The organism is Corynebacterium sp. sy039, assembly GCF_007904105.1.
In the GTDB taxonomy this organism is placed as follows: Bacteria; Actinomycetota; Actinomycetes; order Mycobacteriales; family Mycobacteriaceae; genus Corynebacterium.
Window position 1 is genome coordinate 115,343 of sequence record NZ_CP042325.1, and the last position, 57,671, is coordinate 173,013.

Genomic DNA, 57,671 nt, shown 5'->3' on the forward strand with positions numbered 1-57,671 from the left:
CTTATCTTCGCTGCTGGCCCTTTGGGGACGGATATGTTCCTTCCGTCTATTCCTGCGATCACGGAAGCGCTTTCGACTGATGCTGCTAGCACTCAGCTGGCGATCACCACGTTCATGATTGGTATGGGGCTGGGTCAGGTTATTTTCGGCCCAGTGTCTGACAAACTCGGTAGACGCCGTTTGTTGATCCTTGGCACCATCCTTGGGTTGGTTGCCAGCGTTGTTTGCTCCTTAGCTTTCAGTATTCACATTCTGATAGCAGCTCGCCTGCTACAGGGTATTGCTGGCGGGATTGGTGCTGTGCTGGTGCGCGCTATTATCACTGATCGTTCTAGCACTGCCGACGCTGCGAAAAGTTTTGCGCTTCTCATGGCTATCAATGGTGTGGCTCCTATTGTGGCTCCACTCATTGGTGGGGTGTTGCATGAGGTCACTGGTTGGCGTGGGGTCTTTTGGGTACTCGCTGTGATTGCGGTGGCGCAGTTGTTTGTGGCGTTGCGTAATCCTGAAAGCCTGCCGGTGGGTAAACGTGCCCAGGGGAGTGTGATGCATACGTATCGCACCATGGGAACCTTGTTGAGTAGACCGGATTTTGTGGGGCATGTGCTGATTTTTGGGTTTGGTTTTGGAACTATGTTTGCTTTTATTGCGGGTTCTTCCGTGGTATTCCAAACGCAATTGGGAATGTCCCCGGTGGTGTATTCCGTGCTTTTTGCTATTAACGCCAGTTCGCTCATTGTGATGAGCGTGTTGAATGTTCGTTTATCTGGTGTGGTGAGTCCGCGTGTATTACAGAAGTGGGGGTTGGCGTTGATTGCCGTTGGTTCCCTTGCGTTATTGCTGGTGGCGTTTCTGCTTACTCCTCATGTGAAAGGTGCAAGTGTTACTGATGGTGAGGCTGCTCCTATCTGGTTCATTATTGTGTGTCTTGTATGTACGGTCATTGCTACTTCAGGCAATGGTTTGTTGATGGCAAACACTACCGTGCTAGCACAGGGTATTGCTGCACGTCAGGCTGGTGCGGGTTCTGCGGTTTTGGGTGCAACGCAGTTCCTGGTTGCGGGGCTTGTGAGTCCAATGGCGGCCTTGGGAGCCGATAAATTGTTGATGCTTGCTGTGACAATGTGTGCCTCAGCAGCGATTGCTCATGTAGGTAATCTGTGCGTCGTACGGGCTGCCTAGGTCAATATTTTTGGTGGGTTTAGGTGCTATGATTTGCCTTTGTGTGTTGAATCCACCCAAGACTAAGCGATACTAAGCCAGCCACACCAACAAAAAATGAAATATCAGTCCACCATATAATCCAGGCTGATGCGTTGCGTTCTATTCCTCTATCTTCGAGTATTCGGTATTCAATGCCATTGGCGATGAGTGAAATTATGAAAGATATAGCAGCAATGGCAATGATGATAATGCTGTATTTAACTATCTTGGTCATAGTGTGCCTCACTTTCAGTGGAGTTTTATTATGCCCCAAGTGTTATGTCTCAGACAAGACCCAATTTTTGATATACCAGAGTGGTGAATAAAAATTCTTCATCATCTTCAATACCACTGAGCGGTTTTATTGCTCATGTGGGTAATCTGTGCGTCGTACGGGCTGCCTAGTTTTAATATTTATGCACCATATGTGTTGTTTTGCTGGGGGATGCGTCGTAAAATTAAGCAATGAGTAGCCGCACACCAGGTAAAACCATTTGGGCACTGTCGCTTGCCACATTCATCAACCGTTCCACGGGTTTCTTGGGTCTTTTCGCAGCGATATTCTTTTCCTCAACTGGAATGAACCAGCAGACCATTGTCATTGCACTGTTTATTGCGGGAATCGCAGGCATTGTTGGTTCTATCCTCGGTGGGCGCTTAGCTGATGTGTGGGGTAAAAACACGGTGCTCATCGTGAGCACTGCTGTGAATATCTGCCTGTTTTTCTTGCTTGGGGTAGTGGATTATTCCCGCACCTGGTGGGTCATTGCCATATCGGCTGCGAGCATTTTGCTGTCCCAGGCTTTTGTGGGCCCAGCATCAGCGCTGGTTGCTGAGTCAGCCAAACCCGAGGAACGGGTTACACGTTTTGCGTTTTACCGCATTTTCGTGAACGTCGGCAGTATTGTTGCTCCTGCTTTGGTGGGGTTAATTGGTAGAGATCATTTCCATACGCTCTTTTTCATTTCTGCGCTTAGCTCGCTCATCGTACCCGTGATTCTTTACGCTGGGCGAGATACGCAGGATACATCACATAAAACTGAATCCCAGGGCTCGCCTGAGGGTGGGGAAACGTCCTCAGCTATTCATTCTGAAAGCGGATTTACCAAGCATATGAGCCTGGCGTTGACGCTGGTTCTTGTGACTATGGCGTGCACAATGGTGATCTATGCGCAGCATCAGAGTGCTGTGCCGCTGCGGCTGGATACCTTTTCTGGTGGTGTGCAATTGTATTCTTTGCTGCTGATTATCAACCCTGTGATTGTGATTGCTGTGGAATATCCGCTGAGCCATCTCATTAAACGCCTTGCAGCAAATACTGCGCTGATGCTGGGTGTTTTCATTATGGCTGTGGGGGTGGCAGTCACTGGCTATTTTGCGGAAAATATGGCACTCGCTATTTTCGGGTGGGTGTTGTTTTCCCTTGGTGAATGTATTTTCGCCCCAATGTCCAATACCTATGTTTCACAATTAGCGTCCGACGCCACCCAATCCGCTGCCCAGGGAAAACTTGCCGCTTTCCAATCTGGTGGGGCAGCGCTTGGTCCCAGTATCGGCAGCTGGATGTTCTTTAACACTCACGACGGTGTGTGGTTGGGCTGTGTGGCATTAAGCATCGTGAGTGTTGTGCTTATACGAATCGCAGGAGGGCTTGCGCAATCGCAGCGAGCGTAAAGCAGTAAGAATCCGGTAGTGGGCATGAGACAGTGACTAGGAAAAGGAGTTTCTAATGGCAACCTTGATAGTAGATCCTTTTAGCTCAGGTGCATATTACCCTGACCTGCTAAAACAAGCCGGAGTGGAGTATTATGTTGTGCGCACTCAACGTTCCCTCGATAGTGGCTTATCCGACGGCACCCCTATTCCCGACCTGTTGGCAGACAATGTTGAACTATCCGATGTTACTCAACTCGTGCAGCTATGCCATGAACACGCCATTGACAGGATCATCATAGGTGCAGAATCAGGTGTGCCCTGTGGTGAAGCACTCAAAATCGAACTCGGACTAGCAGCTAACCTCCCCGACAAAGGACAACGCTTCTGGAATAAACAATGCCTCTACAATTTTCTGTCCGAAAAGAACGTTCGAGTTCCCAAGCAGTGGGCAATTTTCAATGCGGAGGATTTAGCAGGGGATATAGAGGGTGAATCCTGTGCTGGTGTGCTGGCAGATCTCCCGTATCCCGTCGTCGTAAAGCCCGATGTGGGAGCAGGAAGTGTTGGGGTGCGCATAGTGTCCGACGCTAAAGCAGCCCACGCAGCTATCCAAAACATAGTGTCACAGGCAGGGTTCTTCGGCACAACGCCTGCGCGGGCAATTGTGCAGGAATGTGTTTCCGGACGGGAGTACGTCGTGGATACTTTCAGCGAGCATGGCAATCACCACATCAAAGCTATATGCACTTACGATAAGCACCCATCTTCCACAGGCTCTATGGTGTATGACCGCCTGCGCTGGCTCGACGAACACCAGGAGGAAACCGACGTGCTGACTCATTTTGCGCAATCATATCTTGAGGCGCTGAACCATTGGCATGGGGCGGTTCATGCGGAAATGATCATTGATGATCACGGGCCCTGCCTGATTGACTTGGGTGTTCGCCCACATGGTGCTGGGCACCCGCTGAAAACCTTTGCGCTGACAGGGGATTCCCAACTGCACGCTGAGGTGCGGGCTGCGGTGGGGGAGGGCACGGCGGACACTGAGCTGCGTACTGGGGTAGATGCTGGGCCGGAAACGGGGGTGGCGTCGTACCGGCTACTCAAACAAGCCACCATTGAGTTTCTGAGTGTAGATCGGTCGCGCACAATCAAAACAGACGCTAACCCCCAAGAACTTTTAACACTCCCGGGTGTAATCTCCGGGGAAATAAACGCCACACCAGGTACGACGTACCCCGAGACGCACTCCCTGCTGGATTCCGAAGCACTTGGTCTGGTGTTTATTGAACAGGAACGAGCAGGAAGAAGCAATAGCGATGTGCTCCGGAGCGCTTTTGAGGCGATGTTGGAGGGGTAGCTTATATCTTAAAAAGCTTGTAGTATAGATAACACTGGGTATGATATAACTCTGGAAGAGGTGCTTTGATGACTTTGGATATAGACCAAGAAGCAATGACAATTAACCTGACCAAAGCCCGTGAGATTTTAGGCGACATTGTTGCTAGAGCTAGTCATGGTGGTGAAAGAACTTATATTACCCGTAATGGTAAAATTGCGGCAGTAGTTGTACCAGCTGAGCAGATGAAAGAAATAGACCAGCTCCTAGAGCGGCTGGAAGATCTTGAGGATACCATTACAGCACTCGAGTTTGATCTCAACAGGGAAAATGAAAAAACACAACCTCTTAGCGAGTTTATTCGTGAACTCGAAGCAGAAGACAATACCTGAGATAGAGCAAAGCAATGGAGCAGATACTGGTTTACTGCTGCTGTCTTTTCCATTTTTATGCTTTCATTGTGTATTTTCATGTACTGCGATTACCATCATCATCTAATTCGAACCCTACTACGTCGAGAGAATCTTCCAGGTATTGGATATGCTCCTGCTAGTTCTGTGTGAGTTGTCTATATGTAATCCGTGTTCTGATTAGTGCATATAATGAGCGCAAATAATAAATCGGCAGTAATTAACGTCGTTAGTGGAGATGCTAGACAGTTGTGTTTTGGGCAAAATCCCGTGCCTCGCGAACCTAGAGTCTTCACTCCATTACCGGTTTTAGCTAGTGAGAGAAAGTTAACAGATAAGGTGAGTACCGGATTATCTGTTCTTTAGGAGTTCTTACCTTCTTTATATAGAGAGTAGGATTGTACTGCCATAAGAGCGAACAGGGCCCAGAATAGACCTGTACTGTTATTGTGAATGGGTGCCCAGTACACCGCGCCGAATAGTGTTACAACGGCGAGAATGACTGAGAGTGCAAGCCAAAGGGTACGGAGTGTATTGTTCTGAGTCTCGAACATAATATTCAGGGGCTCCTTCTTCAAAAATAGAGAGAGACTAACGTAAAAGCATTTTACCATCGTTTTTTGATGTGCAGGACTGGTGGATTGCTTCAATTGGAGAAGAAGTTAGGTTGATGTATGTTCTATGCTGGTTAACAAAGGAGGGGATGTTTATGAGCACTCTAACAGCAATCGACGTTGCTGCGTATATTGAAAAGAGAGGTTTTGCAGGTAATTCCTGGAAGCTTCAGAAGCTTACTTATTATGCGCAAGCGTGGGTTGGTGCGTGGACTGGTAAGCCTTTGTTTTCTGATGAAATTGAAGCCTGGCGAGATGGTCCTGTGATTAGAGAACTGTACAAAAGTGACCGTTACCATCGTATTGGTGGTGAGCTTGCTGGTGACGTCACAAAGCTAACCGATGCTGATAAAGCAATGATTGATTCCGTGCTGCGGTTTTATGGGCAGAATACAGGTGAGCAACTCATTGAACAGACCCATAGCGAAAAGCCTTGGATTGATAGTCGAGAAGGCTGCGCTCCACACGAGCATTCATCGAGGCTGATTCCATTCTCAGCAATGGTGAAATACTATGCGCAGAAAGCAATGCAGTCTAGAGACGTTCCGAAAGCACCGATTATTGATGTCGCCTTACCTGAGGAAAAGGTAGTTGAGCAGTCTTTTCTTAAGATGGAAGATAAATGGTCTGTAACCCTTGAATGGCTTAAAGACAAGTGACGCACGAATTTCGTCTTGATATAGATGTCGTCATTGCTCGGAATGCAATAATCAATCGAAGTGACGTTGCCTCTTGTTTACTTGATCGTGGAAAACTCGAATCGGCACTAGCAAGACCTTTGCACACTTTTGATAAGGAATTACTCTATCCAACGATTTTCCATAGAGCTGCAGCTTTATTGGAAGGTATTGCAGCTGCTCATGCATTTTATGATGGGAATAAAAGGACTGCGTGGTTGTCATGCAGTGTTTATCTTGAACTTAATGGGATTGATATTGAAGCGGATCCTGTGGAGGCGGGTCAACTTGTTGTGGCTCTCGTAAATCACAAGATTGATGTGGAATACGTTGCGTCATGGCTAATACAGCATATGCAGTAGTATCAATTTCATCTTTTGGTGAGTTGGCTTGTTCTGTAATTAAGTCATCTCCAGCTCAGGTTCTTCCGCCTGAGCTTGTTCCAGAACCTCTTTAGCGGCAGAGAGGTTAATAATTCCAATAACAATTCCAATAATTACATCCGGCCAGATTGATAGCCACACTATTGTGATAATTCCACCCAGAAGTATCAGAATATTGGCAAAAATATCATTACGCGCAGCGAGCCACGCGCCGCGCGCTAAAGCGCCGGAACCATGCCGCAAACGCATAAGTAATAATGCGCTCATCATATTGATGATCATGGCAAAAACGGCTGTGAATGATAATGCAAAAGGCTCAGGTGGATTTCCTGATAGGATTTTCCATATCGCCATTCCAAAAGCGGCAAAAGCGGGAATTAAAATGAGTGCCGCTAACCCAAAACTTGCTTTTCGACGAGCTATCACAGACCACCCTAGAGCTGCAAGAACTAGAAAATTGATGAAGAAATCCTCAAGGAAATCGGCGGCGTCGGCAAAAAGAGAAGCAGAACCAATAAGGCCCGCGATAGTCACTTCTGCCACACAACCCACAAGATTAAGGGCAGCAACAATAGCGACGATTCTGCGTGCTTGTTTGTTGAGAGAATGTGCGGTGAGGTCGTGCTCTGTCATGCTTTCTTAAATTAGCACCGTAGCTAGGATGGTGGTATTTTCGGTTGTTTTGCTGGTAACTTCATTCACTGCACTGATAATTCGTGCAAGCAGGGGATCGGTGACGCTGAATTGTGTATCTGCGTTATATGATACAGCGGTTCCTACGGATTACAGTCACAACATCGGTATCCGACACAACAGGGCGTTCTAGCTACCGAACAAATTTTAGACACACTTTTTGTCCCTTAACCCCCTTAACCCAAAAAACGACCCTGAACTAAAAGCTCAGGATCGGAATTTCTTTTTATTTGCAGGTGATTCCTGCTCAGTAAGCACTACTCTACCGTCTCCACCGTCATAACGTAAACCTGGATACACAAAGACCTCAGCTCAGCTGAGGTCTTTGGATTGATACGCATATGCGCCTGGCATATGCTCCTAGGAGAGATATTAGTAGGAAGGATCCTTGCCTTGGAAAATCAGCAGATGTTAAAGCAGTTGGAGCAGAGGATCGAATATCTGTCTGTCCAGGTTGAACGGCTAATAGAGATGCAACATCCTTATCCATCTCCAATGATGGAGTTCCGAAAGGTTGCGATGTTAACTGGGCTAACCTTCGAGCAGGAAGCACTAGCCCGAAAGCTTCTTGGAGCAGTGCTAGTTTTCCAACGTGACCGAAAAGTGGATATCGAAAAGGGACTGTTGCCTTTCCCGGAGGAAACCATAACGCTATTTAAGGACTATGCCGACGACGGAATGATTGACCACAATCGAATAATAAATTTGTTAAAAACGTTTATTCCAGGTGGCGGTAACGTGGCGCAAGAACTACTCGCGGCTTGGGAAGTATCCCAGTCTGAAATTAGACGGAGTTATGGGCACGACGTGAACTGAATTTGTTACTGCTTCCATGTAGTGTTGACTTCAATGTCTGAACTGTGTATATCGCCATGTGATTACCCTTGGACAGGGTATCTGCGTTTCGAGGGTTGTGTTTGGGCTAGATGTTGTATTAAAATCTCTCTCAACACGACCGGTTCCGCTGCCCGCCTAGGTGGGAGTCCAGGGCCGGTCCCTTTTCTAATCCGGGGGGATTGTAGTGTCTAAATTTTTCACAGATTATAATGAGCAAGTCGAATTACTTGAGAAGCGTGGAATGATTATCGCGGATCCTGAATATGCGGTTCATGTTTTGCGTACACATAGCTATTATCGATTGTCTGGTTACTGGTACCCAATGAGGTCTATGGATCCTATTACTCATTGTAGCCTCGATACTTTTCGAGAAGGTGCAAATTTTGACCTAGTATTAAAACTTTATGATTTTGATGCGCGCCTTCATCAGCTCTAATTTTCTGAAGAGTAATTATGTGATGCATTTATGCTTGCAGGTGAGGGAGTGGGGGCTTGTGCGTCGTATTTTTCATTAGCGGCTAGAACATCATCGCGATGTTCTTCTGCCCACTGACGTATAGCTGCTAGCGGCAGCGCTAAAGAGCGTCCTAGTTCTGTGAGTTCGTATTCGACGCCAACCGGCATGGTTGGGTAAACAGTGCGGGTGATCATGCCGTCTCGTTCTAATGATCGCAAAGTTTGTGTAAGAATTTTAGCCGATATGCCCTGAATATCACGTTTAAGTTGGTTGAAACGTAAAGGGTGTTGGCTGAGTTTGCCGATGATCAGTGCTGTCCATTTATCTGATACTCGGTCAAGGATTTTGCGGCAGGGGCATTGTTGTGAGTAAACATCAGGAGTTTCAGAACAGGCTATAGTTTCCATAAGAAACTAGGTTACTTGTAGGTTGTTAGATTTCCCAAAAGTGCATTCTTGTGGGGCTATGAGCGCTATTGCATTCTTAATGAAGGAAATGCTTAATGCGTTTCAGCGGAATCAACTTCAGCCTTTCTCCTTTCTCATATGAGTTTTTGAGAGGGCTATTAAAGGAGGATTAATGACCATGATGAAACAAGCTCAAATACGACAGTGGGGATCTGTAGATAATTTCGAGTATGTAGACTCTGTAATTCCTGAAGCACTCCCCGGGAGATTAGTAGTGAAGAACTGTGCAGTAGGAATTAATCCCGTTGATTGGAAAACACGCTCTGGGGCAGGGATTTCTGGCATGCTTGCTCTTGACGAGCCTATCGTGCTTGGTTGGGATTTTGCAGGTGAGGTTGTGGCTACTGGGCCTGAGACTACTGGTTATGCTGTTGGTGATCGTATTTTTGGGATGTCTGCATTTCCAGACCTTGGGCATTGCTACGCCGAGTATATCCAGGTGAAAGTCGGAGATGTAGCGAAAATTCCAGAAAATATCAGTTTTGTGGAAGCCGGAGCAGTGCCCTTGGCAGCGTTGACCGCGTATCAGAGTCTGTTTGATATTGCTGGTATTCAGCCTGGACAAAAAGTACTGGTGCAAGGGGGCAGTGGTGGAGTGGGGCATGTAGCAGTACAGCTCGCCAAGGATGCTGGTGCTCAGGTGTGGGCTAGTGCATCTACTCGGAACCAAGAATTTCTGTCCACATTAGGTGCACACCCCATTGATTATAGTCAGGACGACTTTAGTGATTTTGTTGAATATTTCGATATTATTCTGGATACGGTTGGTGGGGAAGTATTCCAAAATTCGTTGAAATTGCTTGCTCAAGGTGGGTGTATTGTGACGTGTCCTGATCCTAGTCAGATTTCAGAAGCGCGTGAACAAGGTTATGACGCGCATTGGGTGTTTGTTCGTCCGGATCGTGTGCAACTTGAAACTATCGCTAAGGCTTTAGGGGAGAAAAAATTGGTTGTTCATATTCAACAGGAATTCCCCTTCAGGGAACTAGCGCAAGCTCATAGATTGGGAGAAGGTGGGCATGTTCGTGGAAAGATTGTGCTTACTTTTTGATGAGAAGTTGAAAAATTTTATTTGAGGGCTGGATTTATTATTCCGGCGCATAATGTGCGTCGGCTTGGAAAACGTTTAAGTTCCTAAAAGAGTCAGGCTTGTAGCAAGAAAATGAAGAAAAAGTAATCACTAAAGGTATTAGGCTGAAAAAGCCCTGTCCTGGTGTGGGTATTTATGCTAGTTTCTCTTTTACATGAACAGTATTCTTTGTGGGAAGGTGGAGGTGTAATTGAGTAATCAGCTTCCTCAGAGCGGTCATTTTGCAGGTGTGAGAAATGAGCAAATACCTGTTTTCTTGCTTATTTCCATCCTTATTAGTGGTGTTTCCACGTTCATGCTCTATCCTCTGCTTACTTTTCGGCTGCTCGATATGGGCTTGAATCTCACAGAGGTTGGAGTGGTGTTGGGAGCTCTATCCGGGACGGGTAAGATCCTGGCGTATCTCATAGGAACCATAAACAGTAGGGTGGGCTCAAAATTAACTGCTTGTATAGGGTTGATTTTGCGGACCGTCGGCATTGCTGTGTTCTTTTTCCAGGTAAATACTTTTATTTATGTTGTATTTGCCGCGCTTGCATCACTAGGCTCAACCGCTACTGCATTGGGGATAAAGACAGAACTCATGCGGCTATCACATAGCCGTAAGTACATTACACTCCGATCAATGGCGATTAACTCCGGCGCTATTGTAGGACCAGCTCTCGGTGCGGCTTTTCATTATTTTTTCCATTTCAACACAATACTCATTGTTTCCATCCTGGCGTATGTATTCTTAGCCTTGCTGCTGGCTATTCTTCCGTTTTCTCAGCCTGAAGCGCAAGCAACCAGTATGGAGAATACTTCCGACGGTAAGGGTAAAGACTCTTTTCTGCTTATTGCTGCTATCGCGGGCATATATTGGATTATCTACTCACAATGGTCGATTATTGTTCCACTTATGTCAGAAAATGTATTTGGTGTGAAGGAAGCGTCGAATGGAATTTATATCGGCAATGCCGTTATTGTTTTGTGTTTGCAGTACCCATTACTGGTTCTTGCGTTGAAAAATGTCGAAGACACGTCGGTCATGCTCTTGGGCTTTAGCAGTTTCATTATTGCGTTTGGCGTTTTGCTGCCATTCTCAAGTATGGCGCAACCATTACTATTCTGTTTATTCTTCTCCATCGGAGAATTGCTGGTCAGTCCGACGATAGATTCATTAGCGGCAAAGTTGGCACCTTCACATATGGGTTTAACTAAAGTCTATGGAATGCTAGATTCTGCTGCTGGAATATGTGCGATTATTGGTTCTTCATTAGGTGGAGCGCTCATAGAACGGTGGCATAGTCTGCAAGGTTCAGTAATTGTATGCGTACCTGTTGCTGCCTTATCCCTTATCTTTATTTCGGTGATTAAGCGAAGAGTTAAAAGTATATGAAAAAGATCTATGTTATCAATCCCCGCCCTGTAGTTATTGATGCTGCCTGTGACAATGGGCTTATTGTAACTGTTCTTGTCGATAATGATACATCTGCTAATGAACTCGAAGAGAAAGCTCGAATATTGAAGGTAGCTAATTGTAGCGACCCTATCCTCATCATCGACACAATGCTGAAAGATGGGGTAAATTTTGGAGATCTTGAGACTATTTGCCTGGGGCTGGGGGATCTTTCGAGTGAAGTGGCGAGCATGGTAAATGCTTCACTTTGCTTATCGACAAGTAAGTTTGCCACGTTCCAATCATTAGAAATGATGCGTAACAAGCTCATGCTACGTGAAGCTATGGGAAAAACTTGTGCGCAATATTCTGGAGAGTTTTGTAAGGCTTACGACGCGTCGGATGTTCTCAATATGCTCTCTAGTTCTTCGAGTGGAATTATTATCAAGCCTATTGATAGCTCAGGATCAAAGAATGTTCATTCGGTAGTATCTATAGAACAGTGGGATGATATTTCTTCCTCAATTAAGTACCCAGTATTGGTAGAAGAAAGATTTATTGGTCGGGAGTATTCCGTCGAAAGTATTAGTATTGATGGAAAACATCAAAACCTTATGGTTACACAGAAAACTCTCGGCGGTGAGACAGGTCTGGTTGAGGTTGCCCAGCTCCAACCTGCATCCCTTTCTGAGAGTGAACGTCAGGGACTGTTCACGGCAGCTCAGGCTATCCTTGACCTGGTTGGATACCGTTTCGGATTATCGCATATAGAGTTCATTCTTCAACAGGGAAAGCCGAAGCTAGTTGAAGCACATGGTCGAGTTGGGGGTGACAGGATAGCTGATCTGCTGAAGTACAGTACTGGTGCTAGCGCTTTTGAGCGTTTAATGGTTGCGTTGAAAAAAGGTATCCATCTTCCTGTGAAGGAAACGAAAATTCGGGCTTGTATCGAATATATTGATCTAAGAAATTGCTTGCAAAGCGATGAACAATGGCATGAGCGTATGTGGGAATGCGAAGATGTAGTAGAAACTATGATCCTGAAGCCTCAGGAAGAACGCTTAAAAATAGAAAAATCTTCTGACAGACACGCATACGTTATAAAAGTCACTTCCGAAGAATAATCTTGGTGAAAGTACCTGAATTTCTAAAGTTCGATGTAGCACGATTAGATGAAGAATTGTCAGGAGTTGATGACGCATGGCTGAGCAAACTCCAGTACAGGCTCCTTGTAATGCTAGGTGTGAGGGGAAGTGGCGCTGAATTGTGACTTAGCGCAAGTGCTGAATATGCTGAATAATTAAAACAACTTCTATGTGCTATGGCGGTAGGGGGATTTTTCCCATGATGTTGTTGAAAAATAGAACCCCAGAGTTCTTAATAGGGGCAAATGTATTAGCAGATGCGTTTGCGACGGCATTTTTTAGCGCTGGTATTGGGTATGTGATTGTTGAAGTGGGAATCATTAATTTTTCCCAAGCAATGAACGCTATTGGATTAGGTCTACTAGCAGGGTCTTTTTCTTCTTTAATCCTTGGTCGGGTAGCAGACCAAGTAGGAACTAGAAAATTGTTATCCATTGTGCAAGTTCTTCAGATAAGTACCTATCTCATATTTGGGTATTCTACTTCTCAGAGCACCTTAATTATTTCGATAGTTACCATCTTTTTCCTGGGGCGATTAGTCTCGCCGTTGCGTGGTGCTCTCCCGCCGCGTTTTATGGATAGAGCTACCATCATTGTGTATAAAACGCGACTGAGAACTTTGACTTTGATAACAATCTTATGTGCAGGTGGGGCAGTATCTGCTGTGACTATTATGAATTGGCGGATAAAAGTCTTTGCGGTAGCTATCGGGGTGGGGTGCTATCTTTTGTGTCTTTTGAGTACGACGGCATTGTCTTGGTGTTCTGAACTGCCACGTCAGCGCACTCCTCAGTGGTTTGGTGTTAGAACCGATGCGGTTTTGGCTAGCTCGGAATGGGGAATGTGGGTCTATTTATTGTTCACCTTTAGTGTTGTTGCTATCGGTGTGGCTCTGATTCCTTTTGTGGTGGCGCACGCAGGTAAGCAGGTGTCTTGGTTGCTATTAGCGTCGTCAGTGATTGGTATAGTGATCAACTTTGCTGTGCATCGCGGGATTCTTAAGAATGGGCAATTAGATAGGGGGTTGGATCGACGATTAAGAAATTCTCTGATCCTTGTGGTGAGTATTCTTCTGGCTAGTGTGGCGATAGCTTTGCTGATGGTGTTGCATTTGGCGCAGGCAGGAGTGTTGGTCTTTGTTTTGCTCATGCTTGTTGTGTTTGTGTTGGCTCATTGTGGGCAGACTTTAGCCACGGTTGTTGCATGGGATATTCAATATAGTGCTGGGAATGAGAAGGACAGAGCGTATATTGTTGCACTCTTTTCTCTTACATCGTCGTTAGGTGCTGGAACTGCGCAATTCTTAGCTTCGTACCTGTTTCATACTATCCACTAATTTTATTGGTACCACTCAGTGCTGACTTTGCTGCCAGCAATGGAAATGGAACTTGTGTACTAGATTGCGGGTTAGTTTATGTTCCACATAATTTCCACTGGTTCCGTAGGTATCTTTGTGTTTTTCTAAGCGTCGCTTGCTATAAAACACTCAGTAACTCTTGTGCGTGTAGATTTTCTGTATTTTAATGTATTTTATGGAAGCAAATGAACAACAATCGGTGTTTCCAGTGGTTCTGCTGGTATTGGGTTTTGCGTTAGCTATTGTGGCGATCGTGACTGTCCCATCGCTTTTTAGTCATGATGCCGCTACTGCGTGGTCGGTATTCGTTGGGTCGCTTATTGCGTCTCTGGGATCTTTATTTATTGCCAGAAAATCTATCCATATTAAATAGTTTTCTGGAAAACTTAATCCTGACCAACTGAAAGGATGGATAGTAATGCGAAAAGTTCCTTTTTATGCGCTGCTAATGGCATGGATTGCTCTTTTCCTGTCGGTAGCTATCTATTTTTGGCTGGGCGACGGCGCGCCGATGATTTTTATGACTGCGATGGTGGCACTGAGTGTTAGTGGCGCCTATGTCATTAGTCATAAAAATGCTTAATCAGTGTGAAAGCTGGGCTACCCCACAGCAACCCAGCTTTTCATAATCAATCCAATCTTCAGTGCCCCACCCCACCAAAACCCAACTTTCCTCTCGCATAACAGCCTTTCCTACCCCATAACAACTCTGTGGGATAATAACCAACGATGAAACATAACGCGTGGCAGCGCCGTGAGTCGTCGGGTGTATCTTCCGCGACGGGCCACGGCAAGAAAAACCTGGGCACCACATCTAGCAGCCCTTTTACCTCATTCATCGTCACCCCGCGCCCGTTACCTAGCCCTTATGAATCTCGCTGGTTGGCGCGTATTGCATTTTCCCAGCGCCCCTGGAGCATTATTGCTTCGGTGTGCGTGCTCATTGGTTTCTTATGCAATGCAACGGTGCCGGTTATCGTTGGGCGTGCGATCGACCAAGCCATCGCCACCTCGGAATTAACACCCCTCATTCGCTGGATTGTGGCACTCCTGTTGGTGTTTACCTGCAACGCCACAGCCATGTTCCTGGGGCGTTTTCTGTTGGAGCGTTCCACCCTTAACCTGAATCATCAGTTGCGCATGGCGGTGACGGATCGGATTCAAGACCCACGCGGTATGGAGCCGCAGCGTTCCGCAGGTACCTTATTATCTATTGCTAGTACGGATACAACGCGTGTGGCTCAGGTACTGATGCTCACTGTTTTCCCCGTGGCGGAAATTGGTTCTTTGTTGTACACCAGCATGATGATTCTCCTTATTTATCCGCCGCTGGGTGTGGCCGTGTTGCTTGCCGGCCCGATGGTGGTGATGATTGCTTTGCGCGCAGCGCGTCCTTTGCGTGCGCGTTCGGGTGCGAAGCAGCGGGCATTAGCGAAGGCCGCTGCAATGGCAACGGATGTGGTGCAGGGTTTGCGTGTCCTTAAAGGTTTGGGTGCCGTGGGTACGGTTCAGCGTCGGTATCGCGGAGTATCTGATGATGCGTATTCTGCGACGATCCATGCCGACGCCGCCCAGGCAGGCCTCAACATCACCACCGAGTTCACGGGTGCGGTGTATGTGGCGTTGGTGGGAATGTTCGCTGGTTGGTTGGGGTTGCGCGGTCATATCTCTATCGGGGAGTTGATCACGGTGGTTGGTTTAACCCAGTTCATCATCACTCCCATGACTATGCTGGGGAAAAACATTTCCTCCCGCTTGGCTGTAGCGAGTGCCTCTGCTGAACGCGTGGTGAGTGTGCTCACGGCACAGCCTCAGTACGATGAACCCGCAACCCTCGACCATGCCCGTCGCATACAGCAGCAATTATCTGCTGGTGTGACTGTTATTCATCCGGATGCTGCCCCAGAGTATGTGCAATTGCTGGATAATCTGCCGAAGTCCATTGCCGTGGTGGTTCCGCATGAGGCTGATCTGTTTGACGGCACCGTCGCTGATAATGTCCACCCGAACCCGGAGGTAGCGCAGCGCGCGTTGGCGGCGGCGAGCTGCTCCGATATTCCTGGCGGCGCGTCGAAGCGTGTGGGGGAGGGCGGCAGGATGCTCTCTGGTGGGCAGCGTCAGCGTGTTGCGTTAGCGCGTGCCTTGGCTGCCGATCCGCCGATTTTGATGCTTCAAGACCCCACATCGGCGGTGGATTCTATGACAGAGGCGCGCATTGTGTGCTGTGTTCTACCAAAATTGACATCGAACATAACAACGAACACCCCGTTCTTCATGTCGGGGGAGGTTTTTACAATTTAAGACATGACAACCACAGACATCATTAACCAAGTCAAAGAGATAATTTCCACAGTCACACCAGAAGAACGACAACACTTGATTGAACAGCTGGAGCAGTTGTTTCACGAGCCAGAGTATGGTGAGATTCTGTCACAATGTCCACGCTGCGAGTGTGATTCCGTTGTGCGCAAAGGCACATCAAAGGGCGGGCAACGCTATTTGTGTAAAGGGTGCCAGCGCACCTTTGGACACTCCACAAACAAAGTTCTCAAAACCTCCAAACTGTCTTTAGAGACATGGAGGAAGTTCGCTGAATGTTTTATCGACGGTGTAAGTGTTCGTCGTAGTGCCGAACGCTGGGTTGCTGTTGCCACTGCTTTCTTTATGCGGCACCGTGTTCTTGAGCTGGTTGAGAAAAATGCTAAAAAAGTTACGGTGAACAGGGGAAACTTAGCTTATATCGATGAAACGTTTTTCCCTATTAACTATAAGGGGGCAGCTGTGCCTGATGGTGTTAAAGCTAAAAAGCGCGGCGGGTTAAGGAAGGGGAAAAGTCAGTCAAGGTTGTTGGTTTGTGTGGTTATGGGCGTGACATCTACGGGAAGTATTTTCCATCAAATTGCTGGATACAGTAGTATTTCTAAAAATACCGCCCGCCTAGCCCTTGGTGACATTGTTACGTCTGGTTGCACTGTTATCACGGACAAAGGTTCAGGCTATGTTTCAGCGCTAGAAGAACTTGGTGCTACCCACAGGGCTTATCATTCTAAAGATGACCGCGGCAAACTTGCGCCAATCAACGCACTGCACTCTAAAACCAAACGGTTTATGAGGCGTTTTAGCAGTGTCGCCTCCAAGAACCTACACCGCTATCTATCATGGATGGAATGGATCGACAACAACACAGAACGTGAAACGCTGGATATTCTACGCCAATCCACATACACAGTTCATCGTTGCTCTATGAATAGTGAGCATATCCACCAATGGATGATCTAACACGACGAACCATTACAGGCATGATGTAGCACGTAAAACGCCATAAACAAAGCTGGTTAATGTGCAGGAATCCTTGCTGGGATAAATGGTTGTGATACGTGGTAACTACACAACGTTATAGAAGCAATCATAGGTATGCGAAAAAAGGGAATGCCTAAAGCATTGAGTATCAATACAGTGCCTGCGCCAACCCACCGTTGGGGTTTAATGCCCTCCTTTTAGCACCAATCATATTATTAGGTTTCGGCAACTCTTGGGCAGTTGCGGTAATTTTTCTCATTCAATCACTGTTCGTGCAGGTGAGGGGGTTTATTGTTAGTCTATGTCAATTTTGGTAGAACACAGCACGCATTGTGGAGGGTGTGGTGAATGCCCGCCGGGGTAAAACCACCATTGTGGTGTCCCAAGCACCGGCATGGAGGGCACAGCAACAGGAGCAATCGCAGGAACAACAATGCCTGACAGGGCACCGCACTGACGAGCGGAGGACACAGCAGTGACACAGCACGCGCCACAACACAGTGCGCACCATGCAGTACAACATAGTGGGCACCGCACGTCGCAACATACCGAGCAGCACCAGGCGTTCCCGCTGGCAACCTGGTCACAGGCGCGTCGGGAAGTCATGCGCCAAGTACGTTCCGTACCAGGCGCACGCCTGAAAGCATTGTGCGCCATTATCCTTCTGTGCGTAGGATCCGGCTGCACCGTGATGATGCCCCGCCTGCTAGGGCAAGTTGTGGACGTGGTGCGTGATGGTTCCGGGAACCTTGGGCTTCTCGCTGGGCTTATGGCGGCAATTGCCCTGGTTGGTGCGATAAGTCAGGGGAGTGGCTTCTATCTTCTGGCGGTCATCTGTGAACGCGTGATCGCCAACCTCCGCAGCACGATGGTCGGCACCGCCCTGGGGTTGCCCCTGCATAACGTTGAAGATGCGGGCACTGGGGATTTGGTCAGCCGCTCTACCGACGATGTTGCCGAAGTCTCTGCTGCTATCTCCGAAACCCTACCTGTGCTGACTACCAGCACATTCACTATTGCAGCGACGGCGGTAGCGCTGACTTCCCTTGACCCTCGCTTGCTGGCGGTAGCGCTTGTTACCTTGCCGGTGTATTGGTGGGCGGCGCGTCGTTATCTGAAGGTCGCGCCGGGGCGCTATGCGCAGGAACGTGCGTGGATGGCTACGCGGGCGCGTCGGGTGTTGGAGTCGATTCATGGGCGGGCGACGGTGCGCGCATTTCGTATGGAGCAGGAGGTACATGGGTGCATTGGGGAGGCATCCGAGGCTGTGGTGACGCAGGGGATGCGGGCACGTATGAGCATGATGGTGCTATCCCTATGGATTACTGTTGCCGAGTTTATCCTGGTGGCGGGTGTGTTGAGCGTTGGTTTTCTGTTGGTGCGCGCAGACGCGGTGAGCGTGGGGACGGTGACGGCCGCGGCGTTGATGATGATTCGTATTCGCGGTCCGATCATGATGTTGATGCGTGTGCTGGATACTATCCAGTCTGGGTATGCCTCCTTGGCGAGGATTGTGGGTGTGGTGGTGGATCCACCGCAGCCGGTGCCGGATTATGGTGCCCCTGCTGCGCGTGGGTTGATTCAGCTGCGTGATGTGGAGTTTTCCTATCCTGGCGCTGTTGCTGGTGGTGGTGTTGCTGGTGGCGCTGAGTCGGGTGACGGTGCTGAGCCGGGTGGCGTTGAGCTAGGCGCTGATCCGAGTGACGCGGAACCTACTGGCGGTGCTGCTGGCGGGCAGGCCGCGGTGCATGGCGTGTCTTTTGAGATTCAACCGGGACAGACTGTGGCGCTGGTGGGTGCGTCGGGCGCAGGGAAATCCACAATCGCAGCGCTACTGATGGGCTTGCGTGTGCCCAGTGGAGGCCAGGTGTTGCTGGATGGTGTGCCCGTGTCCGCGCTGTCCGACGCCGAGCGTTCCACCCGCGTAGCAATGGTGAACCAAGAAGCCCACACTTTCTCCGGCTCGCTGCGCGAAGATGTGGCAATCGCCTGCGAAAATGCCACTGACCGGCAGGTGTGGGAAGCCTTGGATGCGGTTGGGGCTGGTGATTGGGCGCGCGGGTTAGAGTGCGGCCTGGATACGGAAGTGGGGGCTATGGGGGTTCGGGTGGATCCCGTGCGGGGGCAACAGATTGCATTGGCGCGGGTGCTGTTGATGGATCCTGCTGTGGTGGTGATGGATGAGGCTACTGCGGAGGCTGGTTCGGCGCTGGCGGGGGAGTTGGAATTGGCTGCTCAGCGGGTGCTAGAGGGACGTAGTGCGTTGGTGGTAGCCCACCGACTAGACCAAGCTGTTCAGTCTGACCGTATTATGGTGATGGATTCCGGGCAAATTATCGAATCTGGTACCCATCGGCAGCTCCTGAGCGCCAAAGGTGAGTATGCGCGCCTGTGGGAGGCGTGGTCAAGGGGGAGGTGAGTGAAGAGAAATGTATTTATCTGTGGACGAATAACAGGGCATACCGTAGTCTGAAGTATGAATCCACAGCGGGGGGGCAATCCTTCCGTGATTTGATGATGATTTGATCTTGGTTTGATTATGGCGATCATATCGGCACAGTGAGGGATTGTGGTGCCAATCTTTGCTGAATTTCTCCATGTCAAGGGTCATTATCATCGTGATTATCGTGGGCAATAGATGCTGTATTTAGTGCGCAGGAGGGAATGAATGATTACCTTTGATCATGTCAGCAAGTCTTTTAAGGGTAGAGAAGTATTGTCTGATGTATCTTTTGAGGTTCCAGAAGGTTCAATCACGAGTCTGATTGGTCCGAATGGTTCTGGAAAATCAACCTCATTGAGGATATTGCTGCAATTGGAGACTGCAGATAGTGGCGCAGCTCGGTTTGGTGATTTGGATTATTCCCATTACACGCAACACGCTCGTGTAGGAGTTTCCTTGGACACTATGGTGCATCATCCATCTCGTCGGGCGATTGACCAAATGTTATGGATTGCTGCGGCTATGGGCCTAACGAAGAAAGAGTGCTATGAAAAATTAGATTTTGTTGGTCTTGGTGATGCACGACGACGTAGGGTCAAGGAGTTTTCTCTTGGGATGAAGCAACGTCTGAGAATTGCGTGTGCTTTGCTGGGGGATCCCAAAGTGCTGATTTTGGATGAGCCAGTTAATGGTTTGGATCCTGAGGGGATTCGTTGGTTACGGGAATTTCTTACTGACTATTGCGGACAAGGTAATACGGTTCTTATTACTAGCCACCTCATGAATGAACTAGAGCAACTAGCGACGACCTTTATCTTCTTGAATCGTGGTCATATTGTCGAACAAGTTGATAGAGATACATTGCGAGGAAAATATCAATCACTAGAGCAGGCTTATTTTTCTCTCACGTCTTCTTCTAAAGGAGATTTGTGATGAATCAAATTGTTTCTGAGCTGCGTCGATTTTGGTCGATGCGTGAGGTATATATTGCTTTTGTTCCTACAGTCGTGCTGTCACTTGTTTTTTCTGTGATGAACGTCAGTGTCATCAATGCAGTAGTAACTGGTGATCTTGAATCTCAGAACCTAGATCCTTCTTTGGCGGATAAACCAATTACTGACTTACTGAGCGAAGGCTACTTAGGGCCGGTGTATCAAAGTGCTGTGATATTTATACCGATTACTGTGGCAGTGCTTTTTCATCGTGAGTATTCTTATGGTGATCATGAGCAAATACTTTTATTTCCCCGAGGATTATTTGCTCGGAGAATAGGGACAATGATTACTCATTGTGTGTGGTCGCTTGTGGTTTCCGTCTTAAGTGCCGTATGTAATTATTGTGTTTTGCTCGTATTATTGCATGCTGATGCACGGGCAGAATTATCTATTCTTACAGCTGCTGGTGTGTGTCTTCGAGTATGGGTCTTTGCGATATTATTTTCTCTCATGGCGCTTTTGGTTGGCGCTCTTTCGCAAAAGCTTTTTGCTAGTGTCGTCGTTCTTTTGCTTGTTTTCTTTATTTCACTCAGTGGAGTGCTCAATGTTGTCAGTCCGTTTCTTCATAATTGCTTACCGTTAATCGGAGGAAAGAGTTTTGTGTTCCTCAAAGCATCTGAAGGTCCGTATAGCATAGCGGGGAGTTTGGGGTTGCTGTGCGCCTGGATTGTGGTTTGTGCTGGTATTTATTTGGCTCTTGCGGTAGGAAAGAGGCGATAACTTGTGTTCGCAATGCGTAGTTGCATAAGAAGATGTCTGTCCTTGCCCTCTGTTCAGATTGCTGTGTTGTTTCCCATTGTTTGCGTTTTAGGGATGAGGATTTTATCCCTTTTAGGTGCGGAGATTAATGGTCAGGCACTAGATGGTGGTAGTGCAAATGTTTTTGTGGTGTTGGGTTATGTGGTGGTTTTAGCTAGTTGTTGGGTGGCAGCTACCAGTAGTAATCAGTTTGACGGTGAGTTTGGGCAGTTGTTGTCGAGACGGCCAGGCGTCGTAAAGCATGATTCTGTGGTGATCCTGTGTGTCCTTTTGGGGATGTTGTGGTATGTGGTTGGTTTGATGAGCTTTCTGGTATGTAATCCGGCTGTTCCTTCGTATATGAGTGTTGGTTCTTATGCGCTCATTGGTTGTGAAGTGATTACACTGTCGGCGGTTGGTTGCTGTATCGGTTTATTATTTCAGAATCCTGCGGTTAGCGTTACGGTTCCTGTTTTGTATTTTATTTTGGTATCTCCGGCTGTGCATCGGTTATTTCCTTGGGCGGATTCTTTGGGCATAGCTGAGCGCATTCGTGACATCTCTCTAGGTGAAAGCACTTTTATGTGGTTTTTATGGGATATGACGATTTCTGTGTTGCTGTGTGCTCTGTTATTGATCATCCGACGATTGGTGAGTCATAATCGGAAACGAATGGGCTAAAGCCTATGCACAATGTCATTGCCGCACTGCAACAATTTTTCCTGAGCTGCTACGTTTGGCACTAAGCTGTGCGATTGCCTGAGGAAGGTCGTCGAAAGCGAAAATTTCACCTACAACCGGGCGGATGGAACCATCGTTAAGCGCTGGGGTGAATTGCTCTAGCTGGTGACCGCTGGCATGCATGAATAGGAATTTGTAGGTCACGTTGTGTTGTTTGGCGGCTTTACGCTGCTTGCGGCTGAGGAAACTCATGACCGGTTTCAAGAGTGGTTTACCAAGTTGTGCGGCAAATTCCGCATCAGGAGCTGCGACGACGCTCAGCAATGTGCCACCCGCCTTAAGGGTGTGCATTGCGCGCAATGTTTCTTCGCCGCCGAGTGTATCGAGTACGACATCGAAATCTTGGACATAATCCTCATATCGCTGCGTGCGATAGTCAACCACAATATCGGCGCCCAAATCATGTGCGAGCTCGACATCTTTGGTGCTCACTGTGGTGGCTACAGTTGCGCCAAGATATTTGGCGACTTGTACCGCAATGGAGCCTAGGCCGCCAGCGCCGCCTTGGATAAATACTTTTGATCCTGCACTGATCTGTGTTTTCTCCGTGAATGCCTGAATCGCAGTGAGTAATACCAAAGGAATCGAGGCAGCTTGTTCCCAGGACAGCTGCGATGGTTTCGGTGCAATATCTGCCACATCGACATTGACAAACTCGGCAAATGCCCCGAGGGTGAGGATATCTGGGCGGGCAAAAACCTCATCGCCTACTTTCCAATTGCTGACGCCACTGCCAACTTTTGTGATAATGCCAGAAAACTCATTTCCCATGATCATCGGTAGTTTGTATGGGAATAGTTGCTTAAATTGTCCCTGCTGAATCATGTTATCCAAGGGGTTAATGCCTACTGCTTTTATTTCTACAGTTATTTGATGAGTGTCTGGTTCGGGTATGGGGGATTCGAGCCACTCGAATGGTTTGTTATATGCGGTCAGTGCTAGTGCTTTCATGTTTTCTCCTTTATTTTTGATGGTTGGGAGGGTGCGCATTATGCGACAACAGTTCAATAGACTATGCTAGGTTTATAAAATAAACTTAGCTGAGGGTGGAGAAAATTGTCAAAAGGAAATCATGAAAATCCGTCGCTAACCCAATGTCCCATAGCGCGCACAGTGGCAATTATTGGCGAAAAGTGGAGTTTGCTTATTCTGCGTGACCTTGCGCGCGGGATGAACAAGTTTAGTGAGATACAGCAAAGCCTTGGGTGTCCTAAAAATTTACTCTCGACGAGACTCAAGACGTTTGAGCGGGCAGGAATAATTGCTCGCAATGAATATCGGGAAGCGGGTGCAAGGGCACGGCAAGCGTATTACCTTACAGAATCGGGAAAAGCATTGATCCCTGTGCTGCTCGCATTACAGGATTGGGGCGAAGAGTATCTTTTACCGTAATCTACGGATATAAAAAACTCTCTAGCTAAATAAAAAGCTAAAGAGGTTTTGTGGGCCCTCCGGGACTCGAACCCGGGACCTGCGGATTAAAAGTCCGTAGCTCTACCAACTGAGCTAAAGGCCCTGTGATGTATTAAATCACCGAGACTAATTTACCAACTAATGTCCTTTTTGTGAAATCCCCACCTTATTGCTGTTTTGGGAAGGTGTTGACGGTGTTTTAGTGGGCGAAAAAATGATATGCGTTGGATATTTTCGTGGTGAGTATTGTTATTGAAAATATGAAAAGGCGTATCGCATCAAGTTTTGGATATGATGTGATACGCCTTTTGATGCGTGCGCTTAATGCAAGATAATGCTGGCTATGCCTGCCTCTGTTGACCAGAGGTATTTATTGCTTTATTGTGCCACCCATTTGCTCACGCAAAAATGATTGTATCTCTTTGTCGTTATCAATATCCTTTGTTGTGGACTTTGGCATTGGTGCTGCGTCGGTATCGACGCATTGTGAGAAGATCTGGCTCCATCGGTTGGAGAGCTTCTTATTGTTGATACCAAATGTGATTGACATGAGCGTTCAGCTCCTTTCCCTAATGGATCGGGAACTGTCCTAGGAACAGTTCAATTAGTTAATGTGTAATTAACCTTACATCACAAAAACATTGGTGCAAACCCATGATTGGAAAAATCTCCACATTTTCTCTTTTTGTCTGGGCAAAAATGCACATCTAGCTTGCGGTTTACTTAATGAAAATTTTTTAGAAAAATTTTATTCCTTCTTATGATTTTCGTTGTTTTTCCGGGATACCGATCCAGTATGACCTAAAAATTAACAAAAGTTAAACAACTCTAAATCTTTTCTTGAAGGTTATTTGCTTGACTGAATCTGAGAACTGGATATGAGAAATAGTGTTCTTTGTAGTAGAGGTTTTGGGTTTGGTGGGATGAGTGGGATATCTCTTGTGGATCAGATTAGGGTGGAAAGGTTTTTGATGTCTAAAACATATGGAGTCCATTCCTTACGGAGTGGACTCCACTGAGCTTTTTGTTTGAGGAATTGATTAATTATTTATTGAAAGGCATATATGAGTATGTGCTTTTTCTCCATCTATTCTAAAACTGAAGATTCCGTCATGTGCCGCTATTTTTTCTTGTAAATTTTTCAGCCCTATGCCATTGCCTTTTCCTTGTTGTATGGGACCAATAGATAAGATATCTAGCTCAAAGGACTTGTTATATGTAGCTCGTATATAAACTTTTGCATTAAGTTGATGTTTTGCGGCGTTAGTGAGCGTTTCGCTGAGTGCTTTATACATGATGGTTGAAGGTGGAAGATGATTATCCAGCTCAGCGTCAATATCCATACCGCTGCTGCGGAATCTATCAATTACAGTGGCAAGACTGGTTTGGGTGGCGTCGGAATGCAAACTGGAGATAAAGGTACGTACCTCTTCAATTCCTTCTCCGGCTATTTGTTGAATGGTTTGTAGTGCCTGTTGAGCCTGATCTGGGGCGTATATTCCAGCTGATGCTTGCATACGAATCACAGCGAGAGAATGGGCAAGAGTGTCATGTACTTCAGCAGCGATACGTGTACGTTCTTCTGCTCGAACTTGCACTTGTTTTTCTCGTTCACGCTTGCCCCACAGCAACACGAGAAGAATGACTGACCAGTGTGCCACTAGCATTGACGCAATATCTTGTGGGCGCTCAAGATAGGTAAGACCATAACCAAAGTCATATTCTTTAATTCGCCACATCAGCGGTGAAATGATAGATCCTGCCCCGGCAAAGAGGCATCCCAATGCAGCACTATGGGTATGTGATGAGCGGGCAAGTTTATAAAGAGCCCAAGGGACAAGGACTATATATAGGGTGATGCCTGTATTGTTAGGCAATGCGTGAATAAAAGCTAATTGCCATGCGCATACACTGCCAAGAATAAGGAATGCCCCAAGGACGAGATATTTTCTTGTCTCTAGTAATCCTGTTGCTATGCACAGCAATATGGCGAGTATGAGATCTGTAATGCTCAACCATGATGGTTGCAATGCCTGAATTAGGTAGAGGATTGCGTAGAGCATACTAAAAATTAATGGGATAAAGCGCATGGGATCCTATGTTGGTAAGAAAAATTTGCGAGTTTTGCGAGATTTTCAGACAAAAACATCATTTATGGAACAGATACGAATGCAAGGGCGTGCACCTGATTTTTGCTTGATAGGCTAGTAGATATGTTTGCGTTATACACTCTCCCGGGTATTGCTGCTGCATTGATAATAGGAACAGTATTATTATGTGCCAATAAAATCCTGATAAGTAAAGAAATCAGCGCGCGTTCCATAAGTAGGTATGTGTTCCTTGCTGTTGGCATTGGAATCTGGTTACTGTGGACATTACTTAACTCTCTTCCTGGCACGACACCTGCCTGGGGTTATGTTCCGGTTACTTGGGGTTTCTTTCTTGTGTGGTTATTGCTGTCTTTTGCTATTCGTTCTCGTTCTGATGCCAGATCAGCAGCTCAAGACGTAGATACAAACTAACTGTTTTTTCTTCATTCATGACTCGATCATGCCAGGTTTGTTGTATTCATTCCTCCATCAATGGGATGAATATACAGCAAAGTTTTTCCTACCTAGGTAGGAGTAAAAGATAATGGTCACCAAGTACAGTAAGAAACGTGTCTATCCGTATTATGCTTGCCGACGACCAACCGCTTCTTGTGAGTGCGCTGAAAACTATCTTGAACTCTCAAGAGGACATGGAGGTTGTAGCTACAGCACATGATGGTGATCAAGCTATTTCCTGTGCGCAACGCTACAATCTTGATCTTGCAATTTTGGATATTCGGATGCCGCATTGTGATGGGCTAAGCGCACTACGAGAAATACTTGCTCTTGAGAGGGGAATAAAAGTGCTGATGCTTACTACTTTCAATGAGCCTCGTGATGTAGAAACTGCCTTGCGGCTGGGTGCACATGGTTTTTTGCTTAAAGATGCCGATCCTGCGGAGTTAATTTCTGGAGTACGCGCTGTGGCGCGTGGTGAATCAGTTTTGTCTTCTGGAGTTACTGGTACGGTGCTTGAGTCCTGGCGTGCAGTGTTGACTCAGGGAGAACTATCTAGTCAGGCACGCCAAGGATTAAATATGCTGACACCTCGCGAAGTGGAAGTGCTTAAACTTATTGAACTAGGTCATACAAACCCAGAGATAGCAGAAAAACTGTTTATCTCTGGGGCGACGGTTAAAACGCACGTCTCAAATTTATTGGCAAAGTTGCATTGTCGTGACCGTGTAGCTTTAGTGCTGCTAGCGCAGAAAGCGAGGCTCTAAATGCTGCTGCCAGAGTTATTAGTTCTTCCAGGAGTGCCCATCGGTGGTGTCCCTTGTGGTGGTTTTCTATCCATCACACTTGCTTCACTTTCACTGCCTGATTCACTTGGTTTACGTAGCGCTCCGGTCGCGTCACTTGGTTCGCCTTGGGTACCTGAATCGCCCGAACCGCTAGTTCCGCCAGATCCACCCGGTCCTCCTTGACCACCAGGGCCACCGGCTCCACCGGGACCATTACTTTCTTTCTGGGTGGCAGAGTTAGCGTAGTCATTGGTCGGATCACGGTAAATAGTGTGCACATGGCCCCAACCAGAGGTAATCACGCCTTCCACATCAGCACCGGCTGAACCATTCTGGCAAGCAAACTCAATATAAACCTTTGGACCACTAATCTGGAAATAAATACCCTCTCCACTATTCATGTCATAAGTAGTAGCACCTGACCAGTTGATATAGGTGTCATCTAATGTTTGGCGAATAGTCTCTAACTGCTTGGATGTGGTTTCTTCATCAGCAAGCCCCACCCACTGCGCCACGACGTCGAGAAGCAAATCCTTTTGCGCATCAGTCAAATCGGAACCTTTAATACCAGTGCCCGTTGGGTAATCACAGGTACTACCCGGTGCACATTTCATCGCTGCGACTTCTTCGCCCTGGTAGAGCTTGGATTTCTGGTCGTCGTTCAAGCTGTTATAGAAAGCAAAAGCGGCAGCATAGGTCTTATCCATAGGTTTGACAGTCTCACCCTTATCATTGACGAACTCGGCGGGCTGGGTGCCAAGGTGCGTGGGCGCAAAGGTGAGCGTGTCCTTGTTCATGGTGGCGTTAATGCCCAGGTGGTGACCACCAAACTGGAGAGTCCAAGCACTAGAATCACTAGGGTTTCCGTAGAAACCAATGTAATACTGACCAAGGGAATCCTCTGTGGAGTTGCTGTTGTCCAGCAGGTACTGATCACCTTCCATGATTGCTGTGACCTGGGCGTAGGCGTCGTCGTTGAGGAGAGCTTTGAGGACGTTCAAGGCTGCGGTGCGTTGTTCATCGTTGAGATCTTTGAGGTTGATACCAGCGCGCTGTACGAAAGTTACCGGGAAGTTTGACCAGGTAATTGTTTTGTCCTCATCGGTATAATCCTTGAGAATGGTGTTCTTCTGTTCCTCAGAAAGGGTGTTCAGGAACTCTTGTGCTGCAGCCGCGGTGTCTTTGATTGTTTGGGTAGTGGTAGTTGCGTCGGCGGTTGCATCTTGACTAGAAGCAGAAGAGGTACTCGTAGCTGTTGTACTAGTTGCGAGAGCCTGAGCGGATTCAGATTGAGAGCAAGCACTCAACGCTAGACCAGCAATAACGACAGTGGACACAAAAGGAAGGAAAATTTTTCTATTTCTCATGACCATCAAGTTACAAATCATTTCTGTGGATAACCTGATATGTCACTGCGTATCACTGGTGTAAAGATACTGAGTTTACTGATTAAACATCAGGAAACTCTCAGCTAACCCTGTGGGATAAAGTTCCATATACCGTACCTATTGCGCTCATCAGCCGCACGGGAAAGTCTAGAGCTAGAAGAACAAAGGAATGGCGTCGAATAGCTAATAACTGACCCATTCCTTATGCTGTCCTATACTATGTGCTCAATGTTGCTTAGCTCGCAGCAGCAACTGCCTTAAAAGCCTGGTCAAGATCCGCAAGAATATCCTTAATATCCTCAATACCCACAGATAAACGGATAGTTGCCTGGTTAATTCCGGCAGAAGCAAGCCCAGCCTCATCAGACTGTGAATGTGTGGTGGTTGCAGGATGCACGACGAGCGAGCGCACATCTCCCACATTCGCAAGATTCGAGTGCAAACGCAAAGCGTCAATAAACTTCCAGGCCGTTTCACGAGCAGCATCGCTATCAGCAGAACCTGTGATTTTCTCAGCGTCCAGGTCAAAAGAGAGCACAGATCCGGTGTATTCCAACCCCAACTTTTCTTTCACCGCATACCAAGGGGAAGAAGAAAGACCAGCATAATTAACCTTTTTCACCAATTCATGCCCATCAAGGAAAGCGGCAACCTGCGCTGCATTTTCATTATGACGACGCACCCGCAAAGACAAAGTATCCAATCCCTGAGCTGTCACCCAAGCGTTAAAAGCAGAGGCTGTGGCGCCGGTATCTCGCAAAAGACCAACTCTGGCTTTGAGACCAAAGGCAGCTTCACCGAGGTCAGCATATTTCAACCCGTGATAGGCAGGGTCAGGGGTGACAAAATCAGGGAAAATAGGCTCACCGGTCTTAGGGTTGGTGACAGTCCAATCAAAACTACCCCCATCAATGAGCGCACCAGCCAATCCGGAGCCATTACCGGTGTAGAACTTCGTAAGGGAAGCAACGACAATATCAGCACCATGTTCTAGCGGACGCACAAGAGCTGCGGTGGCAAGAGTGTTGTCCACAATCAAAGGAACATTATTGCGGTGGGCAACCTCTGCCACAGCAGGAATATCAAGAATATCTGCCTGGGGGTTAGCAAAAGTTTCACCATAAAAAGCCACAGTATTGTCTTGCACTGCTGCCTGCCAAGATTCTGGATCATCAGGATTATCCACAAAAGTGGTGGTGATTCCTAAGCGGGCTAGAGTTACCGAAAAGAGGGTTTCGGTTCCACCATAAAGCCTGGGGGAGGCAACAATATGGGAGCCTGCGCGCGCAAGGTTGAGGATCGCTGCTGTTTCTGCTGCCTGTCCAGAAGCAAACAGAACAGTATGCACTCCGCCCTCCAAAGAATTGATGCGATTTTCGACGGCTTCCACGGTTGGGTTGGTCAGTCGTGAATATACTGGGCCTGCATCTTCCAAGGCGAAGCGCTGTTTGGCGTGTTCTGCGGAGTTGAACACATAGGAGGAGGTGTTGTAGATAGGGAGATTACGGGCACCTGTAGGATCTACTGGCTGACCTGCGTGTATTTGTCGTGTATCGAATCCCCATTGGGTTGTATCTGTGTTGTCATAAGAAGTCATGGTTCGACAATAATAGACAGAGCAGTCTGCAATAAAGAAAAGGTGAATATATACCGTTTTTCATGCAGAAATAATAAAATAAGCCCCTGATATACATAATAAAAACCTTTTCCATATACACTATAGGTGTGTTGCTATCCGATAAAGATATTCGTAAAGCTATTACTCAAGGCGATCTTGGTATTGAACCTTTCGACGAAGCGCTTATCCAGCCTTCAAGCATTGACGTACGCATGGATAGATTTTTCCGTGTCTTTAATAACTCCAAGTACACCCACATTGACCCTAAAGAGCAGCAAGACGAGCTCACCAGCCTGGTAGAAGTCGCAGAAGATGAGCCTTTTGTGCTACACCCAGGCGAGTTTGTTCTGGGCTCTACCTTGGAAAAGTTTAGTTTGGCGTCGAACCTAGCAGGCAGGTTGGAAGGAAAATCATCCTTGGGGCGCTTAGGGTTGCTCACGCACTCCACGGCTGGGTTTATCGATCCTGGTTTTAGCGGCTATATCACCTTGGAATTGTCCAATGTTGCCAATCTGCCCATCACACTATGGCCAGGTATGAAAGTGGGGCAGTTGGCACTATTCCAGATGACCTCGCCAGCAGAAGTGCCTTATGGTTCTGGGGTATTAGGCTCGAAATATCAAGGACAGCGTGGACCTACCCCGTCGAAAGCCTACTTAAACTTCCGTTAAACGCTTTTTAGATTTTATTTGCCCCGTGTTCATATGTGTCCACTAGGTTCAATGCTATGCGGATGAGTGTTATTGGCACCGGCTATCTTGGTGCAACCCATGCAGCGTGCATGGCAGAACTTGGACATGATGTACTTGGCGTTGACGTCGATAAGCGCAAAATCGATTTGCTTTCCTCTGGTCAGGCTCCTTTTTACGAGCCAGGTCTACCCGAGGTACTCCAGCGCAATATCGACGCCAACCACTTGGCTTTTAGCACCAACTATGCTGATGCTGCCGACCATGCGCATGTGCATTTTCTCTGCGTGGGTACCCCGCAACAACGTGGTTCATATGCCGCCGATATGCGTTATGTGCGGGGGGTAATTGAGGAACTTGTGCCGCTTCTTGAGGGTGAACACATAATCTTTGGTAAATCCACAGTCCCGGTTGGCACTGCTGCGGGTCTGCAAGAGCTTGCTGATTCTTTATCACGACCTGGTACCCGAGTGGAAATCGCCTGGAATCCAGAGTTTTTGCGTGAAGGCTATGCAGTGCATGACACCATTAGCCCTGACCGCATTGTCATTGGTTGCTCGCAATCTAATTCTGGGGTCGTGGAATGCGCTCAAGAAATCTACGCCACGCCCATTTCGCGCGGCACTCCATTCCTGGTCACCGACCTTGCCACTGCTGAATTAGTGAAAGTGAGCGCCAATGCTTTCTTAGCAACCAAAATCTCTTTCATTAACGCAGTAAGTGAGGTCTGTGAAGCAGCAGGAGCAGATGTTACGCTCTTAGCAGACGCTATCGGCTACGACGAAAGAATCGGACACAAATTCCTCGGTGCTGGTCTGGGATTTGGTGGCGGTTGCCTCCCCAAAGATATTCGTGCCTTTATGGCACGCGCTGGTGAGCTAGGTGCGAATGAAGCCTTGACCTTTTTGCGTGAGGTAGACGCAATCAATATGCGCAGACGCGAACACTTGGTTGCGCTAGCTAAGAAAACTGCTGGTGGCTCGCTTATCGGCAAGAATGTTACTGTCCTTGGATGTGCCTTTAAGCCTAATTCTGATGATGTGCGTGACTCACCAGCGTTGAGTGTGGCAGGTTCGCTCTCGTTACATGGTGCTCAAACAACTGTGTATGATCCACAAGCTATGGATAATGCGCGTGCAGTTTTCCCAACCCTGACCTATGCCGACAGCACTCTAACAGCACTAGAAGATGCGGATTTGGTTATTTTAGCCACAGAATGGCAAGAGTTCCGTGATCTTGACCCTGTGCAAGTAGGTGCCTTGGTGCGCACCAAAGCAATTATTGATGGCAGAAATGTGCTTGACCCTAAGCAATGGCAAGCAGCAGGATGGACATACAAAGCACTCGGACGCAGCCTCTAGTAGTGCTGAGAGTCCACAGACTCTCAGCACTACTAGAAGAAGGAGAGATATTTGCGCAGCTATCTTCAGTATCTCTCTAGCTATTGTTTATAGCTGGATAAGAAGTTACCGATTCTTTCGATAGCTTCGCTTAGTTCGCTTGCCCAAGGCAAGAACACTAATCGGAAATGATCCGGTTTTTTCCAATTAAAACCGGTGCCTTGGACAAGCAAAATCTTTTCCGAACGCAACAGATCGAGCATGAGCTGAGTGTCGTCGTGAATGTCATAATAATTCTGATCAATTTTAGGAAAAGCATAGAGTGCCCCTTGGGGTTTCACGCAGCTAATTCCTGGAATAGCATTGAGTCCTTCATACGCGACATCACGTTGTACTCGTAATCTACCACCTGCTCGGGTGAGGTCATAGATAGACTGGCGTCCGCCCAAAGCGGTTTGGATAGCGTGCTGAGCAGGAACATTTGGGCATAGTCGGGTGCCAGCCAAGAGGTCAATTCCCTCAATGAACCCACGGGCATAGTGCTTTGGCCCGGTAATAATCATCCAACCAGCACGGAATCCTGCGACGCGGTATGCCTTGGACAAGCCATTGTAGGTAATGCAGAGAACGTCGTGAGCTAGGCTGGCAATGGACGTATGTACGGCATCGTCGAAAAGAATCCGGTCGTAAATCTCATCAGCCAGAATGAGTAAGTCGTGTTCTCTAGCAATATCGACGATTTGCTTGAGCAATTCCTCTGAATAAACAACACCCGTAGGATTATTGGGATTGATGACCACAATTGCTTTGGTTTTCTCAGTGACCTTAGCTTTGATGTCTTCAATGTCGGGGAACCAGTTATTTTCCTCATCGCAATGATAATGCACAGGCTTGCCGCCGGCCAGGGAGGTAGCCGCGGTCCACAAAGGATAGTCAGGGGCAGGGATGAGCACTTCGTCTCCGTCGTTAAGCAGTGCTTGAGTGGTTACCGTAATGAGCTCAGAAACACCATTGCCCAGGTAGACATCATTGACATCGAAATGCGGGAAATTTGGGGTCATCTCATAGCGCGTGACAATTGCACGTCGAGCAGAAATAATGCCTTTGGAGGAAGAGTAGCCTTGTGCCGTGGGGAGTGAGGCAATCATATCGCGCACAATGACATCGGGAGCCTCAAAACCGAAAATAGCAGGATTGCCAGTATTGAGCTTAAGGATACGGTGTCCGTCGAGTTCGAGACGCTCAGCCTCTGCCGCAACTGGTCCACGAATCTCGTAGAGCACATCCTTCATTTTGTCTGATTGATCGAAGGTACGACGCGGGCGTTTTTTAGCAGGAGCAGTGGCGTTAGGGGCAGTTTTTTTCTCAGTCATTTTATTACTATAGCCCCTTACGCTAGGAAAAGCACAGAATACAGTGCACAGAGCAATCCTTGGGAAAGGATGAAAAGGGAAAGAATACGCCTTTAACGCTTAAAACGGGTGATAGCGTCATCCGCCCAATCAAGAACCTGATGTTTGAGCTCATTACGACGCTGTTGCAATAAAGCACGCTGCTGTGCCTGCTGCTGTTGATGCTGCATCCGCATCAGTGCAAGTTGATTGCGTTGTTGCGCAGCAATTGCCCGAGTGCGCTGACGCTCAAGCTGCTGAAGCGAAGGCGTGTACCAAGAATCTGGACCAATGCGCATAATGTAGAGCAGAATAATAACCGCAGGTAGGAATGCCAATGGTAGGGGATCGTTGAGATACAGACTATAAAAAGTGGCACCCAAAGCACTAAGACAGCTTAGACCTGCACGGATTCTTCTTCCTGAAACACGTAGCTCATTAATTTCCGATTCAGTATAAGTACGCTCTGGAGTAGCTGCCTGGATATCCATAGGTGGGCTACTTGGTGCTGGTAAATCACTAAACACAGCAAGTAAATCTGAATACAGCACTGCTTGGATTACCTGATCGACACGTTGTTCGTAGGCGTCAAGACTCAGGCGCCCCTCAGAACAATGCGTAGTTAATTGGTCAATGGCGTGTTCACGCTCTGCATCACTAATACGATAATCAGAAAAGTTGGGATTGCTCATACCGTTCCATAATAGTGGACGCAAGCCCATTGAGCTAGGGAAATTTTTATCCTCAACGAGGAATTGGTGTGCGTCGAAAGTTTTTTAACTGCCCATTATGCTTTTCGACGCTCACCGCTGGCCCAAACACTATTCTTCTTTTGCTTGAGGCTGAGTATCTTGCTGCGGAGTTATACCAGGTGGTAGCGCAGAACCAGGTGGTATAGGCACTGAGGGAGTTGGTGGTTGTGGTACTGCAGGTTGAGCAGGTGCTGTAGGAACCGGCGGCGTGGCCACAGGTGGGACTGGAACAGAACTTGCTCCTGGTGCTGGTGGTACTGCAGGGTGAATAGGTGCCGTAGGAACCGGCGGCGTGGTTGGTGTTGGAATCACTGGCACTACTGGAGGGACAGGAGCTGGTGGAACTGGCACGTCGCCACTATTAGCCGGTGGCGCTACTGTCGGTGCCTTGTGGGTCTTTGCCGAAGGTGTTTTCTGCTCTTTGGCGGTTGCCTGAGCAGGTACCTGAGTAGTCTTACGCGGTGTGCGTCGTGGGGTTTCTAAGAAAGTTTTAGCCTGTGGATCAGGTAATTTATCGTCGATCAGTATGCTGTCGCGCAGCATAAGCGCAACATCGCGTACAGCAGGTGTTGTCTCTGCTTGTGCCGCTACAGTTTTTACCCCACCGGTGAGCATCGTGTTGCAGAACGGGCAACCGACGGCAATTTCTGCAGCACCAGTAGCAACAGCCTCTTGAGCACGATTTTCATTGATACGAGTACCGAGTTTTTCTTCCATAAACATTCGCGCCCCACCAGCACCGCAACAAAAGCCTTCATTGCGGGTGCGATCCATCTCCACAAGCTCGGCACCGGTGACACCAAGCAGTTCTCTCGGCGGATCAAAAACCTTATTGTGTCGCCCGAGGAAACAAGGATCATGATAAGTAATAGGAGCACGATTGTGCGGACTCCGCGGAATAGGGGTGAGTCGGTTATCACGAACCAGACGGTTGAGCAGTTGCGTATGATGAAACACATCAAAATGTCCATCAAAATCTGGATACTCATTGCGCAGCGTATTAAAACAATGCGGGCAACTCGTGATTATCTTGCGCTGACCAGGAACTACCCCCTCAAAAACCTCATTGAGAGTGCTGATATTTTCTTTGGCTAATTGCTGGAATAAAAACTCGTTACCAGCGCGCCGGGCAGGGTCACCTGTGCAGGTTTCCCCACGAGAAAGCACAGCAAATTTCACGCCAGCAGTATGCAGTAACTCTACTATTGCGCGAGTTGTACGCTGGGCGGCATCGTCGAAAGCGCCAGCGCAACCAACCCAAAATAGGTATTCGGTATCGGAAAAATCATGGATATCTTCACCGAAAACTGGTACCTCGATACCGTCGCGACGCGCTTTGCTTATCCAATCTGCGCGCTGTGTGTTATTGCGCCCCCAAGGATTGCCTTTGACCTCTAGATTCTTGAATAGGCCTGCTAGTTCGGAAGGGAACTCAGATTCGGCGAGAACTTGGAAACGGCGTAAGTTTGCCACATGGTCAATATGCTCAATATCCACCGGACATTGCTCCACGCAAGCACCGCAATGCGTGCATGACCACAGCGCGTCGGGATTAATGATTGCTGATTCACCAACAAGTTTGAGAACATCGACATTGGCGTGGGTGTTGGTTGTGGCAGCATCACGAATATCGGTCATGAGCAGCTTGGGCGACAAAGGCTTTTGGGTATTCCATGCCGGGCATTGTTCCTGGCAGCGACCACATTCAGTGCATGTAGTGGCATCGAGGAGCATTTTCCAGGAACCATCGGCAAGAGTACCAGTGCCTAGGGTTGGTTCGGTCGGTTCCACATGGTTCGCCTCGTCAGCATTGTCTTTGTTGTCTTTGTCGAGAGTGCCTTCATCAAGCTCAGCCAGAGTATCTAAGGTGAGGGCTTTGCCTTTCCACACCATGGGGGTTAGTGCGCCTAGGGCTGGGGAACCATCGGGGTTGCGTCGGAAGAAAATGTTAAAAAAGGCAAGGAATCGGTGCCAGGCAACACCCCAGTTAATGTAGTGCGCTACTGCGCCAAGCCAGATCATGGCGCTGAGTAATTTTATTAAGGCAAAAACACTGACCAGGGTGGCAGAAGCGGGAAGTAAGAGTGCAATGTATCTGCTGAGGAAGTCTGCCCATACGCTACCTCCGCCGTAGGTGGCAATTTTGGCGGCTTTGACCAGCAACATTCCCAGTCCTTCGATGAGCACTACCAATTCCACGAACACAGCGGCACGGGAATTTGAGCCATAAAAACGTGCTGGGGAAGTGGCGCGAATGACCATAAGGCAGCCAATGCCCACAATGGTTCCTACAGCAAGGAGTTCTTCGCAGAAGTGGTAGACCGGCCATTCGTGCAGCAGCCACCAGCCACTATGTGGCGCAAAGACTTGAATATACGCCTCGAATAAAACGAGTGATCCGCCGATAAAACCAATCATGACCAGCCAATGTGCTGCTGCGACGAGCGGCTTGCGGGCGAGTTCAGTGTGGAAGAAAACCTTGCGCAGCATTGTCGCTAACCGCCGCACCGGCTGGTTTGTGCGTGGAGTAGTGGCAGTACCGGAGCGGATAAGCCGGTAGATCTTTGCTCCTGCAAAGAAGAAATAGCACCATGCTGGAATGGAAATGATGACCGCAATAATGCCTAGGATTGCAGAAGGAGAGAGCTGGGTTGGGGAGGGTACCACAATCACATCCTTAGGGCTTGGTTTTCTTCTGCATAGCTCTTTGCACGGATCATGGGTGAGCCTATGCAGAGATGCACTGTGCCCATTCTACGGTGTGAGTATTCTGTTGAAAAACTAAGAAACTATACGCACACTGGGATGCCATGAGCACGGTCAATAAGGTTGCGCCAGTGCGACAAACTATAACCGGTGGGCAGCTGCAAAGGATTAACCCACCGTGTGACTGCTAGATTACGGTTTTGGATGATTTCTGTTAGACCAGAGGAGGCAAGGGGGAACGTCGTAGGGCGTATCTGTTCTAGACGCGTTAAGAGTGTGGATAGTTCGTACTCTGAGGCGTGTTGTAGTTCAGTGCTGTCGAGAACGAGTGAGTAGAGTTGTGTTAATTCTGTCAGAGATACATCGCGCCCAACTTCTATATTGCCTAATAGGTGGATACTGGTTCGCCCGATTTTTGCTAAAGGGTGCTGGGTAAGCGAGTAAGGTGCGATACCTATGGGTGCTGGTCGACGATCAACCATATCTATGTGCTTGATGGATATATTGTGGCGGCACATGAGTTGATCTGCAAGGTAAAGTCCGGTTGCGCTAGCGCCAATGATGATCACTGATAGCTGTGGCTGCATCGTTATTCCTTTCAACTCATCTATGTGCTTGGTATGTCTAGTATGACCCAAAGTAGACTGATATGTCTAATAAGAGTCTATATTATATATACAGCTCTGTCTATTTATTATTCTTGTGTGCTTTATGTGTTTGGTGTTTCGGGAAAAGGGGGTGGTTATGTGTGCTGTGTTCTACCAAGATTGACATATAGATTTTACCTATAAAATATATAGATATTTTCCTGGTGTTTTACCGATTAGAGAGTGCGTCACCTCCGTCAACAACGTGAAAAAGAGGACACTTTATGCCAGTTTGCGTCCCTGTCTGTGCAGGTGAGGGGGTTCTTGTTAGTCTATGTCAATTTTGGTAGAACACAGCAGGTTATGTGTGTTAAATCTGTGCGCCTGCTCACATTTTTTATGTAAAGGCAAGGGAAAAACACGGCATTTTGCCAGAATTATCTCTATGGCTTAGTTCTATTTACCTTGAGTTCACTTCCATGCTGGACACTACGAGAGTCGTTTTTGTACGTAATCTGATGAAAGTTGAATTTTCATGTCTAATGATGTCATGGCTATTCCACAACCTGGCAAAAAGAGCACCTCTGATTTGTGGTGGCATCTTACCTTTGGTGGGTTGTTAGCTGTTACTCTCGTTGTTTATTTACTCTGGTCCTTTGATTATGTTGGTGAGGGAGCAAGCAAGTCTATCCTCATTACCACCATTATTTTTGGTGTGTTCATGGCATTTAACATCGGCGGTAACGATGTTGCTAACTCTTTTGGTACCTCAGTAGGTGCTGGAACACTGTCGATGAAACAAGCGCTAGTTGTTGCTGCTATTTTCGAGGTTTCAGGTGCTGTTCTCGCTGGTGGCGAGGTGACCGACACCGTTAAGTCTGGCATCGTTGATCTTGACGCGATTGATCTCGACCCACTTCACTTTGCCTTTATCATGATGTCTGCACTGCTCGGTGCAGCGATTTGGCTCCTTGTGGCTACCCGCATGGGATGGCCAGTGTCTACCACTCACTCCATCGTCGGTGGTATCGTTGGTGCTTCCCTTACTCTCGGCTTCAGCCAAGGTATTGGTGGCTGGGACATGGTTCAGTGGAGCGAAATCGGTCAGATCGCAATGAGCTGGGTATTGTCTCCTGTTCTTGGTGGTGCTGTTGCATGGTTGCTCTACAGCGCAATTAAGAAAAACATTCTCGATTACAACGACAAAGCAGATAAAGAACTTGATGTTCTTAAATCTGAGCGTGCACAGCTCCACGAAAAGTTCAAGAAGAACTTTGAGAGCCTGAGCGAAACAGAGAAGATCAGCTACACCTCAGCAATGCTTCGCGATTCGACGCTTATCAACGAGGAAAACTACGATCCAAATAACATCGAATCAGATTACTACCGTGACCTACATAAGCTCAATGTTCGTCGTGATGCTCTTAACACACACCGTGCACTAGAAAACTGGGTGCCTTTGTTAGCAGCAGTAGGTGCAGCAATTATTGGTGCAATGATGTTGTTCAAGGGTCTTAAGAACCTTGACTTCCACCTCTCTAACCTGGGTAACTTCCTCATCCTTGCCATGATCGCTGCAGTGGTATGGATGTCAGTATTTATTTTCACTCGTACCTTGAAGAACCGTGAACTACCACGTGCAACCTTCATCCTCTTCTCTTGGATGCAGGTATTCACCGCTTCTGCTTTTGCGTTCTCACATGGTTCTAACGATATTGCGAACGCTATCGGTCCATTCTCTGCCGTGCTCGACGTACTGCGTACTGATTCCATTAACGGTAAAGCAGAGGTGCCGACTGCAACTATGGTTACTTGTGGTGTCGCTCTTATTGCTGGTCTATGGTTCATTGGACGTTTCGTTATCCAGACCGTTGGTTCTGGACTTACTGAAATGCACCCAGCGTCTGGTTTCGCTGCCGAGCTTTCTGCAGCTGCAGTGGTTATGGGCGCGTCCTTGCTCGGTTTGCCTGTGTCTTCTACCCACATCTTGATTGGTGCAATTTTGGGTATCGGTTTGGTCCAGAAGAAAGCTAACTGGGGCATGATGAAGCCAATCGGTTTGGCATGGGTAATCACTTTGCCAGCTGCCGCAATTGTTTCTGCAGTATCCGTACTTGCTATCAACGGTATTTGGGGCTAATTTCACGTTTGCACTTTAGTGCTTGCGCTAAAGTGCGTTAGCCTTTTCTAGTACAAACTCCCATGACATCGGCGATGTCATGGGAGTTTTTGCACCTTAACCCTTGAAAGGCAAGTTGTTCATAGAGTTCATAAAGTTCATAAAGTTCACAAGTGTTCATAAGAGTTCATAAGTTCAGTTAGCTATAGTGATGAGTATGACTTACCAGCCGAACCCATTTAATGCCACATTGGGTGCTACGCCACCATTACTTGTTGGGCGCAGTGAAATTATCCGAGACTTTCGCTTTTCATTAGATGATGGTCCGGGAACTCATGAGCGTATCTCACTTATCGTTGGTTCTCGTGGTATTGGCAAAACAGCTTTGTTGAATGATTTTGAGGATGAAGCACATCAGCGTGGTTGGCTTGTTTTAAGTGAAACAGCAACTTCTGGCTTTATGCTGCGTCTTCGGAATAGGATTTTACGTATCCTTGCCAAAAATCAGAAACAGCTTACTGGATTGAGTCTTTCTATTTTAGGTATAGGCGGCGGTATTAATTGGGGTACCGAACCTCTGGCAGAGACTACGTACTCTTTGCGTGATGCATTGAAAGACTTACTGGAATATAAGCGTAATGTTGATGTGTGCGTGAATCAACCACCTGCAGGCGTACTGATTACGTTAGATGAGATGCATTATCAACATACGAATGAGCTTATCGATTTCGGAGTGGTCATTCAGCATTTGGTTCGTGAAAGAGAAGAAATTGCGGTTGCTATGGCTGGTATTCCCTCTTCAATTAAACCATTGCTGGCTGACAGACTTGATGATGGGGAGAGTATTAATCCAGCTACTTTTCTGCGTCGCGCCGCGCGAATAGAGCTTGGTCGGGTAAGTGATAGTGATGTAAGGCAAGGACTTGAACTCCCACTACGAGGAAGTTCTGTCAGCTGGTCTGAGGAGGCACTGGATATGGCAGTGCGTGCCTGCAAAGGTTATCCTTTTATGATTCAGTTAGTTGGCCAGTATTCTTTCCGAAACAAAGAAGAAAACTGCATTACTCGTGTAGCCGCGCAAGAAAGTATTGCAATGGCTAAACGTAAATTAGGGCAACTAGTGCATGAACCAGCGTTATCAGAGCTATCTAATGTGGATAAAGCCTTTTTAAGGTGTATGTCATATGATGATGGCCCCTCGCATATTAGTGATATTGCACAACGTATGCGACGTTCTAAAACTTATATCAGCAACTATCGACGAAGGCTTCTAGATGCAGAACTGATTGTGGAAACTGAGCGTGGACACATTGATTTTGCCTTACCCTATCTGCGTGAATATGTGCGTGAGCAGGATAGGAATAGGGAATAGAAAAGCACTGGGCATGATTCTCCATGCCCAGTGCTTTGTGTTGTAGGTACCGAGGTTAGCTCAGTTTATTCTTTGGCAGTCTTTTCTTGTTCTTTTGCAGTATCTGAATCTGAGTTTCTTTGCCTTTTGCCTAAATTGCTGAGCCGTTCGCGAAAACTATTCCATGTTTCGGAGGGATTCTTCGCGGGGGTTGCAGATTCTGTAGTGGCAATCACGACGTCGTCAAGCGTAATTTCTCCTGCTCTGAGTGCAATAAGCTCAGAATGATAGCGAATGAGGACTGCGACGGTTGCTGCTACTGGTACTGCAAGGAATGCGCCAATCACACCAAAGAGGGTGGAGCCGAGGGTAACGGAAAGCAGAACGATTGCTGGGTGCAGATTCATTGCCTTTGACTGCAGAATTGGTTGGAGTACATTTCCTTCAATCTGCTGTACGAGAACGATAAGCACCAATACCAAAATGGCGTTGGTGAGGCCATGACTTACTAATGCGATAAGTGCAGCGAGTGCGCCAGCGGTAAAAGCACCAACAATGGGAATAAAGCCAGCGAAGAATGTGATAACCGCAAGTGCTAGCGCAAGGGGTACTTTGAGGATAAGCAGGCCGATACCGATGAGAATGGCGTCGACAAGCGAAACGATGGCTTGGGTGCGGATGAAACCAGTGAGGGTATTCCATACTCGGGTTAGTGCTTCGGAAATGTGCCAGCCCACGCCCGGTCCGATAAAGCTGCGTACTGTCGGGAGGAAACGATCTCCATCTTTGAGGAAGAAAAATGTGAGGATAAGCACCAAAACGAGTGTGACAGCTATCGACGACGCGGTGGAAATACCACTGAACACGCCTGAAGTGATGTCTTTGGAACGGCTTTGTAAGAAATTGGTGATTTCGGTAGTGAGCTGATTGAGCCTGCTCGCATCGAGGTTGAGCGGTTCTTGCTGCACTAATTCTTGGACTCGGTGAATACCCTCTTGGACTCTCGCGAAAAGATCCTTGGACTGGCTGGTAACCATTGGGGCAATCGCACTAAAGACGCCACCGATTATTAAGAAGAAACCCAGAATAACGGAAATGGTTGCCAAGGAGGCTGGGACTTTTCGTGCGCGTAACCAACGAACAGGGGGCCATAGTACGGTGGTGACGAGCAGCGCCAATATGATTGGAAGGATAATTGTCCAGATAAGTGCTAGCCCTTTCCAGGCAATAACTGCTGCAATGGCGGTGATGATGAACCGCATTGCCCAGCCTGCTACTCGACGCATATCAGAACCGAGCAGGTGAGCGCGGTCGATTGGGTTTGCTGCTGTGGAGTGGTCAGCTGTGGGGCTGGCAATGTCAATCAAGTCAGTATCTTTGGCGTGTGATGCTGAAAGTGGTACGGCATTGTGTGCAGCACCAGGGTTAGCGGAATCATTCATTTTTTCTCGTTTATTCATCCTGACGGTTACGTCTTATTGTATTTTCATATGTTCGCCTTTTAGTCTGCCATAAAATGAGAGCTTTATACATTATTTTTTGTTTTCTCGATGAGCGTCTAGTCCTGATGTAGTTATGGTGGCGACGGGTGGCGGTATTCGATGGTGATGAATAGTGACAAATGGCGCTAAATAGAATCCATCGCAAACGGACTGTTTCAGAATGAAACAAGCTGATTTTATCTGCCTGTGAGCAGCGGTAATATAAAAAGTTGAGTCTGGTGGGAACAACTTTAGGGGTGGGTGCGTTAGTGTAAGTGTCAGGTTGAGTGGCATAGGCTCAATGCTTTAGGTATGGTGGCTATAGTTGCTCAAGGGAGTTGAGTTAAGTTCTATCAACTTTTCTCATTTCCGAACCCGCTTTCGGGCTTGGCGCAAGAACAAAAGATAAAAACAAACGTACATTACTAGAAAAGAGGAAAATCATGGGTCGCGCAGTAGGTATTGACCTTGGTACTACAAACTCAGTTGTTTCTGTTCTCGAAGGTGGCGAGCCAGTAGTTATCGCCAACTCAGAGGGCGCACGCACCACCCCATCCGTGGTGGCATTTGCTAAAAATGGTGAGGTGCTCGTCGGTCAGTCTGCAAAGAACCAGGCTGTCACTAACGTGGATCGCACTATTCGCTCTGTTAAGCGCCATATTGGTACAGATTGGACAGTAGCTATTGATGATAAGAGCTACACCCCACAGGAAATTTCCGCTCGTACCCTCATGAAGCTCAAGCGAGACGCTGAGGCATACCTCGGTGAGGATGTCACCGATGCGGTTATCACCGTTCCGGCATACTTCTCCGATTCACAGCGTCAGGCAACCAAAGAAGCAGGTCAGATTGCTGGCTTGAATGTTTTGCGTATCGTCAATGAGCCTACTGCTGCTGCTTTGGCTTATGGTCTAGAAAAGGGCGAGAAAGAGCAGACCATCTTGGTATTCGACCTTGGTGGTGGTACTTTCGACGTTTCCCTCCTAGAGATCGGTGACGGCGTGGTAGAGGTTCGCGCAACCGCTGGTGACAATGACCTCGGTGGTGACGACTGGGACAACCGCATTGTGGAATGGCTTATCAACAAGTTCAAGACAGCTCATGGCGTAGATCTTTCTAAAGACAAGATGGCTATGCAGCGTCTACGCGAAGCTGCTGAAAAAGCAAAGATTGAGCTTTCCGCTTCACAGTCCGCCACAATTAACTTGCCATACATCACTGTGGATGCTGACAAGAACCCACTATTCCTTGATGAGACTCTTTCTCGTACTGAGTTCCAGAAGATCACTCAAGATTTGCTTGACCGCACCAAGGCTCCTTTCAACCAGGTGGTTAAAGATGCCGGTATTTCCGTAAATGAGATTGACCATGTGGTGCTTGTGGGTGGTTCTACCCGTATGCCAGCTGTGTCTGACCTCGTTAAAGAACTCACCGGTGGTCGTGAGCCAAACAAGGGTGTGAACCCAGATGAGGTTGTTGCCGTCGGTGCTGCACTTCAGGCAGGTGTACTTCGCGGTGAAGTAAAGGATGTTTTGCTTCTCGACGTCACCCCATTGTCTTTGGGCATTGAAACCAAAGGTGGCGTGATGACTAAGCTCATCGAGCGCAACACCACTATTCCAACCAAGCGCTCAGAGACATTCACCACTGCTGAAGATAACCAGCCATCAGTACAAATCCAGGTGTACCAGGGCGAGCGTGAGATTGCTTCTGCAAACAAGCTGCTCGGTTCCTTTGAGCTTGGCGGAATTGCTCCTGCACCACGTGGTTTGCCACAGATTGAGGTTACCTTCGACATTGACGCTAACGGTATTGTTTCTGTTTCCGCAAAGGATAAGGGAACTGGCAAAGAGAACACCATCAAGATTCAAGACGGTTCCGGCTTGTCTCAGGAAGAAATTGATCGCATGATCAAAGATGCTGAGGCTCACGCTGATGAAGATAAGAAGCGTCGTGAGGAGCAAGAGACTCGCAACTCTGCAGAGCTGTTGGCACACCAGACTCGCCAGTTCCTTGAGGAGAATGGTGATAAGGCATCTGATGAACTCAAGACCAAGATTACTGAAGCAGCAGACGCTGTTGATGAGGCTCTTAAGGGAGACGACATCGAAGCGATTAAGAGTGCCGTCGAAAAGCTTTCTACTGAGTCACAAGAACTTGGCAAGCTAATCTACGAGGCAGAGGCAGCAAAAGCGGCTGCAGCGCAGGCCGATAATGCTGATCCGAATGTAGTGGATGCTGAAGTTATTGATGAGGAAGAAGACAAAAAGTGAGCGAACACAACAATCTAGATGAGCATGCCGACGAGGTGCTCGAAAATCTAGAGGCACAGCTCAAAGACGCAGATCCAGGCGCAGAAGCTGAAGTGGACTCAACTGACACGGTTGAAGAAACTGCAGAAACTGAAGAGGACACACAACCGTCGCTTGAGGATCAGTTGGCAGAACGTACTGAAGATTTGCAACGCCTATCTGCAGAATATGCCAACTACCGTAGGCGTACGGAACGTGAGCGTAAAGCTGGAGTGGAAAATGTAAAAGCTCAGGTACTCACGCAATTGTTGCCAATTCTGGATGATTTGGAGCTTGCGGAGCAACATGGTGATCTTGAACAAGGACCGCTCAAAAGTTTCCGTGATAAGTTCGTGTCAGTTTTAGATACTTTTAAGGTCACACCTTTTGGTGCAGCTGGCGAGGTATTTGATCCTGAGCGTCATGAGGCTGTGCAAGACCTCTCTACTGGCGACGATAAGTACATTGGCACTGTCCTTCGACTTGGCTACCAGGTAGAAGAGCGCTTATTGCGTACCGCAATGGTCATTATCGTTGATCCAGTTGATTCAGAAGCGGAATCAACTGCAGAAGACGATACAGAATAACGTATCGCATGAGTTACGAGGTCTTTCCTGTTGCCTTTGGTAAGGAGAGGCCTCGATTTTTCTCTCATCTTTAATCGTGCATCTTTGATCTTGGAAAACTGAAAGGAGGGAGCAAGATGACACCCAAAAATGAATGGATAGAACAAGATTTTTATCAAGACCTAGGCGTGAACACAACGGCGAGTGAAGCAGAAATAAAAAAAGCCTATCGCAAAATAGCTCGTGAGAATCATCCGGACTCAAACCCGGGAAACAAGGCAGCCGAAGAAAAATTCAAGCGTGCAGCTCAAGCCTACGATGTCTTAGGTAACGAGAGTAAACGCAAAGAATATGATGAGTTTCGTGCGTTACTTGCCAGCAATAAAGCTCATGGGTATAGCACTCAAGCAGGCTTTGATTTTTCCGACCTAGGTGATTTTCTTGGTGCAGCACGTGCACGCCAAGGAAACTTTAGCGACACAAACCTGGGTGATATTTTTGGCACTTTCTTTAACCGCGATACTACACGCGCCTATAAGCCACGTTCACCGCGCCCTACTCGAGGTGCAGACGTAGAAACTGATGTCACACTTGAGTTCCGGGAAGCGGCGCAAGGGACAACCATCCCACTGAAATTAACAGGAGACGCGCCCTGCACTACGTGTCATGGTTCAGGTTCGCAAAGCGCTAAAAAAACAACCTGCACTACTTGTTCTGGTACTGGTTTTACTTCCGAAAATCGAGGAGCATTTGGGTTTTCGGCTCCGTGTACTGATTGCGATGGCACAGGTACAAAAATTACCGATCCTTGTCTCGATTGCGACGGGAAAGGAACAGTACACAAAACTCGTTCCATCACAGTGCGTATTCCAGTTGGCGTTATCGACGGACAAAAAGTACGTTTAGCTGGTCAGGGTGAGGCTGGTCCTCATGGTGCCCCAGCAGGCGATTTATTTGTCAATGTGAAAGTCAAACCAGATCCTATTTTTACCCGCAGTGGTGATGATCTTGAGGTGACTGTTCCTGTTTCGTTTACCGAATTGACTCTAGGGGAAACAATTTCTGTTCCCACACTTGAGCATAGTGTTCGCTTAAAAATACCAGCTGGTACCCCTAATGGTCGAGTGCTGAGAGTGCGCGGTCGTGGTATTGCGAAGCGTGGTGGTGAAACAGGCGATCTTCTAGTAAAAGTTGAGGTAGTAATTCCTACGGATCTTGATCCTGCTGCGATGAGCACCTTGCGTAGTTTTGCACAAACTGCCCGAGATGCCGGTTATGATCCGCGTGCAGGTTGGGCCGGAGCTTAAGAATTGGAGGTGAGAGCTGTGTCTGAATCCAATGGCAAAGATTTTGAGGAAGTGTTTGTTATTTCTGTTGCTGCTGAGCTGGCAGGAATGCACGCACAGACATTGCGTACCTATGATCGGCTCGGATTGGTTACTCCGCAGCGAACTTCTGGGGGTGGGCGTCGTTATTCGCTTGACGACGTTGAGCTGTTGCGCACCGTGCAACGCCTTAGTCAAGAAGATGGCGTTAATTTGGCTGGGATCAAGGCAATTATTGACTTAAAAAAAGAAAATGCTCGGTTGAAGGCGGAGAATAAACAGTTGCGCCAGGAAAAAGAGCAGCTCCTTAAGTATGGGGTGCGGTCGCGTGGTGAGATAGTGCATGTACCGCGATCGACAGCAGTGGTGTTATGGGAGCCGCGTAGTTCTCGAAAGCGCTAAATGGGTTCCTCTGGTCAAGATTGCCTCAGCGTGTTAACGTGATGTAGGTCGCTTATGTGGTTCATGTGACCGCTAAGCCACATATATACATCATGCTGAAATAAGTGAGGCAATTATGACTATTTATGCTAATCCAGGTACACCAGGCGCAATTGTGGAATTCCGCGATCGCTATGACAATTTCATCGGTGGTGATTGGGTTGCTCCTGTAGCAGGTCGTTATATGGATAACATCACCCCAGTCACTGGTGAGGTTTTCTGTCAGGTAGCACGTTCTGATGCACAGGATATTGAAAAAGCACTCGACGCTGCCCATGCAGCGGCTAGCTCCTGGGGTGCTACGTCGCCGGCAGAGCGCGCTTTGGTGCTGAATCGAATTGCCGATCGTATTGAAGAAAATCTTGAAAAAATTGCCGTGGCAGAAACGTGGGATAACGGTAAGGCTGTTCGAGAAACTCTTGCAGCTGACCTGCCGCTTACTGTGGATCATTTCCGTTATTTCGCTGGTGCTATTCGTGCTCAAGAGGGTGGCATTTCGCAGCTAGATGAGAACACAGTGGCGTATCATTTCCACGAGCCAATTGGTGTGGTTGGGCAGATTATTCCGTGGAACTTTCCTATTTTGATGGCTGCATGGAAAATTGCACCGGCGTTGGCTGCGGGTAACACCATTGTGCTCAAGCCGGCTGAGCAAACCCCAGCATCCTTGCTTTATTTGGTAGAGATTATTGCTGATTTATTACCGGCAGGTGTGTTAAATATCGTTAATGGTTTGGGAGAAGAAGCAGGTGCTGCGCTTTCTTCTTCTCATCGAATCGGAAAAATTGCGTTCACTGGTTCCACCCAGGTTGGTAAGCTCATTAACAAGGCAGCGGCGGATAAAATTATCCCAGTGACTCTCGAGTTGGGTGGTAAATCGCCGTCAATTTTCTTCGAGGATATTATGCAGGCAGATGATGCTTTCCGCGATAAGTGCGTCGAAGGTCTTGCGATGTTTGCCTTGAATCAGGGCGAGATTTGCACTTGCCCATCACGTGCGCTGGTTCATGAAGCTATTGCCGACGACTTCCTTGCTCTTGGTGTCGAGCGCGTGAAGAAAATTAAATTGGGTAATCCGCTTGATACTGAAACAATGATGGGTGCACAGGCGTCCCAGGAACAGCTCGATAAGATCTCTAGCTACCTTGAGCTTGGTCCTCAAGAAGGTGCTGAGGTGCTTACCGGTGGGCATATCAATAAACTTGAGGGGCTTGATGGTGGGTTCTATATTGAGCCAACCATCTTCAAGGGAACAAATGATATGCGTATCTTCCAGGAAGAAATTTTTGGACCAGTGCTTTCGGTTACTACGTTCAAGGATTTCGATGAGGCAATCCGTATTGCTAATGACACGAACTATGGTTTAGGTGCTGGCGTGTGGACTAGGCAGCAAAATACTGCTTACCGTGCTGGTCGCGCTATTCAGGCAGGACGAGTATGGGTCAATCAGTATCACAATTACCCAGCTCATGCTGCTTTCGGTGGCTATAAAGAGTCTGGTATTGGACGGGAAAATCACCTTATGATGCTGGCACATTACCAGCAAACTAAGAATCTTCTTGTTTCTTATGACGAGAATGCCACAGGTTTGTTCTAAACAACTACGTTACGGCGGTTGGGTTTGACTGGTGTGAGTATGTCTTGCACCAGTCAATCAATATCAGGGGCATATGTGCTGATTATTCATATCGACGTACCACACTGTGCAGGCAGGTTAGGTGCTTAGTTAAGTACCGTGTGCCTGCTCTAGCCTTTAGGTTTATTGAGTTCTTTTTTGAGCATTGCGATAAATGACTCATCGGTAAAATAATCAGAATGTCCACCGTGGATGCGTAATAGTGGATAACCGCTGGTCAGTGCTGCAGGATCAATGCCATGTAATGAGGTTAGTGCTGTTCCTGTTAACCCAATAGGGTCTTTATCGCCGAGTGCGGCAATAATTTTGGGGGATTGAGAATTAAGGGTAAGTTTTCTTGGTACTCCAGGGCTGCCAGCAAGAATGAGACTATCTGCCTCGAGTCCTGATTCTGTTGCTGCGTATCCGGCAACAGTGGATCCGTAGCTATGACCTAATACGACCAGGCGAGCATGTGGATTTCTTTCTCTTAATGCTTTCTGCAGTTTTTGTAGTGGCATACGGGCTTGCAAAGCAGGAGTTTTGGCGATTCCTGCAGCCAGCGACGGAGGGGCATCGTATCCAAGCCACATGACAACAGGGGTACCAGTTTTTTGATAAATATGTTGTGCACGATTGGAATAGGTTTGCATACCTTCGGAGGAACTTGAGCCTACACCAGCGACGATCGTCGTAATTGATTTTGCATTATCAATATCTCCGAATGCCAGGGTAACGTGTCCTTTTTGATCGGCCTCCAAAATGTGAGCATCAGGGAATTTTTTACTCAAAGAAATGATATTTTCTGGTGCTTCTATCAATGAGAGTTCGTGCAATTCATCAAGATTCAATTCTTTGCGTTCTGACAGAGAATGTTCTGGTTCGCGTGCGCGATTGCGCAGTGTGTTAGCGCAACAGAAATCCAAAATTTTTCCTAAGGTTTGTAACTGATTGAGGGCAATCGTTAAGGGGAGTGAACAGTCGGCAATTCCTTGCGCTATGTCATACAAAGAAAGAATTTGTTTGTATGTTTCTTCTAATTTTGATTGTGCACTAGCAGTGTGATCGAGTGCATTAATAATGCACAGCGTCGTTGTGTGAATTTTGTGCCAGCGCGTCAGTATTTCATAAAAGCGCTGTTGAGCTGCATCAAATGCGATGGAAGATACGGCAGCAAATGCCGTATCTACATTGCTTTTCTGGGCTTGCAGCAATTGTTCGTAGTGCAGGGCAACATTTTTATGGTGGGCTGAGGTGTAGGAAAGTTCGCTTGATTTTAATGGGAAAATGTTCATGGGTTATCAATTGTGTGTTGGAAGGGTAGTGCTCAATGTGGTGTGGAGTGAGTTATCTATGGTGGTGCATTTCTGGACAAAAGAATGTAATTCGGATAGATGTTCGTCGAAAGCGGTGATGATTTCATGTGCTTTGCGGGTGAGGTCGGCATTGTGGTCTGTTAAAGCATGCATGGTTTTGCTTGGAGTATCGAGCGTATTGAGTGGCATGGGGCTGAGATGCCTGACAAGGTTCTGAAAAGATTGTTGAGTGAAGATTAAAGTCATGTTCATCATTATGTTTTGCTTGGGGTGGGTAGGGAAGGGCAGAGGGGTTTACAACTAAAAAATTGTGGAAAACAATACTGTTTTCAGTTTTTATCCACAGGCAGCAGCTATGCTTGGGATATGCGAATTGCACTTGCACAGGTTTGTTCTACTGGTCATAAACAAGAGAATGTGGATCTAGTACGTAGGAGTGTGGTGCAAGCAAAAGCTGATGGGGCACAGCTTGTGGTGTTTCCTGAAGCAATGATGCAGGGATTTGGTACTGGGCGGTTAGATATACAAGCGGAAGAGATGGATGGTGAGTTTATCTCTACGCTTGCGCAGTTAGCCACGGAATATAGTATCGCTATTATTGCTGGGGTGTTTGTCCCGGCAGATCGAGTGGAACGCTCTGGTAAGTGGATTAACCGAGTACACAATACGCTTGTCATTGCTCGACCATCTCAGGAACTTGAGTATTACCATAAAATTCATACATATGATGCCTTCGGTTTTCGGGAATCGGATACGGTGGCAGCCGGTAAGGATACTGTGGTTTTTGAGTATGGTGGCATTTGTTTTGGTGTGGCTACCTGCTATGACATTCGGTTCCCGCAGCAGTTTGTGGAGTTGGCGCGCCACGGTGCTCAGGTGATTGTGGTGGCTGCGTCGTGGTCTGGCGGGGCGGATAAGTTACGGCAGTGGCAACTTTTGACTCAAGCTCGGGCTTTGGATTCTACATCCTACATTGTGGCGGTTGATCAAGCGTTGCCTAGCGACGAGCGTGCTAGTGCTGCGCCAACTGGTATTGGACATTCTATGGTGGTTAACCCTCAAGGGGAACCGATGGTGGAACTGGGGGAATTGAGCGAAGTGGTATGTGTGGATCTTGACCTATCGAAAGTGGAGCAGGTGCGTAAACTGTTGCCTGTATTGGATTATGCTTAAGTTTTCTTAGTAATTACTGGGCAGCCTTTAAGGTATGGGGGAGGCTGTGGGGGAGTCTTTTTATTTATTTTTTCTATATCTGAGATTCTAAAACCCTAAGAAAAGCCCTGTTTTTATATGAATTTTAAGAAAAAATTTAGAAAACTTTTGATTAACAGATGGGATTCTTTGTGGAGTAGACTCCCCATGTTTGTGTCTTGATTTCATATAAAGGAGAACAAATATGGACATTGCTCGTAGTAAAAAGACGGGTGGTTGTTGGTGAACCGCTTAGTGTTTTTGCGCGATTTTGCCTGGCGTTTCTTAGCTATGGTGGTATCCATTGCTTTGGTGTCTTTTGGTGTCGTTTGTGTGCACAACAACGCGGCAGCTGATGAAGAACTCGCCTCTTACGATGAGGGCTATAGCGACGCTCAGCTTGACGCTGGTCAAAGGCATGGTACTGAGGCCGGCGCTGTTGCTGGTGAGAATAATGGCCTGCTGAAGAAAGTAGAAAAATCTGATAGCTACGACGCTATCTCGCAACTAACGCACGACAATGCGGGAATACGCGGTGGCGTGCAGCCATTTGCTGGTTTAACCAACTTAGTGCATGGCAACTGCATTGATTTTGGGTTTAGTAGCCCGACAATCAATGAAGGAACGGAGTCTCGGGCGGAAAAAGATTTCCGTCGACACTACACTCTCGATGGTTCTCGTGACGGCGATGTTTACTATGAGAAACTCACTCAAGTAACTGGACAAGGGGCAACCGCTTTTGATCGCAGTGAAGTACAAGACATTGAGCTTATTTACAATGGTAAACTTCGTGATTCTGCGATCAATATGGCAAAGAAATACACCCAGGAAGTGCACCGTCTCCAAACACTCACCCAAGAATCTGAGTTGGATGAGGACGCGATTCGGGAATCTATTGCTCAGGTTGGTAAATATGGCTTAATGCTTCGCGCTTTGCTCACCACGTCGAGCGCTAACAAATCAAAGCTATATGGGCGACTGCTAGAAGCGGGCGAGCCGGGTTTTGCGGATGATGAGAATAATGTCATCAAATTCCAAGGAGACTTGCTGAGTACAGTTATTACTCCTGAAGATTTTACTAAGGAAACTGGTTTCGTTATTACTGGTAATGTAGAAAAAACCTTAGACGGTTTTTATCTTCAAGATTCCGCTGCCGATGGCTATTACCTCACTCCTATTGCGGAAGACGGATCTACTCCAGGTACTGGTGGGTTAAAGTTCCGCGATATTGTTCCTGAGGCTAACGCTAACGAATACATTAGCGTAGTTGTCCCAACCTCCTATGATATTGACAAACTAGCTATTTCAACTGGTGAGGCTGATTTCCAGCGTTTCTTCCCAGTAGATCAGCCTGGTCTGCCCGACCCAAGTAAGCCTGCTGCTCCTCGGATCGCTACCTCCGTTGCTGTCGACGATAAGACTGAGTTCAACGCTAAGCAGGAAGCGTTACAAGCTAAAGAGGCTGAACTGGAAACCGTTGTCGAAAATGACACTGAATACGTTGTGATCTATGACAATGTTGAGGTCAAAAACCTGGTTCGTGGCGAAGAATACACACTCGACGCACAGCTAGTGCGCAAACCAGAAAAAGATCAAGTGGTTACGCCAATTGAGGGCGTCGTCGGTAAGCAAAAATTTGTTGCTGGTGGCGATAACTTCGATGCTGCCAGGGATGATGACGGTAACTCTGAAAGCGTGTCCGGAATGGTGCGTGTGAAGATTCTTCTCCCTAAGTCTGAACTGGAAAAAGACGTGGAGAGCTTCATTGCGTTTGAGACGTTGACCTCCGAAAGTGAGAAAGCTCAAGCCAATAAGGCTGATGGTTTATCTGAGGGCGCTGCGGCGAATGTGATTGCTCAGCACGACGACCCTACTGACCAGGCTCAAACAATCTTCATTGAAAAGGTACTCAAGCCTTCTATCACGACCTCTTTGGATACGGAACCAACAGGCATTGATGAAACAGACGCTAATAAACTGAGTTTCCATCGGTCCGCGGATAAGAAAGGTGAGTTTGCTACCTTCTTCGATACTGTGAGAGTTAATAATGTGCTGCGTGGTAAAGAATACACGCTGACAGCTGACCTTATTGATAAGGCAACAGGCAAGCATATTGCAGGAATCGACGCCCAGCCTATTACTTTCACACCTGGTGTCGCTTCTATTGGTTCAGTTTTTAAGACTGGTGCCGACGACGGTAAGTCTGAGACTTTGTCTGGAACTGTCCTCGTACCTATTGCTGTTCCTAAGGAAGCATTTAAGTTCGACGCAGCGCAGCCGAAATCTTTTGTTGCGTTCGAGACGCTGACCTCTGAGGACGCTGAGGCACAGGTTGTGAAAGCTGATGGTTTATCTGAGGGCGCTGCGGCGAATGTGATTGCGGAGCACAAGGATCCTGAGGATGGAAACCAGACAATTACGATTGAAACTCCTGTCGAATCGACTGAAGATCCTGAGCATGAGACAACTGAAGCGCCTGAGGCGTCTGAAGTTCCTGAAGTGACGCACTATGGCATCGCTGATGATGCCCAGACGACATTCAGTGAGGATGCTGATATGGGAATCAGTGAGGAGGTGAGTCCGCAGAAGCCCGTGAAGCCTTCTGAGAGTGAGACGGTTCCTGAGATTCAGATCGTGGAGAGGGCTAGTGATGAGGAAGATGATGAGTATTCTGTTGCTGAGGTTGAGCCAGGTGCTACGAAGTCTGTGACATTTGAGGTCGTCAACACTGGTAGTACACCAATGAAGGATATTGCTGTGACGGATATGGTGAGCTCAGCCGAACAAGTTACCTGCGAGGATCAGCCTAAGGTGCTTGATCCTGGTGAGTCATTCATGTGCACTGCGATGTATTCTGCGCCTGAATCTGATAGTCAAGAGGAAGATATATCAGATGCTTTAACAGGAGAGGATCACTTTGCGTCTCTTGAGGATATAGTCGATTCTGAGAAGTCTGTGAAGCCTGTGAAGGATTCTGATCCTGCGAAGGCGAAGCCTGGGTCTGGTGGGGCTAGGCAGTCTGCTGGTTCTGAGCCAAGTAAGCCTGGTAAGCCAAGTGAGCCTGAGAAGGTTGTGGTTGATGTGATTGCTGGTCAGGTTGTTGAGCATCGTGGCGAGTCTAAGCCTGGTGCTAAGCCTAGTGTGAATACGGGTTCTAAGGCTGTGAAGAAGCCTGGTGCTCGTGTGACGACGGGTGGTCATTTGCGTGCTGCTTAGTTGGGTGTGTTCCCATAGGTAGTGTGTGGTTGGGTTCTGGTATTACCAGAACCCAACTTTTTGTATCTGAGTGTGCGATGCACTAACCCACCGTCGACAAGCGAAAAATAAAAAGCAGAAAATTACAAAGTTGAGTGGAACAAACTCAACTTTTTGTGCGTTGTAGAAAGCGTAAGACATAAACCTATCGAAAAAGGAAGAACAATGAACGCTTTTAACCCAACAACCAAAACTCAAGAAGCTCTCCAAACTGCACTGCAACAAGCGAGTGCAAAGGGGAACCCAGATATTAGACCGGCGCATCTCTTAGCTGCCATTCTCGGGCAAGAGGAGGGGATCGCCACGCCGGTGCTTAGAGCAACGGGAGTGGACCCTGAGGTGGTGCGTCGGGAAGCTGAGGGGCTTGTCGATTCTTACCCGAAAGCCCAGGGTAATGGGTTGGCAAACCCTAACTTTAACCGCGACGCGCTCAATGCGCTCACAGCTGCGCAGGAATTAGCAGGTGAATTAGGTGACGAATATGTCTCGACTGAGGTGCTGCTAGCGGCAATTGCGCAGGGTGGCTCAGACGCGGCGGAGCTCCTCACGAAACGTGGTGCTACCTATGACGTCATCAAAGGGGTTTTTCCGTCGGTGCGCGGCAATAAAAAAGTAACCAATCAAGACCCGGAAGGGCAATTCCAGGCCTTAGAAAAATACTCCACCGACCTCACCGCACGGGCTAGGGAAGGAAAGATTGACCCGGTCATTGGGCGTGATGCTGAAATTAGACGTGTGGTGCAAGTCTTGAGTAGGCGCACGAAGAATAACCCGGTGCTCATTGGTGAGCCTGGCGTGGGTAAAACCGCTGTCGTGGAAGGATTGGCGCGCAGGATTGTTGCTGGTGACGTCCCTGAGTCGTTAAAAGGCAAAACTTTAGTGAGCCTCGATCTTGGCTCAATGGTTGCCGGGGCAAAGTACCGTGGTGAGTTCGAGGAACGCTTAAAAGCAGTGCTTGATGAGATCAAAGCTGCAGAAGGTGAGATTATCACTTTCATTGATGAGCTACATACCATCGTGGGTGCTGGTGCTACCGGGGACTCTGCAATGGATGCCGGCAATATGATTAAGCCTTTGCTTGCTCGCGGAGAATTGCGCTTGGTTGGGGCAACGACCCTAGACGAGTACCGCAAGTATATTGAAAAAGATGCCGCACTAGAGCGTCGATTCCAGCAGGTTTTGGTGGATCAGCCCAGTGTGGAAGAAGCGGTAGCTATTCTGCGTGGTCTTAAAGAGCGCTATGAGGTTCATCATGGTGTGCGTATCCAAGACTCTGCGCTGGTAGCAGCGGCAACCTTGTCGGATCGCTATATTACGTCACGGTTCTTGCCGGATAAAGCCATTGACCTCGTCGACGAGGCAGCTTCTCGTTTGCGTATGGAAATCGACTCGTCACCTCAAGAAATTGATGAGCTGGAACGTATTGTGCGTCGGCTAGAGATCGAAGAAGTAGCGTTGCAAAAAGAAACCGACCCGGCTTCTCAGGAACGTCATCAGAAACTGCTTCAAGAGCTTGCCGACGAACGCGAAAAGTTAGGTCACCTGCGAGCTCAGTGGAATAATGAAAAACAAGCTATCGACAAAGTGCGCGAGGCTAAAGAAGAATTAGAACGATTGCGCTCTGAATCTGACATTGCCGAACGCGAGGGAGACTACGCCAAAGTAGCAGAGTTGCGTTATGGGAAAATTCCAGAGTTAGAAAAGACTGTGGCACAAGCTGCCGAAGAAAGCGTGGACACCACAATGCTCAGCGAGGAGGTCACCCCAGACATTATTGCTGAGGTGGTATCTGCGTGGACTGGAATCCCAGCAGGGAAGATGCTCCAAGGTGAAACACAGAAACTGCTCAATATGGAACAAGAATTGGGTAAGCGTGTCGTCGGGCAGCTGGCAGCAGTAACTGCGGTTTCCGACGCGGTGCGTAGAGCTCGTGCCGGTGTGGCTGATCCGAACCGACCAACAGGATCCTTCCTGTTCCTAGGTCCAACGGGTGTAGGTAAAACGGAGTTGGCCAAAGCCTTGGCTCAATTCATGTTTGACGATGAGCGCGCCATGGTGCGCATCGATATGTCTGAGTTTGCCGAAAAGCACTCTGTGGCACGTCTCGTTGGTGCCCCTCCAGGATATGTAGGCTATGACCAGGGCGGACAACTCACCGAGGCAGTGCGTCGCCGACCATATACCGTGGTGCTTTTCGACGAAGTGGAAAAGGCACACCCAGACGTATTCGATATCCTGCTGCAAGTGCTTGACGACGGTCGCCTTACCGACGGACAAGGACGCACTGTAGATTTCCGGAATACCGTGCTCATTCTCACCTCCAACCTGGGTGCAGGAGGCACAAATGAAGAAATGATGGCAGCAGTTCGTGCAGCCTTTAAGCCAGAGTTTGTTAATCGCCTTGACGATGTGGTGATCTTTGATCCACTCAGTCAAGAGCAACTGACCAGCATTGTTGATATTCAGATCGCTGACTTGGCTCAGCGCCTTGCTGCTAGGCGTCTCACCCTCGAAGTTGACCAGCCAGCCAAAGCATGGCTTGCGGAGCATGGCTATGAACCAGCCTACGGTGCACGTCCGCTGCGTCGTTTGATTCAGCAAGCTATTGGCGACCAGCTCGCTAAGAAATTGCTCGCTGGCGACATTATCGACGGCGACACTGTGGAAGTACACCTAGCATCAACCCAAGAGGAAGACGACTCCCTACTCAAGAGTTTGAGCGTTGTCGCTAAACGGTAATTTACCGTGCAGTACCGCCTGAACTCGGGCAATGTCAATGGTCTTTGTCCACTTACCCACCAAAATAGTGGCGACGGCATTGCCCGCAAAATTAGTCAGAGCACGAGCCTCAGACATAAAGCGGTCAATGCCCACAATAACTCCCACACCGTCCAAAAGATCTGGGCGGTGTGCTTGTAGACCGCCAGCCAAAGTGGCAAGACCAGCACCAGTAACACCAGCAGCGCCCTTAGAAGCAATAATCATAAAAATCAGCAGGCTGATTTGTTGCTCAAGACTCAAAGGCATATTCATCGCGTCGGAAATGAAAATCGCCGACATGGTCAGATAAATGGCAGTGCCATCCAAATTAAAAGAGTAACCAGTGGGAACCACAATTCCCACAGTAGGGGTGGCTACGCCCAAATGTTCCATCTTGCGCATCAAATTCGGCAACGCCGACTCAGAGGAAGACGTGGCAACAATCAACAAGAACTCGCGCCCTAAATAGCCACACAACCTAAAGATATTAACCCTGGTAAAAGCCCACAAAATGCTGCCTAGGACAACGAAAATGAAAATAATGCAGGTGATATAGAATGCGAGCATCAAAATCCCCAACTGCAATACTGCCTTCATGCCAGTAGCACCAACGACGCCAGCCATAGCACCAAAAGCACCAATAGGGGCAAGCCACAAAATCATATTCAGAATCTTAAAAATGACCTGCTGTAATTGGCGAATACCAGCCAAGATAGGCTCACCACGACTACCCAAAGACTGGATAGCAAAACCGGTGAGCAAGGCAATGAACAGCACCTGCAACACAGAGCCAGAGGTAAGCGCAGAAAAGAACGT

At 47.8% G+C, this 57,671-nt stretch carries 52 protein-coding genes and 1 tRNA gene (2 of these 53 running past the window's edge); 36 read left to right on the forward strand and 17 right to left on the reverse strand.

The genetic code is table 11. The features are described from left to right. Positions 1-1,182, forward strand: the 3' portion of a protein-coding gene (locus tag FQV43_RS00520; RefSeq protein WP_146338115.1) for a multidrug effflux MFS transporter. The gene continues 69 nt to the left of window position 1, outside the view; the window shows 1,182 of its 1,251 coding nt (coding positions 70-1,251); the start codon falls outside the window, past its left edge; the stop codon is at positions 1,180-1,182. A 19-nt stretch (positions 1,183-1,201) separates the two neighbouring features. Here FQV43_RS00520 and FQV43_RS00525 read toward each other — a convergent pair whose 3' ends face one another. Continuing rightward, on the reverse strand, positions 1,202-1,438 hold the full coding sequence (locus FQV43_RS00525; RefSeq protein WP_146338117.1) for a hypothetical protein: 237 nt from the start codon (positions 1,436-1,438) through the stop codon (positions 1,202-1,204). Between the two features lie 230 nt (positions 1,439-1,668). Here FQV43_RS00525 and FQV43_RS00530 point away from each other — a divergent pair, with 230 nt between their 5' ends. From FQV43_RS00530 to FQV43_RS00550, 5 genes are all read left to right on the forward strand, one after another. Next, positions 1,669-2,877: an MFS transporter gene (locus FQV43_RS00530; RefSeq protein ID WP_146338119.1), complete on the forward strand. Its 1,209-nt coding sequence runs from the start codon at positions 1,669-1,671 to the stop codon at positions 2,875-2,877. A 55-nt stretch (positions 2,878-2,932) separates the two neighbouring features. Further along, positions 2,933-4,222, forward strand: coding sequence for an ATP-grasp domain-containing protein (locus tag FQV43_RS00535; RefSeq protein WP_146338120.1), 1,290 nt, complete (start codon positions 2,933-2,935; stop codon positions 4,220-4,222). Positions 4,223-4,290: 68 nt separating this feature from the next. After that, the gene (locus FQV43_RS00540) at positions 4,291-4,593 is read left to right on the forward strand and encodes a type II toxin-antitoxin system Phd/YefM family antitoxin (protein WP_146338122.1); all 303 of its coding nucleotides are present in this window, start codon (positions 4,291-4,293) and stop codon (positions 4,591-4,593) included. Between the two features lie 727 nt (positions 4,594-5,320). Then, on the forward strand, positions 5,321-5,884 hold the full coding sequence (locus FQV43_RS00545) for a Panacea domain-containing protein (protein ID WP_168194999.1): 564 nt from the start codon (positions 5,321-5,323) through the stop codon (positions 5,882-5,884). Next, positions 5,881-6,264, forward strand: a complete 384-nt coding sequence (locus FQV43_RS00550) for a type II toxin-antitoxin system death-on-curing family toxin (RefSeq protein WP_144273641.1) — start codon at positions 5,881-5,883, stop codon at positions 6,262-6,264. The genes FQV43_RS00545 and FQV43_RS00550 overlap by 4 nt, the downstream gene beginning before the upstream one ends. 39 nt (positions 6,265-6,303) lie before the next feature. Here FQV43_RS00550 and FQV43_RS00555 read toward each other — a convergent pair whose 3' ends face one another. Continuing rightward, on the reverse strand, positions 6,304-6,918 hold the full coding sequence (locus FQV43_RS00555; RefSeq protein WP_146338124.1) for a cation transporter: 615 nt from the start codon (positions 6,916-6,918) through the stop codon (positions 6,304-6,306). A 663-nt stretch (positions 6,919-7,581) separates the two neighbouring features. Here FQV43_RS00555 and FQV43_RS00560 point away from each other — a divergent pair. Continuing rightward, positions 7,582-7,794, forward strand: a complete 213-nt coding sequence (locus tag FQV43_RS00560) for a hypothetical protein (RefSeq protein ID WP_168195000.1) — start codon at positions 7,582-7,584, stop codon at positions 7,792-7,794. Positions 7,795-8,056: 262 nt separating this feature from the next. Then, on the forward strand, positions 8,057-8,251 hold the full coding sequence (locus FQV43_RS10260; RefSeq protein WP_146338128.1) for an Abi family protein: 195 nt from the start codon (positions 8,057-8,059) through the stop codon (positions 8,249-8,251). Here the strand turns inward: FQV43_RS10260 and FQV43_RS00570 are convergent. Continuing rightward, positions 8,248-8,679, reverse strand: a complete 432-nt coding sequence (locus FQV43_RS00570) for a helix-turn-helix domain-containing protein (RefSeq protein WP_146338130.1) — start codon at positions 8,677-8,679, stop codon at positions 8,248-8,250. The genes FQV43_RS10260 and FQV43_RS00570 overlap by 4 nt on opposite strands. A 172-nt stretch (positions 8,680-8,851) precedes the next feature. On the opposite strand from FQV43_RS00570, the gene FQV43_RS00575 reads away from it, so the two are divergent. From FQV43_RS00575 to FQV43_RS00625, 13 genes are all read left to right on the forward strand, one after another. Beyond that, positions 8,852-9,790 carry an NADP-dependent oxidoreductase gene (locus tag FQV43_RS00575; RefSeq protein WP_146338132.1) on the forward strand — a complete coding sequence of 313 codons (939 nt, stop codon included), beginning with the start codon at positions 8,852-8,854 and terminating at the stop codon, positions 9,788-9,790. 229 nt (positions 9,791-10,019) lie between these two features. Next, positions 10,020-11,207, forward strand: a complete 1,188-nt coding sequence (locus FQV43_RS00580) for an MFS transporter (RefSeq protein ID WP_146338134.1) — start codon at positions 10,020-10,022, stop codon at positions 11,205-11,207. Further along, positions 11,204-12,331, forward strand: coding sequence for an acetyl-CoA carboxylase biotin carboxylase subunit family protein (locus tag FQV43_RS00585; protein ID WP_146338136.1), 1,128 nt, complete (start codon positions 11,204-11,206; stop codon positions 12,329-12,331). The genes FQV43_RS00580 and FQV43_RS00585 overlap by 4 nt, the downstream gene beginning before the upstream one ends. Positions 12,332-12,551: 220 nt before the next feature. Then, entirely contained in the window at positions 12,552-13,688 is a 1,137-nt protein-coding gene (locus tag FQV43_RS00590; RefSeq protein WP_146338138.1) for a hypothetical protein, read from the forward strand. Positions 13,689-13,884: 196 nt separating this feature from the next. Further along, entirely contained in the window at positions 13,885-14,082 is a 198-nt protein-coding gene (locus FQV43_RS00595) for a hypothetical protein (RefSeq protein ID WP_146338140.1), read from the forward strand. A 45-nt stretch (positions 14,083-14,127) separates the two neighbouring features. After that, positions 14,128-14,292: a hypothetical protein gene (locus tag FQV43_RS10085; protein ID WP_168195002.1), complete on the forward strand. Its 165-nt coding sequence runs from the start codon at positions 14,128-14,130 to the stop codon at positions 14,290-14,292. A 146-nt stretch (positions 14,293-14,438) separates the two neighbouring features. Beyond that, the gene (locus FQV43_RS10150; protein ID WP_146338141.1) at positions 14,439-16,010 is read left to right on the forward strand and encodes an ABC transporter ATP-binding protein; all 1,572 of its coding nucleotides are present in this window, start codon (positions 14,439-14,441) and stop codon (positions 16,008-16,010) included. Positions 16,011-16,013: 3 nt separating this feature from the next. After that, positions 16,014-16,988, forward strand: a complete 975-nt coding sequence (locus FQV43_RS00605) for an IS1595 family transposase (RefSeq protein ID WP_146338143.1) — start codon at positions 16,014-16,016, stop codon at positions 16,986-16,988. A gap of 365 nt (positions 16,989-17,353) precedes the next feature. Continuing rightward, positions 17,354-17,488 carry a hypothetical protein gene (locus tag FQV43_RS10235; RefSeq protein ID WP_256371491.1) on the forward strand — a complete coding sequence of 45 codons (135 nt, stop codon included), beginning with the start codon at positions 17,354-17,356 and terminating at the stop codon, positions 17,486-17,488. Positions 17,489-17,613: 125 nt separating this feature from the next. Further along, complete coding sequence (locus FQV43_RS00610; protein ID WP_146340314.1) at positions 17,614-19,428, forward strand: ABC transporter ATP-binding protein; 1,815 nt, start codon at positions 17,614-17,616, stop codon at positions 19,426-19,428. A 249-nt stretch (positions 19,429-19,677) separates the two neighbouring features. Continuing rightward, positions 19,678-20,385: an ABC transporter ATP-binding protein gene (locus FQV43_RS00615; protein ID WP_144273657.1), complete on the forward strand. Its 708-nt coding sequence runs from the start codon at positions 19,678-19,680 to the stop codon at positions 20,383-20,385. Further along, complete coding sequence (locus tag FQV43_RS00620; protein ID WP_146338145.1) at positions 20,385-21,167, forward strand: hypothetical protein; 783 nt, start codon at positions 20,385-20,387, stop codon at positions 21,165-21,167. Before FQV43_RS00615 ends, FQV43_RS00620 begins: the two co-directional genes overlap by 1 nt. Positions 21,168-21,260: 93 nt before the next feature. Further along, complete coding sequence (locus tag FQV43_RS00625) at positions 21,261-21,866, forward strand: hypothetical protein (RefSeq protein ID WP_146338147.1); 606 nt, start codon at positions 21,261-21,263, stop codon at positions 21,864-21,866. A gap of 15 nt (positions 21,867-21,881) precedes the next feature. Here the strand turns inward: FQV43_RS00625 and FQV43_RS00630 are convergent, their stop codons facing one another. Continuing rightward, positions 21,882-22,877: an NADP-dependent oxidoreductase gene (locus tag FQV43_RS00630; RefSeq protein ID WP_146338149.1), complete on the reverse strand. Its 996-nt coding sequence runs from the start codon at positions 22,875-22,877 to the stop codon at positions 21,882-21,884. 105 nt (positions 22,878-22,982) lie between these two features. On the opposite strand from FQV43_RS00630, the gene FQV43_RS00635 reads away from it, so the two are divergent. Further along, positions 22,983-23,318, forward strand: a complete 336-nt coding sequence (locus FQV43_RS00635) for a helix-turn-helix domain-containing protein (RefSeq protein WP_144273661.1) — start codon at positions 22,983-22,985, stop codon at positions 23,316-23,318. Positions 23,319-23,369: 51 nt separating this feature from the next. On the opposite strand, the gene FQV43_RS00640 is transcribed toward FQV43_RS00635, so the two are convergent. The 3 genes from FQV43_RS00640 to FQV43_RS00650 form a co-directional block, all read right to left on the reverse strand. Then, positions 23,370-23,442, reverse strand: a tRNA-Lys gene (locus FQV43_RS00640). 267 nt (positions 23,443-23,709) lie between these two features. After that, complete coding sequence (locus FQV43_RS00645; protein WP_144273662.1) at positions 23,710-23,889, reverse strand: hypothetical protein; 180 nt, start codon at positions 23,887-23,889, stop codon at positions 23,710-23,712. A gap of 490 nt (positions 23,890-24,379) precedes the next feature. Continuing rightward, positions 24,380-25,429: a sensor histidine kinase gene (locus FQV43_RS00650; protein WP_144273663.1), complete on the reverse strand. Its 1,050-nt coding sequence runs from the start codon at positions 25,427-25,429 to the stop codon at positions 24,380-24,382. Between the two features lie 123 nt (positions 25,430-25,552). Between FQV43_RS00650 and FQV43_RS00655 the strand changes: the two genes are divergently transcribed. Then, positions 25,553-25,861, forward strand: a complete 309-nt coding sequence (locus FQV43_RS00655; RefSeq protein WP_144273664.1) for a hypothetical protein — start codon at positions 25,553-25,555, stop codon at positions 25,859-25,861. A 137-nt stretch (positions 25,862-25,998) separates the two neighbouring features. Continuing rightward, on the forward strand, positions 25,999-26,652 hold the full coding sequence (locus FQV43_RS00660) for a response regulator transcription factor (RefSeq protein ID WP_144273665.1): 654 nt from the start codon (positions 25,999-26,001) through the stop codon (positions 26,650-26,652). On the opposite strand, the gene FQV43_RS00665 is transcribed toward FQV43_RS00660, so the two are convergent. Then, positions 26,649-28,040, reverse strand: coding sequence for a DUF3500 domain-containing protein (locus tag FQV43_RS00665; protein WP_146338151.1), 1,392 nt, complete (start codon positions 28,038-28,040; stop codon positions 26,649-26,651). The two genes, FQV43_RS00660 and FQV43_RS00665, sit on opposite strands and share 4 nt — an antisense overlap. A 256-nt stretch (positions 28,041-28,296) precedes the next feature. Then, positions 28,297-29,658 (reverse strand): O-acetylhomoserine/O-acetylserine sulfhydrylase, encoded by a 1,362-nt coding sequence (locus FQV43_RS00670; RefSeq protein ID WP_146338153.1) that lies wholly within the window; start codon positions 29,656-29,658, stop codon positions 28,297-28,299. Between the two features lie 128 nt (positions 29,659-29,786). Here FQV43_RS00670 and dcd point away from each other — a divergent pair, with 128 nt between their 5' ends. Then, complete coding sequence (gene dcd / locus FQV43_RS00675; RefSeq protein ID WP_146338155.1) at positions 29,787-30,350, forward strand: dCTP deaminase; 564 nt, start codon at positions 29,787-29,789, stop codon at positions 30,348-30,350. A gap of 56 nt (positions 30,351-30,406) precedes the next feature. Then, positions 30,407-31,729, forward strand: a complete 1,323-nt coding sequence (locus tag FQV43_RS00680; protein WP_210415248.1) for a UDP-glucose/GDP-mannose dehydrogenase family protein — start codon at positions 30,407-30,409, stop codon at positions 31,727-31,729. Positions 31,730-31,809: 80 nt separating this feature from the next. On the opposite strand, the gene FQV43_RS00685 is transcribed toward FQV43_RS00680, so the two are convergent. The 4 genes from FQV43_RS00685 to FQV43_RS00700 all read right to left on the reverse strand — a co-directional run bounded on the left by FQV43_RS00685 (position 31,810) and on the right by FQV43_RS00700 (position 37,144). Then, the gene (locus FQV43_RS00685; RefSeq protein ID WP_144273670.1) at positions 31,810-33,081 is read right to left on the reverse strand and encodes a pyridoxal phosphate-dependent aminotransferase; all 1,272 of its coding nucleotides are present in this window, start codon (positions 33,079-33,081) and stop codon (positions 31,810-31,812) included. 92 nt (positions 33,082-33,173) lie between these two features. Beyond that, a complete protein-coding gene (locus tag FQV43_RS00690) occupies positions 33,174-33,791 on the reverse strand; it encodes a DUF1707 domain-containing protein (protein ID WP_168195004.1) in 618 nt (205 codons plus the stop codon). Between the two features lie 129 nt (positions 33,792-33,920). Then, positions 33,921-36,521: a (Fe-S)-binding protein gene (locus tag FQV43_RS00695; RefSeq protein ID WP_146340318.1), complete on the reverse strand. Its 2,601-nt coding sequence runs from the start codon at positions 36,519-36,521 to the stop codon at positions 33,921-33,923. 119 nt (positions 36,522-36,640) lie between these two features. After that, positions 36,641-37,144: a hypothetical protein gene (locus FQV43_RS00700; RefSeq protein WP_146338157.1), complete on the reverse strand. Its 504-nt coding sequence runs from the start codon at positions 37,142-37,144 to the stop codon at positions 36,641-36,643. A gap of 535 nt (positions 37,145-37,679) precedes the next feature. Between FQV43_RS00700 and FQV43_RS00705 the strand changes: the two genes are divergently transcribed. Continuing rightward, a complete protein-coding gene (locus FQV43_RS00705; protein WP_246846930.1) occupies positions 37,680-39,284 on the forward strand; it encodes an inorganic phosphate transporter in 1,605 nt (534 codons plus the stop codon). Positions 39,285-39,480: 196 nt separating this feature from the next. Next, complete coding sequence (locus FQV43_RS00710) at positions 39,481-40,635, forward strand: ATP-binding protein (protein ID WP_144273673.1); 1,155 nt, start codon at positions 39,481-39,483, stop codon at positions 40,633-40,635. Positions 40,636-40,700: 65 nt separating this feature from the next. On the opposite strand, the gene FQV43_RS00715 is transcribed toward FQV43_RS00710, so the two are convergent. Beyond that, the gene (locus tag FQV43_RS00715) at positions 40,701-42,056 is read right to left on the reverse strand and encodes an AI-2E family transporter (protein ID WP_146338159.1); all 1,356 of its coding nucleotides are present in this window, start codon (positions 42,054-42,056) and stop codon (positions 40,701-40,703) included. Positions 42,057-42,538: 482 nt separating this feature from the next. On the opposite strand from FQV43_RS00715, the gene dnaK reads away from it, so the two are divergent. From dnaK to FQV43_RS00740, 5 genes are all read left to right on the forward strand, one after another. Then, on the forward strand, positions 42,539-44,368 hold the full coding sequence (dnaK, locus tag FQV43_RS00720) for a molecular chaperone DnaK (protein ID WP_144273675.1): 1,830 nt from the start codon (positions 42,539-42,541) through the stop codon (positions 44,366-44,368). Further along, on the forward strand, positions 44,365-44,973 hold the full coding sequence (gene grpE, locus FQV43_RS00725; RefSeq protein WP_144273676.1) for a nucleotide exchange factor GrpE: 609 nt from the start codon (positions 44,365-44,367) through the stop codon (positions 44,971-44,973). The genes dnaK and grpE overlap by 4 nt, the downstream gene beginning before the upstream one ends. A gap of 116 nt (positions 44,974-45,089) precedes the next feature. After that, positions 45,090-46,259 carry a molecular chaperone DnaJ gene (dnaJ, locus tag FQV43_RS00730; RefSeq protein WP_146338161.1) on the forward strand — a complete coding sequence of 390 codons (1,170 nt, stop codon included), beginning with the start codon at positions 45,090-45,092 and terminating at the stop codon, positions 46,257-46,259. A gap of 18 nt (positions 46,260-46,277) precedes the next feature. Beyond that, positions 46,278-46,679: a heat shock protein transcriptional repressor HspR gene (locus FQV43_RS00735; RefSeq protein WP_255455982.1), complete on the forward strand. Its 402-nt coding sequence runs from the start codon at positions 46,278-46,280 to the stop codon at positions 46,677-46,679. Positions 46,680-46,794: 115 nt separating this feature from the next. Then, positions 46,795-48,315 (forward strand): aldehyde dehydrogenase family protein, encoded by a 1,521-nt coding sequence (locus FQV43_RS00740; RefSeq protein ID WP_144273678.1) that lies wholly within the window; start codon positions 46,795-46,797, stop codon positions 48,313-48,315. Between the two features lie 149 nt (positions 48,316-48,464). Here the strand turns inward: FQV43_RS00740 and FQV43_RS00745 are convergent, their stop codons facing one another. Continuing rightward, positions 48,465-49,628 carry an alpha/beta hydrolase gene (locus tag FQV43_RS00745; protein WP_146338163.1) on the reverse strand — a complete coding sequence of 388 codons (1,164 nt, stop codon included), beginning with the start codon at positions 49,626-49,628 and terminating at the stop codon, positions 48,465-48,467. A 6-nt stretch (positions 49,629-49,634) separates the two neighbouring features. Next, a complete protein-coding gene (locus tag FQV43_RS00750; protein ID WP_168195005.1) occupies positions 49,635-49,904 on the reverse strand; it encodes a hypothetical protein in 270 nt (89 codons plus the stop codon). Between the two features lie 111 nt (positions 49,905-50,015). On the opposite strand from FQV43_RS00750, the gene FQV43_RS00755 reads away from it, so the two are divergent. The 3 genes from FQV43_RS00755 (at position 50,016) to clpB (ending at position 56,834) form a co-directional block, all read left to right on the forward strand. After that, a complete protein-coding gene (locus FQV43_RS00755; protein WP_144273681.1) occupies positions 50,016-50,822 on the forward strand; it encodes a carbon-nitrogen hydrolase family protein in 807 nt (268 codons plus the stop codon). Between the two features lie 261 nt (positions 50,823-51,083). After that, a complete protein-coding gene (locus FQV43_RS00760; RefSeq protein WP_146338165.1) occupies positions 51,084-54,056 on the forward strand; it encodes a VaFE repeat-containing surface-anchored protein in 2,973 nt (990 codons plus the stop codon). 204 nt (positions 54,057-54,260) lie between these two features. Beyond that, complete coding sequence (gene clpB, locus FQV43_RS00765) at positions 54,261-56,834, forward strand: ATP-dependent chaperone ClpB (RefSeq protein ID WP_144273685.1); 2,574 nt, start codon at positions 54,261-54,263, stop codon at positions 56,832-56,834. On the opposite strand, the gene FQV43_RS00770 is transcribed toward clpB, so the two are convergent. Further along, positions 56,799-57,671, reverse strand: partial view of a cation:dicarboxylate symporter family transporter gene (locus tag FQV43_RS00770; protein WP_146338167.1) — the 3' portion only. Its footprint extends 462 nt past the window's final position; only the last 873 of its 1,335 coding nucleotides appear in the window; its start codon lies off the right edge, out of view; it ends in the stop codon at positions 56,799-56,801. The genes clpB and FQV43_RS00770 overlap by 36 nt on opposite strands.

Excerpts from the sequence above, each read along its gene's own strand:
- FQV43_RS00525 (WP_146338117.1), bottom strand. The coding sequence starts at position 1,438 with ATGACCAAGATAGTTAAATACAGCATTATCATCATTGCCATTGCTGCT.
- FQV43_RS00530 (WP_146338119.1), top strand. The coding sequence starts at position 1,669 with ATGAGTAGCCGCACACCAGGTAAAACCATTTGGGCACTGTCGCTTGCC.
- FQV43_RS00535 (WP_146338120.1), top strand. The coding sequence starts at position 2,933 with ATGGCAACCTTGATAGTAGATCCTTTTAGCTCAGGTGCATATTACCCT.
- FQV43_RS00540 (WP_146338122.1), top strand. The coding sequence starts at position 4,291 with ATGACTTTGGATATAGACCAAGAAGCAATGACAATTAACCTGACCAAA.
- FQV43_RS00545 (WP_168194999.1), top strand. The coding sequence starts at position 5,321 with ATGAGCACTCTAACAGCAATCGACGTTGCTGCGTATATTGAAAAGAGA.
- FQV43_RS00555 (WP_146338124.1), bottom strand. The coding sequence starts at position 6,918 with ATGACAGAGCACGACCTCACCGCACATTCTCTCAACAAACAAGCACGC.
- FQV43_RS10260 (WP_146338128.1), top strand. The coding sequence starts at position 8,057 with ATGATTATCGCGGATCCTGAATATGCGGTTCATGTTTTGCGTACACAT.
- FQV43_RS00570 (WP_146338130.1), bottom strand. The coding sequence starts at position 8,679 with ATGGAAACTATAGCCTGTTCTGAAACTCCTGATGTTTACTCACAACAA.
- FQV43_RS00575 (WP_146338132.1), top strand. The coding sequence starts at position 8,852 with ATGACCATGATGAAACAAGCTCAAATACGACAGTGGGGATCTGTAGAT.
- FQV43_RS00585 (WP_146338136.1), top strand. The coding sequence starts at position 11,204 with ATGAAAAAGATCTATGTTATCAATCCCCGCCCTGTAGTTATTGATGCT.
- FQV43_RS00590 (WP_146338138.1), top strand. The coding sequence starts at position 12,552 with ATGATGTTGTTGAAAAATAGAACCCCAGAGTTCTTAATAGGGGCAAAT.
- FQV43_RS00595 (WP_146338140.1), top strand. The coding sequence starts at position 13,885 with ATGGAAGCAAATGAACAACAATCGGTGTTTCCAGTGGTTCTGCTGGTA.
- FQV43_RS10085 (WP_168195002.1), top strand. The coding sequence starts at position 14,128 with ATGCGAAAAGTTCCTTTTTATGCGCTGCTAATGGCATGGATTGCTCTT.
- FQV43_RS10150 (WP_146338141.1), top strand. The coding sequence starts at position 14,439 with ATGAAACATAACGCGTGGCAGCGCCGTGAGTCGTCGGGTGTATCTTCC.
- FQV43_RS00605 (WP_146338143.1), top strand. The coding sequence starts at position 16,014 with ATGACAACCACAGACATCATTAACCAAGTCAAAGAGATAATTTCCACA.
- FQV43_RS00610 (WP_146340314.1), top strand. The coding sequence starts at position 17,614 with ATGCGCCAAGTACGTTCCGTACCAGGCGCACGCCTGAAAGCATTGTGC.
- FQV43_RS00615 (WP_144273657.1), top strand. The coding sequence starts at position 19,678 with ATGATTACCTTTGATCATGTCAGCAAGTCTTTTAAGGGTAGAGAAGTA.
- FQV43_RS00620 (WP_146338145.1), top strand. The coding sequence starts at position 20,385 with ATGAATCAAATTGTTTCTGAGCTGCGTCGATTTTGGTCGATGCGTGAG.
- FQV43_RS00625 (WP_146338147.1), top strand. The coding sequence starts at position 21,261 with ATGAGGATTTTATCCCTTTTAGGTGCGGAGATTAATGGTCAGGCACTA.
- FQV43_RS00630 (WP_146338149.1), bottom strand. The coding sequence starts at position 22,877 with ATGAAAGCACTAGCACTGACCGCATATAACAAACCATTCGAGTGGCTC.
- FQV43_RS00645 (WP_144273662.1), bottom strand. The coding sequence starts at position 23,889 with ATGTCAATCACATTTGGTATCAACAATAAGAAGCTCTCCAACCGATGG.
- FQV43_RS00650 (WP_144273663.1), bottom strand. The coding sequence starts at position 25,429 with ATGCGCTTTATCCCATTAATTTTTAGTATGCTCTACGCAATCCTCTAC.
- FQV43_RS00655 (WP_144273664.1), top strand. The coding sequence starts at position 25,553 with ATGTTTGCGTTATACACTCTCCCGGGTATTGCTGCTGCATTGATAATA.
- FQV43_RS00665 (WP_146338151.1), bottom strand. The coding sequence starts at position 28,040 with ATGAGAAATAGAAAAATTTTCCTTCCTTTTGTGTCCACTGTCGTTATT.
- FQV43_RS00670 (WP_146338153.1), bottom strand. The coding sequence starts at position 29,658 with ATGACTTCTTATGACAACACAGATACAACCCAATGGGGATTCGATACA.
- FQV43_RS00680 (WP_210415248.1), top strand. The coding sequence starts at position 30,407 with ATGCGGATGAGTGTTATTGGCACCGGCTATCTTGGTGCAACCCATGCA.
- FQV43_RS00685 (WP_144273670.1), bottom strand. The coding sequence starts at position 33,081 with ATGACTGAGAAAAAAACTGCCCCTAACGCCACTGCTCCTGCTAAAAAA.
- FQV43_RS00690 (WP_168195004.1), bottom strand. The coding sequence starts at position 33,791 with ATGAGCAATCCCAACTTTTCTGATTATCGTATTAGTGATGCAGAGCGT.
- FQV43_RS00700 (WP_146338157.1), bottom strand. The coding sequence starts at position 37,144 with ATGCAGCCACAGCTATCAGTGATCATCATTGGCGCTAGCGCAACCGGA.
- FQV43_RS00705 (WP_246846930.1), top strand. The coding sequence starts at position 37,680 with ATGTCTAATGATGTCATGGCTATTCCACAACCTGGCAAAAAGAGCACC.
- FQV43_RS00710 (WP_144273673.1), top strand. The coding sequence starts at position 39,481 with ATGACTTACCAGCCGAACCCATTTAATGCCACATTGGGTGCTACGCCA.
- FQV43_RS00715 (WP_146338159.1), bottom strand. The coding sequence starts at position 42,056 with ATGAATGATTCCGCTAACCCTGGTGCTGCACACAATGCCGTACCACTT.
- dnaK (WP_144273675.1), top strand. The coding sequence starts at position 42,539 with ATGGGTCGCGCAGTAGGTATTGACCTTGGTACTACAAACTCAGTTGTT.
- dnaJ (WP_146338161.1), top strand. The coding sequence starts at position 45,090 with ATGACACCCAAAAATGAATGGATAGAACAAGATTTTTATCAAGACCTA.
- FQV43_RS00740 (WP_144273678.1), top strand. The coding sequence starts at position 46,795 with ATGACTATTTATGCTAATCCAGGTACACCAGGCGCAATTGTGGAATTC.
- FQV43_RS00745 (WP_146338163.1), bottom strand. The coding sequence starts at position 49,628 with ATGAACATTTTCCCATTAAAATCAAGCGAACTTTCCTACACCTCAGCC.
- FQV43_RS00750 (WP_168195005.1), bottom strand. The coding sequence starts at position 49,904 with ATGATGAACATGACTTTAATCTTCACTCAACAATCTTTTCAGAACCTT.
- FQV43_RS00755 (WP_144273681.1), top strand. The coding sequence starts at position 50,016 with ATGCGAATTGCACTTGCACAGGTTTGTTCTACTGGTCATAAACAAGAG.
- clpB (WP_144273685.1), top strand. The coding sequence starts at position 54,261 with ATGAACGCTTTTAACCCAACAACCAAAACTCAAGAAGCTCTCCAAACT.